Source organism: Myroides sp. 1354, assembly GCF_030324495.1.
Lineage (GTDB): Bacteria > Bacteroidota > Bacteroidia > Flavobacteriales > Flavobacteriaceae > Flavobacterium.
Map to the genome: position 1 here is coordinate 115,344 of NZ_JACAGN010000005.1, position 57,671 is coordinate 173,014.

At 35.2% G+C, this 57,671-nt stretch carries 54 protein-coding genes and 1 pseudogene (1 of these 55 only partly in view); 26 read left to right on the forward strand and 29 right to left on the reverse strand.

Annotation, left to right across the window (positions count from 1 at the left end; translation table 11 throughout):
• The 7 genes from HX004_RS07370 to HX004_RS07400 form a co-directional block, all read right to left on the reverse strand.
• On the reverse strand, nucleotides 1–161 hold the beginning of the coding sequence (locus tag HX004_RS07370) for a hypothetical protein (RefSeq protein ID WP_286441755.1). The gene continues 292 nt to the left of window position 1, outside the view; the window shows 161 of its 453 coding nt (coding positions 1–161); the start codon lies at nucleotides 159–161; the stop codon falls past the left edge of the window.
• 34 nt (nucleotides 162–195) lie between these two features.
• The gene (locus HX004_RS07375; RefSeq protein WP_286441756.1) at nucleotides 196–1,011 is read right to left on the reverse strand and encodes a 5'-nucleotidase, lipoprotein e(P4) family; all 816 of its coding nucleotides are present in this window, start codon (nucleotides 1,009–1,011) and stop codon (nucleotides 196–198) included.
• A gap of 145 nt (nucleotides 1,012–1,156) precedes the next feature.
• The gene (cysK, locus tag HX004_RS07380; protein WP_286441757.1) at nucleotides 1,157–2,095 is read right to left on the reverse strand and encodes a cysteine synthase A; all 939 of its coding nucleotides are present in this window, start codon (nucleotides 2,093–2,095) and stop codon (nucleotides 1,157–1,159) included.
• Nucleotides 2,096–2,115: 20 nt separating this feature from the next.
• Entirely contained in the window at nucleotides 2,116–2,940 is an 825-nt protein-coding gene (locus tag HX004_RS07385; protein WP_502888466.1) for a serine O-acetyltransferase, read from the reverse strand.
• A 6-nt stretch (nucleotides 2,941–2,946) separates the two neighbouring features.
• Complete coding sequence (locus HX004_RS07390; RefSeq protein WP_286441758.1) at nucleotides 2,947–3,321, reverse strand: winged helix-turn-helix transcriptional regulator; 375 nt, start codon at nucleotides 3,319–3,321, stop codon at nucleotides 2,947–2,949.
• 694 nt (nucleotides 3,322–4,015) lie between these two features.
• Nucleotides 4,016–5,830 (reverse strand): chloride channel protein, encoded by a 1,815-nt coding sequence (locus tag HX004_RS07395; RefSeq protein WP_286441759.1) that lies wholly within the window; start codon nucleotides 5,828–5,830, stop codon nucleotides 4,016–4,018.
• A gap of 69 nt (nucleotides 5,831–5,899) precedes the next feature.
• A complete protein-coding gene (locus HX004_RS07400) occupies nucleotides 5,900–6,499 on the reverse strand; it encodes an acyl carrier protein phosphodiesterase (protein WP_286441760.1) in 600 nt (199 codons plus the stop codon).
• 100 nt (nucleotides 6,500–6,599) lie between these two features.
• On the opposite strand from HX004_RS07400, the gene glmM reads away from it, so the two are divergent.
• Nucleotides 6,600–7,988 (forward strand): phosphoglucosamine mutase, encoded by a 1,389-nt coding sequence (gene glmM, locus HX004_RS07405; RefSeq protein ID WP_286441761.1) that lies wholly within the window; start codon nucleotides 6,600–6,602, stop codon nucleotides 7,986–7,988.
• 245 nt (nucleotides 7,989–8,233) lie between these two features.
• On the opposite strand, the gene HX004_RS07410 is transcribed toward glmM, so the two are convergent.
• Nucleotides 8,234–9,322, reverse strand: a complete 1,089-nt coding sequence (locus HX004_RS07410) for a peptide-N-glycosidase F-related protein (RefSeq protein WP_286441762.1) — start codon at nucleotides 9,320–9,322, stop codon at nucleotides 8,234–8,236.
• Between the two features lie 99 nt (nucleotides 9,323–9,421).
• The gene (locus HX004_RS07415) at nucleotides 9,422–12,415 is read right to left on the reverse strand and encodes a S8 family serine peptidase (protein WP_286441763.1); all 2,994 of its coding nucleotides are present in this window, start codon (nucleotides 12,413–12,415) and stop codon (nucleotides 9,422–9,424) included.
• Between the two features lie 284 nt (nucleotides 12,416–12,699).
• Here HX004_RS07415 and HX004_RS07420 point away from each other — a divergent pair, with 284 nt between their 5' ends.
• The 3 genes from HX004_RS07420 to aroC are packed head-to-tail and all read left to right on the forward strand — an operon-like array spanning nucleotide 12,700 to nucleotide 15,443.
• A complete protein-coding gene (locus tag HX004_RS07420; protein WP_286441765.1) occupies nucleotides 12,700–13,749 on the forward strand; it encodes an AI-2E family transporter in 1,050 nt (349 codons plus the stop codon).
• A gap of 6 nt (nucleotides 13,750–13,755) precedes the next feature.
• Nucleotides 13,756–14,298, forward strand: coding sequence for a YqiA/YcfP family alpha/beta fold hydrolase (locus tag HX004_RS07425; protein ID WP_286441766.1), 543 nt, complete (start codon nucleotides 13,756–13,758; stop codon nucleotides 14,296–14,298).
• 59 nt (nucleotides 14,299–14,357) lie between these two features.
• Entirely contained in the window at nucleotides 14,358–15,443 is a 1,086-nt protein-coding gene (aroC, locus tag HX004_RS07430; protein WP_286441767.1) for a chorismate synthase, read from the forward strand.
• Nucleotides 15,444–15,697: 254 nt separating this feature from the next.
• Here the strand turns inward: aroC and HX004_RS07435 are convergent, their stop codons facing one another.
• Genes HX004_RS07435 through hutI form a run of 3 tightly spaced genes read right to left on the reverse strand, consistent with a single transcriptional unit; the run spans nucleotide 15,698 to nucleotide 18,698 of the window.
• Nucleotides 15,698–16,372 carry a response regulator transcription factor gene (locus tag HX004_RS07435; RefSeq protein WP_286441769.1) on the reverse strand — a complete coding sequence of 225 codons (675 nt, stop codon included), beginning with the start codon at nucleotides 16,370–16,372 and terminating at the stop codon, nucleotides 15,698–15,700.
• Nucleotides 16,372–17,418 carry a formimidoylglutamase gene (locus tag HX004_RS07440; RefSeq protein WP_286441771.1) on the reverse strand — a complete coding sequence of 349 codons (1,047 nt, stop codon included), beginning with the start codon at nucleotides 17,416–17,418 and terminating at the stop codon, nucleotides 16,372–16,374. Before HX004_RS07440 ends, HX004_RS07435 begins: the two co-directional genes overlap by 1 nt.
• 26 nt (nucleotides 17,419–17,444) lie before the next feature.
• Nucleotides 17,445–18,698, reverse strand: coding sequence for an imidazolonepropionase (gene hutI / locus HX004_RS07445; RefSeq protein ID WP_286441772.1), 1,254 nt, complete (start codon nucleotides 18,696–18,698; stop codon nucleotides 17,445–17,447).
• A 75-nt stretch (nucleotides 18,699–18,773) separates the two neighbouring features.
• On the opposite strand from hutI, the gene corA reads away from it, so the two are divergent.
• The 3 genes from corA to HX004_RS07460 all read left to right on the forward strand — a co-directional run bounded on the left by corA (nucleotide 18,774) and on the right by HX004_RS07460 (nucleotide 22,136).
• The gene (corA, locus tag HX004_RS07450) at nucleotides 18,774–19,859 is read left to right on the forward strand and encodes a magnesium/cobalt transporter CorA (protein ID WP_286441774.1); all 1,086 of its coding nucleotides are present in this window, start codon (nucleotides 18,774–18,776) and stop codon (nucleotides 19,857–19,859) included.
• A 743-nt stretch (nucleotides 19,860–20,602) separates the two neighbouring features.
• Nucleotides 20,603–21,325 (forward strand): OmpA family protein, encoded by a 723-nt coding sequence (locus HX004_RS07455; RefSeq protein WP_286441775.1) that lies wholly within the window; start codon nucleotides 20,603–20,605, stop codon nucleotides 21,323–21,325.
• 121 nt (nucleotides 21,326–21,446) lie between these two features.
• Nucleotides 21,447–22,136: a phosphoribosylaminoimidazolesuccinocarboxamide synthase gene (locus HX004_RS07460; RefSeq protein ID WP_286441776.1), complete on the forward strand. Its 690-nt coding sequence runs from the start codon at nucleotides 21,447–21,449 to the stop codon at nucleotides 22,134–22,136.
• Between the two features lie 34 nt (nucleotides 22,137–22,170).
• Here HX004_RS07460 and HX004_RS07465 read toward each other — a convergent pair whose 3' ends face one another.
• From HX004_RS07465 to HX004_RS07485, 5 genes are all read right to left on the reverse strand, one after another.
• Nucleotides 22,171–23,244 carry an alanine racemase gene (locus HX004_RS07465; RefSeq protein ID WP_286441778.1) on the reverse strand — a complete coding sequence of 358 codons (1,074 nt, stop codon included), beginning with the start codon at nucleotides 23,242–23,244 and terminating at the stop codon, nucleotides 22,171–22,173.
• A 3-nt stretch (nucleotides 23,245–23,247) separates the two neighbouring features.
• Nucleotides 23,248–23,688 (reverse strand): GNAT family N-acetyltransferase, encoded by a 441-nt coding sequence (locus HX004_RS07470; RefSeq protein ID WP_286441779.1) that lies wholly within the window; start codon nucleotides 23,686–23,688, stop codon nucleotides 23,248–23,250.
• A gap of 341 nt (nucleotides 23,689–24,029) precedes the next feature.
• Nucleotides 24,030–25,145 (reverse strand): GNAT family N-acetyltransferase, encoded by a 1,116-nt coding sequence (locus tag HX004_RS07475; RefSeq protein WP_286441781.1) that lies wholly within the window; start codon nucleotides 25,143–25,145, stop codon nucleotides 24,030–24,032.
• A 180-nt stretch (nucleotides 25,146–25,325) separates the two neighbouring features.
• The gene (locus HX004_RS07480; protein WP_286441782.1) at nucleotides 25,326–25,994 is read right to left on the reverse strand and encodes a spermidine synthase; all 669 of its coding nucleotides are present in this window, start codon (nucleotides 25,992–25,994) and stop codon (nucleotides 25,326–25,328) included.
• Between the two features lie 126 nt (nucleotides 25,995–26,120).
• Nucleotides 26,121–26,984, reverse strand: a complete 864-nt coding sequence (locus HX004_RS07485; RefSeq protein WP_286441783.1) for a hypothetical protein — start codon at nucleotides 26,982–26,984, stop codon at nucleotides 26,121–26,123.
• Nucleotides 26,985–27,401: 417 nt separating this feature from the next.
• Here HX004_RS07485 and HX004_RS07490 point away from each other — a divergent pair, with 417 nt between their 5' ends.
• From HX004_RS07490 to HX004_RS07515, 6 genes are all read left to right on the forward strand, one after another.
• Nucleotides 27,402–28,352, forward strand: a complete 951-nt coding sequence (locus HX004_RS07490; RefSeq protein WP_286441785.1) for an ABC transporter permease — start codon at nucleotides 27,402–27,404, stop codon at nucleotides 28,350–28,352.
• Nucleotides 28,345–29,292 carry an iron chelate uptake ABC transporter family permease subunit gene (locus HX004_RS07495; RefSeq protein ID WP_286441786.1) on the forward strand — a complete coding sequence of 316 codons (948 nt, stop codon included), beginning with the start codon at nucleotides 28,345–28,347 and terminating at the stop codon, nucleotides 29,290–29,292. Before HX004_RS07490 ends, HX004_RS07495 begins: the two co-directional genes overlap by 8 nt.
• Nucleotides 29,289–30,047, forward strand: coding sequence for an iron ABC transporter ATP-binding protein (locus HX004_RS07500; protein WP_286441788.1), 759 nt, complete (start codon nucleotides 29,289–29,291; stop codon nucleotides 30,045–30,047). The genes HX004_RS07495 and HX004_RS07500 overlap by 4 nt, the downstream gene beginning before the upstream one ends.
• A gap of 17 nt (nucleotides 30,048–30,064) precedes the next feature.
• Nucleotides 30,065–31,006, forward strand: coding sequence for a siderophore ABC transporter substrate-binding protein (locus tag HX004_RS07505; protein ID WP_286441789.1), 942 nt, complete (start codon nucleotides 30,065–30,067; stop codon nucleotides 31,004–31,006).
• A 169-nt stretch (nucleotides 31,007–31,175) separates the two neighbouring features.
• Nucleotides 31,176–31,748, forward strand: a complete 573-nt coding sequence (locus tag HX004_RS07510) for a hypothetical protein (protein WP_286441791.1) — start codon at nucleotides 31,176–31,178, stop codon at nucleotides 31,746–31,748.
• A 111-nt stretch (nucleotides 31,749–31,859) separates the two neighbouring features.
• Nucleotides 31,860–34,310: a tetratricopeptide repeat protein gene (locus HX004_RS07515; protein WP_286441792.1), complete on the forward strand. Its 2,451-nt coding sequence runs from the start codon at nucleotides 31,860–31,862 to the stop codon at nucleotides 34,308–34,310.
• Between the two features lie 43 nt (nucleotides 34,311–34,353).
• Here HX004_RS07515 and kdsA read toward each other — a convergent pair whose 3' ends face one another.
• Complete coding sequence (gene kdsA / locus HX004_RS07520; protein WP_286441794.1) at nucleotides 34,354–35,172, reverse strand: 3-deoxy-8-phosphooctulonate synthase; 819 nt, start codon at nucleotides 35,170–35,172, stop codon at nucleotides 34,354–34,356.
• An 18-nt stretch (nucleotides 35,173–35,190) separates the two neighbouring features.
• Nucleotides 35,191–35,748: a DUF4199 domain-containing protein gene (locus tag HX004_RS07525; protein WP_286441796.1), complete on the reverse strand. Its 558-nt coding sequence runs from the start codon at nucleotides 35,746–35,748 to the stop codon at nucleotides 35,191–35,193.
• A 163-nt stretch (nucleotides 35,749–35,911) separates the two neighbouring features.
• On the opposite strand from HX004_RS07525, the gene HX004_RS07530 reads away from it, so the two are divergent.
• The 3 genes from HX004_RS07530 to HX004_RS07540 are packed head-to-tail and all read left to right on the forward strand — an operon-like array spanning nucleotide 35,912 to nucleotide 39,433.
• Nucleotides 35,912–36,400: a SixA phosphatase family protein gene (locus HX004_RS07530; protein WP_286441798.1), complete on the forward strand. Its 489-nt coding sequence runs from the start codon at nucleotides 35,912–35,914 to the stop codon at nucleotides 36,398–36,400.
• A 3-nt stretch (nucleotides 36,401–36,403) separates the two neighbouring features.
• Nucleotides 36,404–38,512 carry a polyphosphate kinase 1 gene (gene ppk1, locus HX004_RS07535; protein WP_286441799.1) on the forward strand — a complete coding sequence of 703 codons (2,109 nt, stop codon included), beginning with the start codon at nucleotides 36,404–36,406 and terminating at the stop codon, nucleotides 38,510–38,512.
• Between the two features lie 3 nt (nucleotides 38,513–38,515).
• On the forward strand, nucleotides 38,516–39,433 hold the full coding sequence (locus HX004_RS07540; protein ID WP_286441800.1) for a Ppx/GppA phosphatase family protein: 918 nt from the start codon (nucleotides 38,516–38,518) through the stop codon (nucleotides 39,431–39,433).
• Nucleotides 39,434–39,740: 307 nt separating this feature from the next.
• On the opposite strand, the gene HX004_RS07545 is transcribed toward HX004_RS07540, so the two are convergent.
• Nucleotides 39,741–40,310 carry a hypothetical protein gene (locus tag HX004_RS07545; RefSeq protein ID WP_286441801.1) on the reverse strand — a complete coding sequence of 190 codons (570 nt, stop codon included), beginning with the start codon at nucleotides 40,308–40,310 and terminating at the stop codon, nucleotides 39,741–39,743.
• Nucleotides 40,311–40,619: 309 nt separating this feature from the next.
• Here HX004_RS07545 and HX004_RS07550 point away from each other — a divergent pair, with 309 nt between their 5' ends.
• Complete coding sequence (locus HX004_RS07550; RefSeq protein ID WP_286441802.1) at nucleotides 40,620–42,416, forward strand: T9SS type B sorting domain-containing protein; 1,797 nt, start codon at nucleotides 40,620–40,622, stop codon at nucleotides 42,414–42,416.
• Between the two features lie 34 nt (nucleotides 42,417–42,450).
• On the opposite strand, the pseudogene HX004_RS07555 reads toward HX004_RS07550, so the two are convergent.
• Nucleotides 42,451–42,634: pseudogene (locus HX004_RS07555) on the reverse strand (DUF2400 family protein); the annotation flags it as partial.
• Between the two features lie 125 nt (nucleotides 42,635–42,759).
• On the opposite strand from HX004_RS07555, the gene HX004_RS07560 reads away from it, so the two are divergent.
• A complete protein-coding gene (locus HX004_RS07560) occupies nucleotides 42,760–44,538 on the forward strand; it encodes a T9SS type B sorting domain-containing protein (protein WP_286441803.1) in 1,779 nt (592 codons plus the stop codon).
• A gap of 80 nt (nucleotides 44,539–44,618) precedes the next feature.
• On the opposite strand, the gene HX004_RS07565 is transcribed toward HX004_RS07560, so the two are convergent.
• The 7 genes from HX004_RS07565 to HX004_RS07595 form a co-directional block, all read right to left on the reverse strand.
• Nucleotides 44,619–45,377, reverse strand: a complete 759-nt coding sequence (locus HX004_RS07565) for a TIGR02757 family protein (protein WP_286441804.1) — start codon at nucleotides 45,375–45,377, stop codon at nucleotides 44,619–44,621.
• Nucleotides 45,378–45,400: 23 nt separating this feature from the next.
• Nucleotides 45,401–45,604: a GDCCVxC domain-containing (seleno)protein gene (locus HX004_RS07570; protein ID WP_502888467.1), complete on the reverse strand. Its 204-nt coding sequence runs from the start codon at nucleotides 45,602–45,604 to the stop codon at nucleotides 45,401–45,403.
• A 2-nt stretch (nucleotides 45,605–45,606) separates the two neighbouring features.
• Nucleotides 45,607–46,194: a mercuric transport protein MerTP gene (gene merTP / locus HX004_RS07575; protein WP_286441806.1), complete on the reverse strand. Its 588-nt coding sequence runs from the start codon at nucleotides 46,192–46,194 to the stop codon at nucleotides 45,607–45,609.
• A complete protein-coding gene (locus tag HX004_RS07580) occupies nucleotides 46,178–46,555 on the reverse strand; it encodes an ArsR/SmtB family transcription factor (RefSeq protein ID WP_286441807.1) in 378 nt (125 codons plus the stop codon). Before HX004_RS07580 ends, merTP begins: the two co-directional genes overlap by 17 nt.
• 172 nt (nucleotides 46,556–46,727) lie before the next feature.
• Nucleotides 46,728–48,113 carry a di-heme oxidoreductase family protein gene (locus HX004_RS07585; protein ID WP_286441808.1) on the reverse strand — a complete coding sequence of 462 codons (1,386 nt, stop codon included), beginning with the start codon at nucleotides 48,111–48,113 and terminating at the stop codon, nucleotides 46,728–46,730.
• 84 nt (nucleotides 48,114–48,197) lie between these two features.
• Entirely contained in the window at nucleotides 48,198–49,271 is a 1,074-nt protein-coding gene (locus HX004_RS07590; RefSeq protein WP_286441809.1) for an imelysin family protein, read from the reverse strand.
• A 26-nt stretch (nucleotides 49,272–49,297) separates the two neighbouring features.
• On the reverse strand, nucleotides 49,298–50,632 hold the full coding sequence (locus HX004_RS07595; protein WP_286441810.1) for an autotransporter outer membrane beta-barrel domain-containing protein: 1,335 nt from the start codon (nucleotides 50,630–50,632) through the stop codon (nucleotides 49,298–49,300).
• A 550-nt stretch (nucleotides 50,633–51,182) separates the two neighbouring features.
• Between HX004_RS07595 and HX004_RS07600 the strand changes: the two genes are divergently transcribed.
• Genes HX004_RS07600 through HX004_RS07625 form a run of 6 tightly spaced genes read left to right on the forward strand, consistent with a single transcriptional unit; the run spans nucleotide 51,183 to nucleotide 55,853 of the window.
• Nucleotides 51,183–51,596, forward strand: a complete 414-nt coding sequence (locus HX004_RS07600; protein WP_286441811.1) for a thioredoxin family protein — start codon at nucleotides 51,183–51,185, stop codon at nucleotides 51,594–51,596.
• Nucleotides 51,597–51,638: 42 nt separating this feature from the next.
• Complete coding sequence (locus HX004_RS07605) at nucleotides 51,639–52,568, forward strand: FAD:protein FMN transferase (protein ID WP_286441813.1); 930 nt, start codon at nucleotides 51,639–51,641, stop codon at nucleotides 52,566–52,568.
• Between the two features lie 2 nt (nucleotides 52,569–52,570).
• Nucleotides 52,571–52,780, forward strand: coding sequence for a DUF4266 domain-containing protein (locus tag HX004_RS07610; RefSeq protein ID WP_286441815.1), 210 nt, complete (start codon nucleotides 52,571–52,573; stop codon nucleotides 52,778–52,780).
• A 10-nt stretch (nucleotides 52,781–52,790) separates the two neighbouring features.
• Nucleotides 52,791–54,257: a DUF3570 domain-containing protein gene (locus tag HX004_RS07615; protein WP_286441816.1), complete on the forward strand. Its 1,467-nt coding sequence runs from the start codon at nucleotides 52,791–52,793 to the stop codon at nucleotides 54,255–54,257.
• 11 nt (nucleotides 54,258–54,268) lie between these two features.
• A complete protein-coding gene (locus tag HX004_RS07620; RefSeq protein ID WP_286441818.1) occupies nucleotides 54,269–54,772 on the forward strand; it encodes a hypothetical protein in 504 nt (167 codons plus the stop codon).
• 52 nt (nucleotides 54,773–54,824) lie between these two features.
• Nucleotides 54,825–55,853: a hypothetical protein gene (locus HX004_RS07625; RefSeq protein ID WP_286441820.1), complete on the forward strand. Its 1,029-nt coding sequence runs from the start codon at nucleotides 54,825–54,827 to the stop codon at nucleotides 55,851–55,853.
• A gap of 48 nt (nucleotides 55,854–55,901) precedes the next feature.
• Here the strand turns inward: HX004_RS07625 and HX004_RS07630 are convergent, their stop codons facing one another.
• Nucleotides 55,902–56,582, reverse strand: a complete 681-nt coding sequence (locus HX004_RS07630; RefSeq protein ID WP_286441821.1) for an ABC transporter ATP-binding protein — start codon at nucleotides 56,580–56,582, stop codon at nucleotides 55,902–55,904.
• A 146-nt stretch (nucleotides 56,583–56,728) separates the two neighbouring features.
• Between HX004_RS07630 and msrA the strand changes: the two genes are divergently transcribed.
• Both msrA and HX004_RS07640 read left to right on the forward strand, forming a co-directional pair.
• Nucleotides 56,729–57,259, forward strand: a complete 531-nt coding sequence (msrA, locus tag HX004_RS07635; protein ID WP_286441822.1) for a peptide-methionine (S)-S-oxide reductase MsrA — start codon at nucleotides 56,729–56,731, stop codon at nucleotides 57,257–57,259.
• 7 nt (nucleotides 57,260–57,266) lie between these two features.
• Nucleotides 57,267–57,560 (forward strand): hypothetical protein, encoded by a 294-nt coding sequence (locus tag HX004_RS07640; protein ID WP_286441823.1) that lies wholly within the window; start codon nucleotides 57,267–57,269, stop codon nucleotides 57,558–57,560.
• Nucleotides 57,561–57,671: the final 111 nt, after the last annotated feature.

Genomic DNA, 57,671 nt, shown 5'->3' on the forward strand with positions numbered 1-57,671 from the left:
TTCATTGATGGGCCGTTAGGAATCGAATAAAACAAACTATCCGTTACCCAAGTTCCTTCGTAATCGCTTTTTTTGCGAATAACAGAGTTGTCATCACTTGAACAACTACCAATAGCAAATGGCAAAGCCAAAAATGCACAAATAGCAACTAATTTTTTCATTTTGTCGAGTTATTTTATTTTTTTTGTTAGATTTTTATTCAAAGCCTTTTACACTGTTGTTGTAAAGTTCGTCTTTTTCTTCTGTCGTAAGATTGCGCTTGTATTCCAACAAAGCTGATTCCCAATCTCCATATCCTGTGTTAGGTAAAACGATGAATCGCTTGCCGAATAACGCCTGGTTGTTTTTTACATTTTGCAAACGTTCAGCTTGTGTTTTCTTGTCAAATGCCGTAGAGAAATCAGATAGGTTATCTCCAAGGAGCATAACAATTTCGTGCGTTTCGCTTAGTTTTTGTCTTCTCGTTTCTTTGCTAGATTCTGTAGTGCGAACAATTAGGTGTTGTTCATCGGCAAAAGGGTAGTTGTATTTTTTCAAATTCTTCATCGTACCTGCCTTGTCATTTTGGGTGCGATTGGTAATATAATACACCTCAATTCCCTTAGACGCAGCATAATTGAAAAACTCTAAACTACCTAGTAAAGGCAAAGCTTCTCCTTTTGATGTCCAAGCATTCCACGTTTCTTCACTGAATACTTTTCCTTGACGTGCCATTTCCACAGCATAAGGAGAGTTGTCTAAAAACGTTTCATCAATATCAGTAACAATTGCCAAAGGTTTGTCAAATTGTTGGGTTAAGATTTCGTCCACTCTCAAAGTAGCTATATTGAAAGCTTGTGCAGCTAAGGCTTGATATTCAGCTGCATTTTGTTGAAATACAGCAGCGTATAATTTACCATTTACTTCAATATGGTGTAGTGGAGAGGTTGTTGAAGTAACTTGACTTGAAGGAGTTGTTTTACATGCAGCTAAAACAAGAAGTCCCGCAAGGAGGAAAGTTCTTTTTAACATATTCTAGTTTTACTTTTTATTATAGGGCAAAAATACAACATAAAATTAGAATAGTATACATTATCTAGAGGAAGCTAAAGAGAGATAAAAAAAAACCTTTCTATCTTCGGATGGAAAGGTTTTTAGTATCGTATATTGTTGTTGTTTACTCTTTGTATTCAGCCGCTTTTTCGTCAAATAGATCATCCACAGACCAGTAACGCTCACCCGTATCGTAATTGAAGGTTAGAATGGTTGCTCCTTCCTCAATTTCTGGTAATTTTTTTGCTATAGCTGCGAGAGAAGTTCCCGTTGAAATACCTGCTAAGATTCCTTCTTCTTTTGCAATGCGATTAGTATATTCAAATGCTTCCTCTTTGTCAATGGTAATAATCCCATCAAAAATCGCAGTATTCACTACTTTAGGAATAAATCCTGCACCAATTCCTTGTAGAGGGTGAGGACCTGGTTGTCCGCCACTTAAAACAGGTGAATTTTTTGGCTCAACTGCAAATACTTTTAGCTTGGGAAATTTCTCTTTTAATACTTCGGCCACTCCAGTAATATGACCTCCAGTTCCTACGCCTGTAATCAAGTAATCAATTCCTTCTGGAAAATCATTGATGATTTCCAAAGCAGTAGTTTTACGGTGAATTTCAGGATTTGAGAAGTTGTTGAATTGCTGAGGTACCCAAGCATTGTCCATTTGTTCTGCTAATTCAGTAGCTTTAGCTACAGAACCCGCTGTACCTAATTCTCTTGGCGTTAAAACAAATTTAGCTCCGAATGCGGCCATCAATTTTCTTCTTTCAATACTCATCGATTCTGGCATAACCAAAATTAATTGATAGCCCTTAACAGCGCATACCATGGCTAAACCAACTCCTGTATTTCCAGAAGTCGGTTCAATAATTGTCGTGTCTTTATTGATAATTCCCTTTGCTTCTGCATCTTCAATCATGGCCAAAGCAATGCGGTCTTTTAAACTTCCTCCTGGATTCTGTTTTTCTAATTTCATCCACACATTTAGGCTAGAGGGGAAGAGTTTATTGATTTTGACATGGGGAGTACGCCCGATAGTGTCTAAAATTGTTTGTGCTTTCATAAAACTATTTTTTTGTGTCGTTATATAATAAAATTGATAGGTTCTGGGTATTTATCAGTGTATTTGGAATATACTTTACTCTTGCTGTAAATAATAGAATTAGGGTCTACACTTTTGGTTAACCACACGTTCCCTCCAATGACAGAATCATGACCAATAATCGTGTCGCCTCCCAAAATAGTTGCTCCAGAGTAAATGACTACATTGTCTTCAATATAGGGGTGTCGACGGGTATTGGCTTTGTCTTTGGAAACAGAAATTGCCCCTAACGTAACTCCTTGATATATTTTTACATTGGTTCCAATGATACATGTCTCTCCAATAACAATCCCTGTTCCGTGGTCAATGCAAAAGTGCGAACCAATACTAGCTGCAGGATGGATGTCAATTCCCGTTTTATTATGGGCATATTCCGTCCAAATACGAGGAAGTAAACGCACATTCTGCTGTTGTAATTGGTGAGCAAAGCGATAAATCGCAATAGCGTAAAACCCAGGATACGCAATGTGTACTTCTTGTAAACAAGTAGCAGCAGGGTCATTCTCTAAAATAGCTGTTGCATCTGTGTTTAACAAACGATAAATGGAAGGCAACGCTTCAAAGAAATCATTGGCGATTTGATGAGAGCGATTCTCCTGATTGTTAATACTAAATAGAATGGAAATCATTTCATTCTTTAATGTATTTAGTCGAATATTAATTGCTTGCTCAGAATGATATCGCTTGTCTTCTAATTGAAATAAAAAATGAAAAAGAGTATCTGTAAACTGTTCCATTCTTTTTTTATCGAGAAAAGCATTGGTGCTTTCGTTTTTATGCAGTAATTCTTGAATAAAATAATCCATCAGATGTTAGATATTTATGGTTAAGAAATGATTGATTTCATGTTTGTTTTCATCCGTAAGTGGAGTCGCTTTTATTGGAAGTTCATGTGCCCCCCAAATTGAAAGTGCTTCTAGTACAGGATGAAGTGATTTGCCTTTTGCGCTTAATTGATATTCGATGATTACTGGAGTTTCCGTAATGATGCGCTCAATTAGATTCAATTGCTCCAATAGTTTTAGTTCAGAAGTCAACATTTTACTGCCAATTTTAGGTAAACATTGTTGGATAGTAGAATAACGTGCTTTGTCTACTTGAAACAGCGTTGTTAATATCGGAATTCTCCATTTACCACTGAGGTAATGAAGGGTGTGTTGAATGGTATGGAAATCTAATACAGTCATTTTAGGTTTCTTTTAAGAAAGTTACTTTCTTTGTAGAAAGCTAATGTAAGCAAAAGACAAGGAAATACAAGGAAATACAAGGAGGTTAACGTTTTTTTAGTATATATATCTACTAAATGTGACGAAATTTAGTTTTTATAGTGTATTAAATATACTCATTGCGAATAATGAGTATCTTTTTGGGATAATAATTGTTAAAAGCGAATAGGGACATGATAGGTTTCAGTAAATTAATCAGTATCTTTGATTTAAGAAAAATGGGGAGCGTTAGTTTCGACGCACTCTGAAAGAATGAATAGTTCTTTGTGTGTTTGTTTTGAAATAGATTTATTTTTAAGATTTCTTTTGAGCGGCTACTTGTAAGGAATTTGGTTTTGTTGTTTTGTTGTTCTATTTCAAATGGTAATTGACATGTACAAAGATACTATAATCCAAGAGAGTGCCTCAAAAAGGCACTCTCTATTATTTTCAAATCACAGACTCGCTGTAGTTTTAGTATAGCTTAAGTGGAGTTTCTATTCTTTAAAGGTTTACAATACTATATTACGTTTCGCGCAAAAGCCTACTAGTCCCCAACTTTTGCGCTTAATACGTAAAATAGCTTACCATAGATGGCTATTGTAGTAGTAGATGTGAGAAATAGAACATTAATTCGACGCATTTTTTCTTTTGCGATCTCTTATAAGATTTATCCCTAATTAATCGAAAGCGATTTTAAATTATTTCTATAAGCTTCGAGCATATCCGATTTTAAGATATAACCAAAATAAGCATTGTCTTTTTGTACCAGTAAAAAATCAGATTTTTTCAAATCAAAGCGATTGATGATGTGTTTGGTCGTATCATCATAGGAAACGGTAATGGGTTGTTCAATTAAATCAGCGATAGGAGTGAACTTGGTTTGAAAAGTGCTAAATACAATGGGACGCACGTGATTGAGGTTAATTACTCCAACAATGGTTTGATTTTCATCTACAACAGGAATAAATTCTTGTTGAGTTTGGGTGAAAATGGTTACTGCATCTTGTGTTGTTTGGGTCGATTTTAAAAGGTGGATGTCATTGCGAATGAAATCGTGTGCATTAATAGTCGACAAAATATTAGCATCTTTATCGGAGGTAAAGACCATTCCTGTTTCGGCAATAGATTTAATGTCCATGGAATACTTCTCCATGTGTTTGGCTATAGCAAAGCTGATGGATGAAACGATTAATAAAGGGACCATTAATCCGTAACCTCCTGTAATTTCGGCAATCAAAAAGATTCCTGTTAATGGAGCGTGAAACAAACCGCTAATGACTCCCGCCATTCCCACTACGGTAAAATTGTGAATCGGCATATCTTTTACTCCCAAAAGAGAAAAGAATTTAGCTACGGTAAATCCAAGATAAGATCCAACAAATAGAGAGGGCGCAAAGTTTCCTCCATTTCCACCACTTCCCATAGTTAATCCTGCAGCAAATGTCTTAACTAAGGCTGCTCCGGCAACAAAGAGTAGAAGAACCCATTCATTGGTGGAGAAATTTTTTAACAAGGTATTGTTGAGGATTGTTTCTGGATGATCGCCCGCAAGTATTTTAATACTTTCATATCCCTCTCCAAAGAGTGTAGGGAAAAGGAAAATTAAAACAGCTAACATCGTAGCCCCTATGAGGGCTTTTTTATATGCGTGATTGGTAAATTTGGAAATATACGCTTCCGTTTTTCGAAACATACGAGCATGGTATACGCAGAATAACCCCGCGAGAATACCCAAAATAACGTAATATCCTGTATTGAACGTATCAAATACCAATTGCTTTTTGAAAGAAAGTAGGATATCCTCTTTGATGATTAAATCTGTGACAATCGTTCCTGTAGCAGAAGCAATCATAATGGGGATAAAAGCAGAAACTGTAATATCAGCTAATACAATTTCAATGGCGAAAAGTACGCCGGCAATTGGTGCATTAAAAGCGGCAGATATCCCTGCAGCCACTCCACATCCCAATAATAAAATTCGATCTTTATAACTCAGCTTGTAGTTTTGAGCAAAATTAGATCCAAAAGCCGCTCCTGTAATGGCAATTGGTGACTCTAAACCCAAAGATCCCCCCATACCAACAGTTAAGGAACTGGTGACAATCTGAGAGTACATTTGTTTTTTAGGCATCACTCCCGAACGCTTGGCTACGGCAATCATAATCTGATAAGTCCCTTTTTCAATGCTGCCATTTAAGAACTTACGCACAACAAATACAGTCAATAGAATCCCTATAATAGGCAAGATACTATTGGTGTATGGCAAGTGAGAAATATTGTCGATATAGGTGGCAAATTTGAAAACGGCATGGGCAAATGACTTTAATATGGTCACGGCTATAGCACTAGAAGCTCCTACTAAAACGCAGGACAAATACAAAAATTGGCGATCCGAAAGAATCGATTTTAAAAAAAATAAAATACCTTCTGCATACCGAAAGGTTTGCTTACAATAGTGGGCAATACGTTTTTTATTCCAAATTTTCATCTTGCAAAAATAGCCTAAATAGTCAATAAAAGTGATTCAGTCTACAATATTTTTTATGCTAAAAATAGTTTAAATACTCGTAAAACGCGGGCTTTTTTGAACGAATGCGACATGAAGTTCTAATTCTTTGAAAAATTCAGTAAAATCGCGTTCTAATTCCTCATAGTGTTCAACTAATTCTCTGGTGGACTGAGACATCTTCGAAATTCCCTTTGTTCTTCGATCCATTTGTTGGAGAATATACCCTAATCCTTCTATCGTTTCATAGCAGGTAAACCAATTTTCTCGAATCATAATGGACAAAAAATTTTGAATTTTTACAGGAAGTAGATCAAAATTGCGCTCTAGGGTATTATAAAATTCAGTGGCATATGTTGCTAAAGGAACATTGTGATAAATAGCCCAATTCTTGGCGAGAAAATGGTCGTAATACATATCAATAATTACAGCGGCATAATGATTGTAAACAGGAACCAATAACTTTTTGTCTTTGCGCCAAATAGGGTGAGTATCTGTATAAGTATCAATCTCTCGATGCAAGAGGATTCCATGTTGAATACCTTTTGGAAATTCGAGATATTGTTTACCGCGAACACTATCTGCTATAAAATTGCCAATAGCTTTCTCTTCATCTTGACCCGATAAATAAACATGTGCTAAAAAATTCATTCGATTGCTTTAAAATCAAATTTACAATTTTAGCTTAGTATTTGAAAGTATAAGCGATTGAATTGTTCTATATTTGTTGGTAAGAAAAAAAAATAAAGATATGACACTGATAAAATCAATTTCAGGAATACGAGGTACAATAGGAGGAAAGGTGGGCTTTAATCTAACGCCTATTGACGCTGTTAAATTTGCTTCTGCTTATGGAACATTTTTAAAAAACAATAGTGGTAAAGAACAATTAAAAGTTGTTATTGGTCGTGATGCTCGTTTATCTGGACCGATGATTCACAATTTAGTGATGCAAACCTTAGTAGGATTGGGAATTGACGTAATTGATTTAGGCTTGTCTACAACGCCAACAGTAGAAGTCGCTGTACCTATGGAAGGTGCGGATGGTGGAATTATTTTAACCGCTTCTCACAATCCAAAACAATGGAATGCTTTAAAGTTATTAAATCACAAAGGAGAGTTTTTAAGTGGAGCTGAAGGAGAAATTATTCTGGAAATTGCGGATCAAGATGCTTATGTATTTGCAGAAGTAGATCGCTTAGGAAGCATTACAGAAAGAAATGACTATATGGATATTCACATTGAGGAAATTTTGAAATTGAAATTAGTCGATGTAGAAGCAATTAAAAAGCGCCAATTTAAAGTTGTTGTAGATGGGGTTAACTCATCTGGAGGGATTATTATTCCTGCTTTATTGCGAAAATTAGGTGTTGAAGTGGTCGAATTATACTGTGATCCTACAGGACATTTTCCACATAACCCAGAACCGTTAAAAGAACATTTACAAGATATTTGTGCTTTAGTAAAAGCAGAAGGTGCTGATTTTGGTATTGTGGTAGATCCAGATGTTGATCGTTTGGCATTTATTTCTAATGATGGTGAAATGTTTGGGGAAGAATATACTTTGGTTGCTGTAGCTGATTATGTGTTGAGTAAAACACCAGGTAATACGGTTTCAAATTTATCATCTTCTCGTGCTTTGCGTGATGTGACGGTAAATCGAGGCGGAAATTACCAAGCAGCAGCAGTAGGAGAGGTGAATGTAGTGGAGTTGATGAAAGCGACAAACGCAGTAATTGGCGGAGAAGGAAATGGTGGAATCATCTATCCTGAAATTCACTACGGACGCGATGCATTAGTAGGGGTAGCCTTGTTTCTAACGCATTTGGCCAATCAATCACTAACGGTAGCTGAATTAAGAGCCACGTATCCTCAATATTATATGAGTAAAAACAAAATCGAATTAACACCAAAGTTGAATGTCGATATGATTTTAGAGCTCATTGCTGAAAATTATAAAAATCAAGAAATAAGTACGATTGACGGGGTGAAGATTGACTTTCCAACGAGTTGGGTACACTTGAGAAAATCAAATACAGAACCAATTATTCGTATTTATACAGAAGCACCAACCCAAGAAGACGCGGATGGTTTAGCAGCTCGTATGATGGAAGAATTACGCGTAATTGCGGGAATCTAATCGGAAAATAATTAAGCACAAAAAAAGCGAAAGATCATCTTTCGCTTTTTTTTATAGATTAAATTTTTAATTTCTCTCCTCATCATCTATCTCATCGAGTTGCTATTTTGTTTTGGTGTTCGATGAATATATCTCACCGAGTTGCTATTTTGTTTTGGTATTCGATGAATCTACACTTCGTTTCGATTTTCACTTCGTTTCGATTTTCGCTACGCTACGATTTCATCATCTCATATCTTACCTATTTATTGAACAACAGCGGAAGGAATAGGTGTATTACTGTGTACGATAATAAACGTTGAAATCGCATAAAAAGCTTTATCATCTGGGTTGTTTGCTGTCCAAGGTTCAAACTTATAGTCGAAATTTAATGTTTTATTTTTTAAATCACCTGTTAGGTTATTGATATAAGGAGAAACCACCATCCCTGGGCACCAACCTGCGCGATCATCTCTCCATGTTCCTGGACTCTGGTTGTTGATTGGATTGTTGGCACAACCAATAGGGCCCATATAATGTTCAAAAGCATTTGCTCCTTCTAATTGGATGTGGTGAGTTCTAAAACACCATTCTGCACATCCTCTTCTAACTCTATTTTCATCTATATCAAAGGGTGTAGCATGTCCCCAACCAGAAATTGTCGTTCTAAAATACGCTAGTTCGGTATTGGCCGGTAATTTTACACTTCTCGTTAAATCTGTCACTTGTCCAGTTCCATAAGGTACACCATCAATAGAGGATTGGTTGTATTGAAATAATGGGGTTACTGCCGAATACTTATAGGCGGTCTCTCCATAGATAAAGTCAAAATCAACACTGTATACGCGTCCTTTAGCTAACCAAGTTTCGGTGTATATCTTTAATTCTACATCACCTGTTAATAGTGATTTGAAATCCGTTACGTCAAATTCCCATCCTCTTGGCAGTTTTTCAGAACCTACCCAATATGGAGTGATAAAACGTCCGATTTCATACCATTCATTCGTCTTTTTGTTTTTTACATAGACATTGGCAAAGCGATCCCATTCGTCACATTCTTTATTTTGACAAGGGTTTTGCACGTACATTTTAATTGCTTTTACTTTCTCAATATCAGTAGGAAAAGTAAAAGCTCCTTCTGCACTTTGGGATAAACCATCTCCAAAGCCCACTTTTACATCTTTAAAGGTCGTATAGTTAAATGTTCCTGTTTTGGTAGGTTCTTCAATTACAGGATTGTCGTCGTCACCCGAATCTGGATTTTCTTTTTTCGGAGAAGAGTCATCCGAAGAACAAGCGGTACCTAATAGTAAACCGCAAACTAGAAAACTAAGTAATAAAATTTTTTTGCTCATTGTTTTTTGTCAGATGTTATAAAAATGTGAATATAGTTAAAAAAAAATTAAAATATATAAGGGAGAACAAAAATAAAATACTTTTTTCATCTGCTCTTTTTATGGATTACTGATAACTAAATTTTGAGAATCAATAAGTTTTCCGTCTGTGTATAGCATTATTTTATACATACCACTAACATATTTTGACGTATCTAATGTAATTTGATTTTTACTTATATCTAAAGGGTATGAAACTCCATTGCTAGGGGTGCCGCGATAGATAGGAATAAGAGTTACATGAGCCTTTGTCGCTGAATTAATTGTGTATTGAATAGTACATTGACCATTGGCAGGATTTGGATATAACAAGATTAACGAATTGGGGTGCATGGAAATCACTACTTGATCGGTTGATTTATATCCATCTAAGACAGAAGTTACTTCTAATGTATAGGTTTGCGGGATAATAAGGGAAGAAATCTGAAAACTCTTTTCTTGAGCTATTAGGTTTCTTGATTCATCATACCAATTATACGAAACTGCTTCTGCTATATCATTTGCTTGTAAAGTTACCTTATCATTTTTATTTACTTGTTGATCTTCTCCTGCATTTGCAGTAAAACGAGGCTGTGTTTCTTTTTCAATTAAGAAGTTAAATGCACCAATATTTTTCTTTGTTTCAGTTTCTTGCTGTGTAACATGATAGAGGTAAGGGCTTTTGGAAATCTCTTTTTGATGTGAGAAATCAAAATGTAATTTCACCGCACCGATTTGGTTTGCAGCTAGTACTAGATGTTCTAAACTGGCTGCACTGTCTGTAATGAAAAGTTGATTTTTAATTGTACTCTCTTTAATCGCATGCCCTTTTTTACCTCCTTTTACCCAGGCCTGATACAAAATAGGATCTAGTTCTGCTATAATTGTTGCTTCTTGACTCCTTGTTTTTTGATCATCTTGCGTATCTACGTTTAACAATAGGTTAAATTTTTTTGTAACAGAATCTGGATTGCTTACAAGAAGAACATCATTTACAGGTTGTGGTTTTATAATCGAAATACCTAAAATAGTTGTATTTTTTAAGGCAATATTGTTGTTGTTAAGAATATTGGTAAATAAATCTCTTTCCTCAGGAACAGTCATCCAATCTTCTTCCGAAACAATACGTGCGAGTAGAGAAAATGAATTTGAATCTTCAAAGAATGTGCCATAGCTTGAAGGATTTGGTACATTGGTCCAAGGTATTTTTACTATTGTTGATTCGCCAGGTTGTAAAATAGGAATACTTTGTTTGTTAATTAATCCACCTAACGGAATGTTGTTGTAAGTTAAATTACCATTCCAAAACATCTCCCATTCTTGTGCTGTTCCTCCTTTAGACCAATGTAGACTTATTGAATCTTGAATATTTGAAGGTTTAGAACCACCATTTGTAATACGAATATTAATGTAATTACTATAAAATGTCCCATATCTAATCGTTTGATGTGTAGTATTATTATCTATCATTCTTCTGTTCCAAATGTCTGGACTGTCTGAAAGAGAAGAATAACTAGTGAAATGTCGAGGTTCTTGTCCGTAATCATAAGGAGAAATTCGAATATAAAGGTCTTGATCAATCATTTTTTTTGCTGTCTTGACTGCTTTGCCTGCATCAACTAATCCATATCCAACTTCTTTATTCCATCTACCATTAGTTTTGTCATTATACTCTAGGTAAGAGTAAAGATCAGGTCGCACTTTTTGAGCTGTATTTTCTATAATATTTTGTGCTTCAAGACCAGATAAATTTGGATTCATAGATAAAACTAAAGCAGCAACTCCAGCTACATGAGGACATGCAGCAGATGTGCCATTAAAGTTTCTGTAATCATTATTGTTTGTCGTAGTAGGGATGCTAATCCCTGGAGCAACAATATTTAGTGCTGATCCATAATTTGAATAATCAACTCTATTACCTTGTCTATAAATGGATCCAACTGCCATAACTTTATGGTATCTAGCTGGGTAGCTAACTGTAGTTTCAGTATTATTTCCAGAGGCAAATATCACAATACTTCCTTTACCATTTCTTCCATATAGTACAGCATTGTCTATTGCATTATATCTAGTAGAGGTACTACTCCCTCCACTCCATGAATTGCTCAGTACATCTGCTCCTAGTTGCCAAGCGTTGTTAATTGCATTTACTATTCCTATTTCTTCAGTATACCATTGGTATCGTTCATTTATAGCATTATAGTAATTATAAGCAATTCGAATAGGAATAATTTTAGCATTATAAGCAACCCCTGCAATCCCAATATTATTGTTGGCTTGTGCTGCAATTATCCCAGCACAAGCTGTACCATGAGAATCTGTAGGATTACAGCCTCCATTTGTAATTCCAAAAGCATCATAGCCTGGTAGTAAGTTCTGAATTAAATCAGGATGATTCAATTCTACTCCATCATCTATAACGGCGACTTTTATGTCTTGTCCTGTTGCATATTGCCATGCTTCTTCTGCATTGATATCTATACCTATAGTCCCTTGATTTTGCCCTGTATTTTTTAAAGACCATTGTTCATTATATAATGGATCTTGCGTACTAGGTGTTAAAAAATAAATGAAATTAGGTTCGGCATATTCAATTTTAGTTTCATTTTTATTTAAGTTGCTAATGAAGTTCAATATCGCTGTTATGTCTTTTTCTTGAATTTGTATTTGATATAAGTTAGGTTCAAATTGGTTTTTTTCTATTTTTTCCGTTTTCCATTTAGCAGTAATGTCATTAATATTAATATCTTTTTTGAGTTTAATAAGTAATTGATTCGTAACTACTTGTTCTGTTCCATCTGCATAGGAGAGTATAGGGAAAATCTTTGTAAACAGGTGTTGCTGCTTTTCAATAGACTGTATTTTTCCTATTCCTTTACCTTCGGTGATTGGAACAAATTCTTTAATGTAGTTTCTGAGCTCTTTCTCTTTGGATTTTTCATATTCAAAGTAATATTTGTCCTGGACTAGATTAAAATAAGTTTCTCCTAATTTTGAAGTATAACTTATTGTAGGTTGGCCATGAGAATAAATGGAAAATAATATTCCCAAAATAATTAATTTCATTTTACTCATAATAGTTTTTTATTAGAAAGGTTAGTGTATCTGTGTTTTGATTAAAGATTAATTATTTATTTTTAATACAATATAGTTAAATTATATTAAAAAAATAAATTTATAACTAGTCTCTAAATTGTACTGGATTTAAAATATTTTAGTATTTAAAGTTGGTTAAGAATAAGACTTATAAATAAGGAAGGATATTCAATTTGTATTAATTATAGAGGAGAAATAATTTTAGACGACTTAAGAACGGTTATTTTTAATAACTTTAAAACATAAAATTTAATGATATCACTATGACATCACAGCCTAAACCGTTAATTCCCAATTCTATTTTAGTGCAATTGGCCTTTTTAGTCTTAATTCTCTTTGTTTTTTATCTATTGGCAAGTAACCTGGTCTTTTTTCTTCCTGGTTTTTTAGGAGCCTTGTGTTTATTTGTGCTTTTACTTACCCCTTATCGTTGGATGACACAGAAAAAAGGATGGAATAAGAATTTATCCATTATTTCACTGATGTTGGGAAGTAGCCTTTTGGTACTGGCTCCATTGTATTTGCTAATTCAAACGCTAACAGAAAAAGTTTTAGTAGTATTACAAGATAAAGATAAAATTCAAGCAGGAATAGAGTCAACGGTTCGCAGTTTAAGAGAGAATTACAACATTGATATTTTTAATGAAAACACCATAAGTAAAGCGACAGAACTGGGGACACAAGCATTTCAAGCTATTGTCAATACATCCGTAAACAGTGTGGTAGAAATTGGAGTCGCTTATTTGATGTTGTATTTTTTATTGAAAGAATATCAGCAAATTCAAGCTTGGTTGACGCGTTATTTACCGATGCAGGCGAGTAATATGGATGAATTAAAGGTAGATATGAAACGCTTGGTTGTTTCCAATAGTGTAGGAGTGCCCTTGACAGCTTTTATTCAAGGAATTGTCGCTTTTATTGGTTATTTGATTTTTGGCGTAGAAGATGCTTTTGTATTTTTTATTCTTACGGCATTTGCTTCTTTGTTGCCCGTTGTTGGAGCAGCGGTTATTTATGTTCCTTTGATTGTGATGATGTTGGCCAATGGTCAACAAGGCAGTGCAATAGGTTTGCTTATTTACTGCCTCGTTGTTGTGGGTACCTCTGATAATTTAATTCGTTTTTTACTGCAAAAGAAAATGGCAGATGTTCATCCTTTAATCACTATTTTTGGTGTTATTGTAGGGGTGAATGTATTCGGATTCATCGGAATTATATTCGGACCTATTTTATTTTCTCTTTTTATGTGGTTGGTTAAAATCTACTACAGAGAATTTGTGGAGGCTAATAAATCAAAAATTATTGAAAAATAGCAATTCATGCAGTTTATTTATATTCACGGTTATGGCTCCAACAGGGAGTCTAGAAAATATATTCTACTTCAACAACAACTAGCAGCCTATCAGACTAGTTGCCCGGAATGGAGCCCAGAAACTGATTTTACGACTTGGTTAAATCAACTTTACCACACTGTTGAGCAAGAGCAAATGGTTGTCGTTGTTGGTGATTCTACGGGAGCTAATTTTGCGTATCAGTTAAAGGAAATGCGAAAGGTTCAAGGATTACAAACGATACTCGTTTTATTGAGTCCGCTGCTGTGTTATGATCATCGACTCAATAAGGAACTGGTATTTACAGCAAACCTCAAAAATAGTTTACAAAATATTCCATCTCCTGCAGAAGCATTAATTTTAATCGGAAAGGAAGATGAAACCTTGGATTTGAGGCAATTGAATCCTTATGCTTGTGAAAATAGTGAAGTGATTTATATTGATGATTCTCATCGTCTGCCACTATTTGAGCAATATTTAGGACTCATAGCAGATTATGTGAAGCGTCAACGTTTGATTTTATCTAAATAGAAGGGAGAAACGCTTGGTTTGAATTATCTTTGTTTAGCTCAATTAAATGATATTGGATTATGAATGGAAATACTTTCGGCAACTATTTTAGTTTAACGACTTTTGGTGAATCTCATGGCGAAGCCTTGGGAGGTATTATTGATGGATGTCCTTCAGGTATCGAATTGGACATGCAGGCAATTCAGCGTGAAATGGATAGGCGCAAACCAGGTCAGTCTACTTTGGTGACTCAACGCAAAGAGGCAGATGAAGTTCGTTTTTTGTCGGGTATTTTTGAGGGAATCACAACAGGAACTCCCATTGGTTTTACTATTGAAAATACCAATTCAAAATCACAAGATTACGAGCATATTAAACAAGCGTATAGACCCAGTCATGCGGATTATGTCTACGATCAAAAATACGGTATACGCGATTATAGAGGAGGAGGAAGAAGCTCGGCTCGTGAAACAGCATGTAGGGTAGTAGGAGGTGCTATTGCCAAGCAAATAATAGCTCCGATGCAAATTACGGCTTATGTGTCTGCTGTAGGGAATATCCGTTTGGAACAGCCTTATACAGCCTTAAATCTAGAAGCTGTTGAATCCAATGCTGTGCGTTGTCCTGATGCAAAGATGGCTCAAGCCATGGAAGATCTGATTCGCCAAGTGAAAAAAGAAGGAGATTCAGTTGGTGGAGTGATTACTTGTGTGGTGCAGAATGTTCCGGTTGGACTTGGAGCTCCTGTTTTTGATAAATTAGATGCGGAATTAGCAAAAGCAATGTTGAGTATCAATGCGGTAAAAGGGGTGGAATTCGGTAGTGGGTTCGCAGGAACACAACTTAGAGGTAGCCAACACAATGATATTTTATTGCCCAATGGTATTACTCAAACGAATAATGCGGGTGGAATTGTTGGAGGAATTAGCAATGGGATGGATATTTTCTTCAACGTCGCGTTTAAACCAACAGCAACTATTATGAAAGATCAAAAGTCTATCAATGCGGATAATGAAGTGGTTACTGTACAAGGTAAAGGACGCCATGACGCTTGTGTATTACCAAGAGCTGTACCCATCGTGGAAGCGATGACTGCTTTGGTCATACTTGATATGGTTATTGAACAATACGGCAAACAAGGGTTGAAAAAATTAAATAAAAAATAATTTTTGAATTTTAGCTGTACCCATCGTGGAAGCGATGACTGCTTTGGTCATGATTGATATGGTTATTGAACAATACGGCAAACAAGGGTTGAAAAAAATAATCAGTTATCAGTTATGAGTTATCAGTTATGAGTTATCAGTGATCAGTTAGGAGTTGAACATCCCTAAATACAGTTGACCGTTTTTTAACCGAAAATTTCCACAACAACAAACAACCAACAACAAACAACCAACAACCAACAACCAACAACAAACTATTCCTGAAGCATATATCCTGTTCCTTTGATAGTGTGAATGAGTTTACCTTCTGTTTCGTCGATTTTATTTCGGATGTAGGAAATATACACATCTACTACATTGGTATTGGTGTCATATTGAATGCCCCAAACTTGTTCTAAAATTTGCGTTCTTGAGATAACACGTCCTTTATTTTCTAATAAATACAATAGCAATTTGTATTCTTTAGGGGATAAATCAATGATTTTTCCCCCTTGAGATACAATATGTTTTTCTGGGTCTAGTTGTAGATCTCCGCAATTATAGGATTTATTCTGATTTTCGTAGTTGAATTTGGTTCGACGCGTTAATGCATTGATACGCGATAACAATTCGCTGAAATGGAAAGGCTTGGTTAGATAATCATCTGCTCCTCCATCTAATGCGTCAATTTTGTCTGTGGTATCACTAAGTGCACTTAACATTAAGATAGGGGTGTAGTCTTTCTTAAAGCGGATCATCTTCGTCAATTGAATACCGTCAATATCTGGCAACATAATATCCATGAGAATCAAATCCCAATCGCCATTGAGAATGAGTTTTCTTGCCTCATCTCCTGAGGAAGCAAGTTGAACATGCATGCCTTTTTCTTCTAATCCTTTGACTATGAACTCACTGATTCGCTTGTCGTCTTCAACTAATAATATATTCACTACTTACTGCTATTTGAATTTGATTTCATAAAATCAGACACAAGATACGCTATTAATTTTCCAACAACGTGATTATTGGTCGAAAAATCCAAAGAAGGAGCACCTTCACAAATATGCAAATAAGCTACATTTGTCGATTCTGCAAAGAAATGCAAGAATTGACGGGTGCGTTCTGCGGAAAAACCAGTAGGGGTAATAGCACTACTAGCAATTTGTGGAATGGCATCTAAATCAATTTCAATTCCATAAAAACCAGTGTCAATGTGTTTCTTTGCATTGAGTAATTCATTGCTAAATGATTTCTCTTTTCTGATATTCATTTGTTCGTATGTATTGTATTTCACGCGATCAGCATGTAACTTGATGGCGCTAAAAATACCTTTAGACGTATAATTTTCGTGAAGTCCAAAGATGAAGTAATTCTTGAGGAATCCCTCCTCAAAGGCATACGAAAAACCATTACCACTATGTCTACCTTCTAGCGGTCTAAAATCAGTATGAGCATCAAAGTTGATGGCATTAATTGCTTTGCCTTTTGCCAAGGCCGTCCCTTTGATATTCCCATAGGCATTGTTATGACCACCGCCAATCACAATGGGAATTTTTCCTGCTTTTACGATTTTGGCAATGAGGTGAGAAACTTCTTTGTCAATCAGTTGAACAAGCTCAAATAGACGCTTGCGATCTGCTTTATTTGAGGGGTCCAATTGCTGAGCTTCTTCTACCTCTGCTGAAAAATCAAGATGTCCTAAGATTGTAACCCAATAGCCTTTGTTAAATCGATTGTGTTGAATATTTAAAAAAGTGGCGATAAATTTATCCCAAGCACTCGCTGCTCCCATGCGACCAAAATTAGCTTTTACACCAATATCCTCAGGAATACCCAAAACAACATATTTGCTTTCGTTTTGAGCCAATTCTCTTTCCCAATCTAAGGGTTGTTGAATCAGGTGAACACGTTCTCCTAATTTGATTTCCCCATTTCTTAAACTCGTCAATGCAAGTAAATTGTCTCTTGTAAAAATCGTCAGTTTAGTCTGTGTCATGTCGCGGTATTTTAAAGCTGCGTTTATTAGTTTTTATACGGTTGAACTTGCCCATTCAAAATTACAGTATCTATTAGATTACTGGCAAAGGCATAGGGGATTTCATAGAATGAATGTAAAGGTTTAGTGATAATGACACTTGCTTTTTTTCCTTTGGTAATACTGCCGTGTGTTTCACCAACTCCCATTGCGTATGCGCCATTAATAGTTGCCGCATTAATCGCCTCTTCTGGAGTTAATTTCATTTTAATACAAGCCGTTGCTACAACAAAGTTCATATTTCCAGAAGGTGTTGTTCCTGGGTTTGAATCAGAAGCAAGAGCAAGGGGTAATCCCTCAGCTAGCATTTTCTTAGCTGGCGTATAAGGAATAGAAATGAAGAAAGAACAAGTAGGTAAGGCTACTGGCATGGTTTTGCTGTTTTTTAATACTGCAATATCTTCATCGGTTACAATTTCTAAATGGTCTACAGAAAGCGCATTATGCTTTACACAAGCTTCAATTCCGTTAATAGCTGTAAACTGATTCACGTGAATCTTAGCGCGTAAACCATATTGTTTCCCAGCCTCCATGATGCGTTCGGTTTCTTCTACAGAAAAATACCCCGTTTCTAAGAAGGCGTCAATATATTCAGCCAAATTCTCTTTTGCAATTGCGGGAATCATCTCGTTGACAATTAGGTCAATATAGCCTGTGTGGTTGTCTTTGTATGCACTAGGAAAGGCATGAGCCCCTAAAAAAGTCGCTTTGATGGCAATGGGATAGTTTTCTTTTAAGCGTTTGATTACGCGTAACATCTTTAATTCCGATTCAACTGTTAAACCATAACCTGATTTAATTTCAACGGCCCCTGTGCCTTGTGCAATGACCTCTTCTAATCGAACTTTGGATTGCTCATACAAATCAGCCTCACTCGTTTCTTGTAATTTTTTGGCAGAATTTAAAATTCCTCCCCCGCGATTGAAAATTTCTTCATAGCTCAAACCATTAATGCGATCAACAAATTCCAAGGTTCTATTTCCTGCATATACCAAATGCGTATGGCTGTCTACCCAAGTTGGAAGTACAACACATCCTTGAGCATCAATGACCTCAGCTATGCTGTCATCTTCCTCAGGACAATGTTCCATGGTGCCATAATCCAAAATAAGCTCATCTTCTATAAGTAAAAAAGCATGCTCTATTTTGGGTAAAACTTTCATGTCACTTCCTGAAATCATTTCAACGTGAGTCGCTCTAGTTTGTAGTAATTCTTTTATGTTTTTGATTAAAATTTTCATTGTTGTTTGTTATTTTTTTACGTAGCCTTAAAAGTACAGTTTAAAAATGTTATATATTTAAACAAATTTACGAATGTGAGACGAGTTAAATATAGTAAAATAAGAAAACTTCAGCCAAATACTTTGGAATATTCTGGTTCTTTTCCAGATGTACCTATTTCGATGCAGTTATTTATTTATACTGAAGACCATTTCGAAGAGTATAATGATTTAAGTCTGAAGGAAATAGAAGAAGTTTTGAAAAATTCCAGTGCAGATTCGATCAAGTGGTTCAATTTACACGGATTACATGATATCGAACTATTGCAGGAAATTGGAGAGTTTTTTCAAATTCAATCCTATATTATGGCTGAAATTTTGAATTTCGGAAGGCGTACAAGAGTAGAAGATTTAGATGACACCCTCTTTTTTAGCTTGAAAGCCTTATTGCCCTATCAAGATGCCAATCAAAATGTAGAAATAGAGCAAATTAGCTTCATTTTGAAGTCGAACATACTCTTGTCTTTTCAAGAGAAACGCGGGGACTTTTTTCATATTATTCGAGAGCGAATACGCTTGAAAATTGGACAAGTTCGCAAACGAGATACAGGGTATTTGTTGTATTTGCTGATGGATTCACTCATGGATAGTTTTTTTGTCACTCTGGATGTTGTAGAAGATAATGTAGAGCAAATTCTCCTTGATGCAAGAGCGAAATATCATCGAGATACACTCATTGGTATTGAAGAATACACACAAGAGTTAAATGATATCAAGCGAGCGGTTATGCCGATGCGAGAGATTTTGAATAATGTTCGAACCTTGCATGATAAAAAACATCCACATATGATTATTAGTAAAGATAGCTTGCTTTTTTATGATCGATTGCAGTATAAAAGCATTGAAATTCTCGATCAGATTGAGTATAATCTCAATAAGTTGGATAGTGCAACAAACTATTACTTCTCTTCTCAAAGCAACCGTATGAATGAAATTATGAAGGTATTGACTATTGTGTCGGTCATCTTTATTCCGTTGACTTTTATTGTGGGAGTATATGGAATGAATTTTGAGAATATGCCCGAACTCCAAATGGAAAACGGATATTACATCACCCTCATTGGCATGTTTTTACTGGTATTAGCCATGATAGCCTATTTTAAATGGAAACGTTGGTTTTAAAGAAATAAAGAACAAAAGCCCAACGGAAATTGTTGGGCTTTTGCATAGGAAACAACATATAACTTAGATAAAGTATAACACTTTATATAGTTCGATTTTAGTCTTGAAAAAAGTACGGAAGTAACCGAGTTTACTAGTATTACTCCGCCTGTATTTTCTTAGTCGAACAAATTTAGATAACCTTCCTCAGTTGAACTAATTTATTTTCTTAAAAAGTAATTAAAGATATGGTAAATCTTGGTGCTAATCGTTAAAAATAAAAGATGTTTTGCTGTGAATTATTGATTTATTTTTTGATTAATTGTGTTTTTGATGTGTTTATTTTAATTATTAACAATAATGGTTTTTGGATAAATGAAAAATATGATAAATAAATAAAGAAGACCTATTTATGCTAAATATTAAGAGTTAGGGGTGAAAAATCAGGGCGAAGTAGGTGAGGAAGGAAAAAAAGAGATGAAATGGCGCGCTTTTTTTAGCGCAAAATAAATACAATTCAAGTTATCCTTTTATTTTTGCTAGCTGAACAAAGTAACAAATGCAATTTACGTCGTTGATTGTGAATAGGAAACTAAATAGCAAATAATTTGAATATCGCTAGGGAAGGGATTTGAATAAAAGTTTAGTTTTTTTAATGAAAAATAAAAAGTAAATTTAATTTATTTTTAAGTATATTTGATTAGTTTATGTTAAAATATGATAGAAGCGAATGATAGCTTCTGTTTTTGTAAAAAATGAGTATTATGAAGAAAATCTATTTTTTAGTTTTGGGGTTGTCTTTACTTGGCACTCAACAGTTTTATGCCCAAAGTATCCATGGCACATTCTATAATAAAGAAAACAATGGGATTATAGAGGAGGCAAGAGTTTCCTTTTACAATGACAAAGGACAAAAGGTACTAGATATGATGGTTGATCAAGAAGGTAAATTTGAGATTAACAGTAAAAATATCGAAAAGGTTCAGAAAATTGTAGGTACAGCAGAAGGCTTCAATTCGGCAGAAGTTGTAGTGAACAATATCCTAGATGATTTAGAAGTAAATTTTAACCTAACGAAAGAAATAGGTGGTCCAAGAAAATCAAAAGAATTAAGTGGAAGTGGTACAGGATTAACTGCAACAAATGCTAAAACGATGTTGCCTTTCTACATTCAATACGACTTTAATAGTTCGTATTTTAACGATGACAACAGAGTTGCAGCTGATGAGTTAGTACGCTATATGAAACAAAATGCTGGACAATCTGTTGTAATTCGCTCTTATGTTGAAACAAGAAATAACGCCCATTACAATACTTGGATGGGAGAGCGCAGAGCACAACGCGTGATTGATTATTTAATAGAAAACGGCATAAGTGCCAATCGATTGATCAAAGACGTTGTCCACTTATCGCAAAGTGCAACCAGTAGAGATGGATCAACAGGAACAGCACGAGATTTTAGAAGATGTGATTTCTTAATCCAATAAAAGAAAAAAACCGATGTGATTCACATCGGTTTTTTTTATACTAGCACTAATTTAGGAATTGAAAATAGCGGGTTATCTCGTAGTTTTTCTTATTTTTGGGGCCTAAATAACAACACACACTATGGAATTAAAGTATCAAGGAAAAACAAAGGATGTTTACAGCTTAGGTAATCATCAAGTACTTCTAAAGTTTAAAGACGATGTAACAGGAACAGATGGCGTTTTTGATCCAGGGGCAAATACAGTAGGATTGACTATTGAAGGGGCTGGAAAAAGCGGATTGAAAATGACGAAATACTTCTTCGAATTAGCCAATGCTAAGAATATCCCAACGCATTATGTTGCTGCAGATTTAGAAGAGGTTTCTATGGTTGTCAAAGAAGCAGTTCCTTTTGGAAAAGGATTAGAAGTTATTTGTAGATACCGAGCAGTAGGTAGTTTTTTCAGACGATATAACGATTATTGTACAGAAGGACAAGCATTAGATAGCTTTGTTGAAATTACCATTAAGGACGATGAAAAAGGAGATCCTGTTATTTCAGAAGATGCTTTGGCAATGTTGGGAATCTTATCGCACGAAGAGTACAATACATTGAAATCGTTAACGAAAACAATTTGTTGGATGGTGAAAGAAGAATTAGCGAAGAAGGATTTAGAGCTTTATGACATTAAATTAGAATTTGGTAGAGATAAAGCTACAAACGAAATCATTTTGATTGACGAGATTTCAGGTGGAAATATGCGAGTATATCAGGCTGGAAAATATGTAGCTCCATTAGATTTAGAAAAACTTTTTTTAAGCAATTTATAAAAGATAAAAGGAGAAGCTCGCGCTTCTCCTTTTTTTATGTGATTACTTTTTTTTCTACATAATCTGAATTCATCAATCGAAGAATTCCCATATAATCCATGTGAAATGAAAGGGTGTCACCTACTTTGAGGTTTTCCGGATTAGAGTCTAAATCAATGACCATCATATCTGAACTAGAACCTACCAATTGATGATTGGGGTTTACAGGAAAAAAGTGATCGGTATCAATATCTAGTAATCCCAAATCAATAATAGCTCTGAATTTTGTGCTATGTTCCCATTCTGGGTTGAACTCAATTTTCTCTCCTGTCATATTGATTCCTGTCTCTCCACTAGGCATCATGGGTTTTTCATGCAATTCAATGATTTCTGCGTGTAATTCAAAAATATGTTGTTCGTAGGTTTCATATTGACTACCATCATAAGCATTGGTTCCCATAAAAAGCGTTTCGCCAATGCGAAAGTGATTGATAGCTTTGGGCAATTGATGATTGGTGATTAGAGGAAGGGTAACAGAAGCACCGCCAGAAATGAAGGGCAAGGTTTTGTTGAACTTTAATTCCAAAAGCTCTTTATAAAGACTGAGCTGAATTAATTTATCATTGTTGGGTAAAATCCCATACATACAAGTCAAATTTGTACCTAATCCAATAATCTCGATATGAGGTAAACTAAAGACTTTTTCATAAAAAGAAATCAAATCTTCCCGTAAAACACCTTCTCGAAGTTCTCCAAGCTCCACCATGATGACAATTTGGTGTAATTTATCTTGTTTAACGGCTTCTTTGGATAAGAGTTTAATGGTTTCTAACTCTGTATTAAAGCTAATATCTGCATATTCAACAATTTCATCAATGCTGCCATTGGGAGCTGGTTTGATGTAAATGGTTTCAATATTGGGATCAATCTCTTTGATTCGCTTTAAGTTAGAAACACGAGAATCACAAATTTGATGAGGTTTTAATTCTAATACCTGCTCCAAAAAGAGCGAATGACCACATAACAATTTTCCCACAACAGCCCAAGTAATTCCTTCGGATTGAAATAGTTGCTGGAGTTGGTTGAAGTTATGTTGTAGTTTCGTTTTATTTAAGGTAATACAAGCCATGAGTTATTTTTTTAATCTCATTTCGATATACTTCTTTTCAAATCCTTTACGCTCATATAAATGTTGAGCAGGATTGTTAAAATCAACATGTAAGGCAATAGAACCAGAAAGTGTTGTCTTCAGTGTATCAATTAATTGACCACCAATGCCTTTTCCTCTTTGGGCTTGGTCTGTAGCGATATAGACTAAAATATGTTCAGGGATAAATCCGCCCATCAAGGTGTTTAAAACAACAGTTATTCCAACGATTTGATCTTCTTCTTTGGCAATGAGGATTACGCCTCCAGGTTTGTTGTTTTTACCTAAAGCATAATCAAGAGCTTTGAGGATGTCTTCTTTTGCATCTCCATATTGTTCGAGATGGTGAAATAAGAAGTTAGCGTATTGGTCTACTTGTTCTTGACTGACGGGACTGTCTGAATTCTTTTTTTCTATTTGAATCATACGGTGTGTTTTTACAACTAAGTAGTCATACGCAGGTAAAAACCAGGTCCATTATAAAAAATCAGTGCTAAAATAAAAACTGATGAATTTTAGGGATGTGCAATTTTGCACATACAATTTAGGTGGGTGTACTTCTTCCTGACGTACGAATTACAATAGTTGGAAATTGTAAAAATAAATGTTTAAAACATAAAAGTACAAAAAAAGAGACCTTCTTGCAAATATTTTGAAATTAATATTGATTTTATTTGTTTTAATTTGAGAATTATGCAAAAAAAATAAGCCTATCAAAAACAAGGAAATACTTGTAGGGATAGGCTTTTCAAACGTTAGCAATAGAGCTAAATATCTTTTCGATAGGTTTTGCGTTCTTTGTGAATTTCTGGATGCATATGTTTCCACAATTGTTGAATTTTTAAGTTTTCAACAAGTAGAGGGTTGGTTTCGATATGTTTGATTTTGTGTTTGACGAAACAAGCGTAAATTTCCTCAAAAATAATAGCTGTAACTCCTTTGTTTCTATATTCTGGATCAACGCCAATTAAATAGTACTCTGCGCGATCATTGTGTTTCATTGCCTGTAGCAAATGAATAAATCCGAAGGGAAACAATTTACCCTTGGTTTTTTGAAACGCTTTCGAAAAAGAAGGCATGGTAATGGCAAAAGCAATCATTTTGTTGTTTTGATCCATAACACAAGAAATAAAATCCGGATGAATAAACTGTAAGTATTTTTTCTTGTAATGCTCAATTTGAAAAGGCTCTATCGGAACAAAACTCTGTAAGTCAGCATAGGTTTTGTTCAAAAGGGCAAACATTTCATCCACATAGGGCATGAGCTCTTTGGTTGTTTTAAATACAAGCGGTTTTACGGCATAGCGCTGTTGTATCATTTGAGACATCTTGGTAATTTTTACTTCGTCAAATGCCGTGATATCCAAGCTGTATTCCAACCATTCTGCTTCTGGTTTAAACCCTAGTTGATCTAAATGTTTAGGATAATATTCATCATTGTATAAACCAATCATCGTTGCTAGGCGATCAAATCCCTTGGTTAACATACCTGCTTTGTCCATGTTGGAAAAGCCCATTGGACCTTCCATATATTGCATTTGGTTGGCTTTTCCGAATTTTTCAACCTCAGCTAATAAAGCTTTGCTTACAGCTAAATCATCAATGAAGTCAAACCATCCAAATCGAACTTTGGGTTTGTTTAAATCATTAACTTCAGTCCAATTGATACAACAAGCAATGCGTCCAACCAATTTCTGGTTTTTATAAGCAAGAAAAAAACGAACATCTACTGTCTTAAAAATATCATTGGACGGATCAAAACTCTTTACTTCTTCTTTGATGATAGAGGGAACCCAATAAGGATTGTCTTTATATAGGGTAAAAGGAAATTGGACAAATTCCTTTATTTCCTTTTTCGTAATAGCAGGTTTAATTTCAATCATATCTTTTGCATTAAAATCTAAAATCACGCTAAAAATACTAAATAATAAATCACGATTTAGTATAAAACAACGAGAAAAATTAGGTCAGGTAAGAGAAATATCGCAGGATGATTTTTTCATTCACTTTGTTTGGGCATTTAATGTACAGGAAAGAGCTGAAAAGGTTTTCGTTAATGCGTTCTAAGCTAAACGCTTAATGGTTATAATGCTGTTGTGTTCTAGGGTCGTCGGCATGAAGCGAACAGAAAACTGAGTTGGATCAAATAAGGCTTTGAACACTTGATTGCGCTGTTCATCTTCTAGGGAAAGAACAATGGTATTGAAAATAATAAACCCATTTACCGCTAAAATTTGTTTGAGGTGATAGACAAAATACTGTTCGAAGAGAAAAGAAGGCATATAAGTGTCTTGAAAAATATCTATGACGATTAAATCATACTGCTCTTGACAAGTTAATACATATTCAAAGGCGTCCAGCTGAACAATGTTGTGTTTGTCTTTGTATCGATCGAGATTAAAGTATTTTTGAGCTACGTAGATAATTGCTTCATCAAGCTCAACACTGGTAATTGAGCCTGTATAGTTGACTTCGTTACGCAGTAAATGAACCGTACTACCCGCACCTAAACCTAGGTTGAGTACCTGATTCATGGCTTTGATTTTTTGATAACCAATGAATTTTAATCCCCTTTTAAAAACTTGTTCTAATTGACCATAAGAGTAGTTGGTGTTCTTTGTATCCAAAACCAATTGCCCCTTTTGCCAAGTGATTTCTAACTTATTGTTGATTTTAGAGGAAATTTTTTTAACAGGAATAGGAGTTAGGTAGCTCAACCACTTTTTTAGCATATCTTTTTTGAATCAATTTACACAAATATAAACGAAATATTAAAGGAGTTCAAAGAGAGCGGTGTAATAGCCTTAAAAAAAGCCCAATCTTAAGATTGGGCTTTTGCTTATTTTAATGCTATTTGATTATAATGCTTTTTCAAGATAAGAGTACGTTATAACTTGAACAATATTTTCAGGTGTAATACTTCCTTTATATACTGTTGCCTCTGTTGGATAATTTCCTGAATTAAAGTTGTATGTAATAGAATAAGTAGTGGATGCATCACTAGTAATCTTATAATCAGCTACTGTATTAGGGAATTTATAAGTAAGGGGAATATAACCGAATTCACCAAAAATAAAAGAAGTTAAATCCAAGGGTAAATGACTAAAAGGATTTTTTCCAGTGTTATAAGTTAACTCCAATTTATAATCCATATAGTTGTATCCAACTAGTTGTTTATTAGTGTTATACTTGTAATTTACTGTATAAGGTTGACTGTTTCCAGTAGGTCTGATAAAATCAGCTATTCCAGTAGTGAATTGATTTTGGTTATTGTATTTTAATGCTATTTTCAAAATCCCAAAGGTAGAAAACTCTTCGACTAAATTATTTTCATATTTAAAGTAATCGGATTGTATTTTTTTGTCATTTAAAAGAATATGTAAAGAATCCAATTGGTTGGATTGATTTAATTTCACGTCAAAAATATGATGAAAACTAGCCACGACTTCTTCGTTTTTCATTGTTCTAGAATCTTGTGCAAGGGATTCTAATTGATCATTTTTGTCATAAGTTAGATGAAACTCAACGTAAGTGGTTGGTGTACGTTCAATATGTGTACCATTGCCATTGACCATTTTTATAGTTTCATAAGAGGTAGAATGTACCTTGGTAATGAGATATTTTGTATTATTTTCAGGTTGTGTGGTAGCGTCATCAGAGTTACAGCTTCCTAAAAATAAGAAAAAGCTTGCTAAAGTGGTTAATTTGATTAAATAGTTCATAATTGTTTTTATTTTGCCGCAAATATAGCTCAATCATTCGTATGCTAAAAGTATTAATTTAACAAAAAAAGCTTCTTTTTTAGACAGACCTTTTTTAAGTATGAAGTGCTGTTTAGAGTTAACTAATCGTTTTTTAAGAGAGTAGCACACTATGGAGTAGGATGAGGTTGAGGAAGATTAAAAGTGAATTTTATACAATTTATGGGATTCTTGAGAATCCGATGTGGATGTTTAGGTATTCGGTAAGATTGGACAGAATACTTAGGAGTTTCGGATTTATCCGTAAACCTATTGAAAATATGAAAATCTAAAGTGCTGTTTTTCATGTGTAGAAAAGGAAAATATTTTTTTCTCCTCCCTTGAGTTTTATATATTTGCTTTTATTTAATCTTATTCTAAATAAAAATAAGCCAATATATGTTGAGAATTGTGTTAGTTCTTATCCTCTTGCTGCTGTCTGTTTTGTCCATTTTTGTGGGGGTAAAAGATATTTCAATTTTTGATTTGCATCGCTTGACTCATGATGAGTTACTCGTCATCTTTGTGAGTCGAGTACCGCGTACGATTGCAGTGTTAATTGCTGGGGTAGGAATGAGTATTTCCGGTTTAATTGTACAACAAATTTCCTTGAACAAATTCGTCTCTCCAACGACGATGGGAACTTTGGATGCTTGTAAAATGGGAATTCTCTTTAGTATGATTCTCTTTCCCAATGGGGGAATTGTTTTTAAAACACTCTTGTCTTTTACGATTGCCTTACTCGCTAGTATTGTTTTTTTGCGTTTGGCGAGTAAAATCAAAGTGCAGAATGTAATTTTTATTCCATTAATCGGAATTGTCTTTGGAAATATCCTGAGTGCGATTGCTACTTTTTTTGCTTTTCGATATAATCTCGTTCAAAATATGGATGGCTGGATGATGGGGGATTTTTCTTCTATTTTAAAAGGAAATTACGAAATTCTATACCTGGGTGTTTTAGTGGTGATTCTCTGTTATCTCTATGCCAACAAATTTACAATCGTAGGACTAGGTGAGGATGCAGCAACAAGTTTGGGATTGAATCCCAAGCGAATCATGTATCTCGGACTAGTCTTTGTTTCTATAACTTCAACTGTTGTAGTGTTGACAGCAGGTGTGATTCCCTTTCTAGGCTTGATTGTTCCCAATATTGTCAGCTTGATTTTTGGTGATAATCTCCGTAAAACAATTAGTTATACTGCTTTAGTAGGGGCTATCTTTTTATTGGTTTGCGATTTACTGAGCCGTATAATCATTGCTCCTTATGAAGTTCCAATCGGATTAACTGTTAGTATTGTTGGAGGAATCGTGTTTTTATATTTAATCCTAAAAAAGACGAAGCATGCCTAAGAATAAATTAATTACTGTATTAGTTGCTGCTTTATTAATTAGTGTGGCTATCTATATGTTTACGTTTACAGGAACGAAATTAGATTATGTTTTACCGCGAAGAGGATATAAAGTTTTAGCCATGTTACTGGTGTCTTTTGCCATAGGCTATTCTTCTGTAATCTTTCAAACCATAACCGCCAATCGAATTTTAACCCCATCTATTATGGGATTTGACTCCTTTTTCTTGTTGTTGCAGTCGCTCATCGTTTTGTGGTATGGCGATCGTACGTTTAAAGTATTGGGATCTGAATGGAATTTTGCTTTGTCGGTCGTATTGATGATGGTTTTTGCAGTTATCATGTATTTCGCTGTGTTTAAAAGAGAGAGTAAGGGATTGTATACGCTGCTTTTGGTAGGACTTTTAATAGGAACTTTGTTTAAAAGTGGGGCTTCATTTATTATGTTGCTTATTGATCCCAATGAATTTAGTATCATACAAAATGCCATGTTTGCTTCGTTTGAACGCATTAATTTGAAAATTCTAGGTATTGCAGCTGTGATTCTCGTTGGAACGATGCTGTATGGAATTCGCTATTTCAAACAATTGGACGTCATTAGTCTAGGACGTGAAAATGCCATTAGTTTAGGTGTCAACTACCACAAAGTAGTGCGTGCGAATCTGATTTTTATTTCTATTATGGTTGCTGTTTCTACTGCTTTAGTAGGACCTATTACGTTTTTAGGACTTTTAGTAGCCAATTTAACCTATGAATTAGTCAAAAAAAACAACCATGCCTTAGTTGTGTTTACGTGTTGTTTATTGACTTCTGTCACGGTAATTGGAGCACAATATCTCGTAGAACATTTGTTTAATTTGACCACAACAGTAAGTATAATCATCAACTTCGTAGGAGGGGTGTATTTTATCTATTTACTGCTAAAAAGTAATAAAGTATGATTCAAGTCAATCAAGTATCCAAATCATATGGTGAAAAACTGATCCTAAATCAGGTATGTGTAAGTTTTCCCAAAGGGAAAATCTCTTGTTTTATTGGAGGAAATGGCACGGGAAAAAGTACCCTCTTATCTATCATCAGTCGTTTAGTATCTCGAGATAAGGGAGAAATTAATTTGCTGAATAAAGAAGTTTTAAATTATACCAATGAAGACTTCGCTCAGCGTTTGGCTATTTTAAAGCAAAGCAATAGTCCAAATATCCGTCTGACAGTGAAGGAGTTGGTTTCCTTTGGTCGCTTTCCTCATTCAAAGGGTAGACTCAAAAAAGAAGATCATCAAAAAATTGAAGAAAGTATCACATTCATGGGATTGAAAGATATTGAAAATCAGTTCATCGATGAATTAAGTGGTGGACAACGCCAACGCGCATTTCTTGCTATGGTATTGGCACAGGATACAGAATATATATTGTTAGATGAGCCTTTGAATAATCTCGACATGAAACACTCCGTCGAAATTATGAAAACCCTTCGAGAATTAGCGGATAAATACCAAAAAACCATTGTTATTGTGGTGCATGATATCAATTATGCTGCTGCCTATGCCGATTATATTGCGGCAGTTAAAAATCATCAAATTCTGTATTTCGGACCAACCAATGAAGTGATTACAGAAGAAAAAATGAAAGATGTCTTCGATATCGATATGAAAATTATCGACAATGGAGACCACAAAATTTGCGTCTATTTTAAATAATTTATAAAAACATCGTTATGAGTAAATTTATGATTAGCTGCTTAGCAGCCTCCGTTTTTTTATTTGTTTCTTGTAAGGAAACGAAAAATGAAGAACAAAGTTCAACTACTGAAACAGCAGCAGTTCTTACTGTTGATCACCTTTCAGGTACGTCTGAAGTAAAAGTAAATCCCAAAAATCCAGTAGTATTGAGCTATGGTATTTTGGATACGTTTGACGAATTGGGAATCCCTGTGAAAGGAGTACCAGGTTCAAACTTACCCGCTTATTTAGCAAAATACAGTGCAGCAGAATACGAAAATGTAGGAGGAATTAAAGAACCGAATGCAGAAAAAGTAAATGCCGCGGATACAGAGTTAATCATCATCGCTGGACGTACGGCAGCTATGTATGATGAGTTTAAGAAAATTGCTCCAACAATTAATTTAGATGTTGATGCTAAAGATTATATGAATTCATTCAAAAACAATCAACGCATCATCGGTAAATTATTCGGCAAAGAAGAGCAAGTGGAGCAAGAATTGAAAGATATCGATGCGCGCATTGCTAAAATTAAAGCTATTACAGAAAAATCAGATAAAAAAGGCTTAATCGTTTTAGCTAACGAAGGTCGTTTAAGTTCATACGGAAAAGGTTCTCGTTTTGGAATTATTCACGATGTATTCGGATTAAAACCGGCAGATGAGAAAATCGAAGTAGCTACTCATGGACAAGTAATCTCAAATGAATTAATCAAAGAATTAAATCCAGATTATATTTTCGTTATTGACCGTGGAGCTGCTATTAAAAGAGCTTCCTTGAGTAAAGAAGAATTCGCTAATGCTTTAGTGCAACAAACCAATGCCTATAAAAATGATAAAATCATTTTCTTAAATCCGGAAACTTGGTATCTATCAGGTGGAGGATTAAAATCAATTAAAATGATGATTGATGAAGTAGAAAATGCTGTGACAAAATAAGTAAAGTTGTTGTTAATTTCAAATCAGTAAAAACGAGTGGGTACACAATAGGTACTCGCTCGTTTTTTTTTCTTTCTTCTAAATATCATGTTAAAAAATACTGTTTTTTTATTTACATTAGCACTTGAAATGATGTGTATTAAACCCGTTTTGAGCTATTTCAATATTTATGGAGAATCAATTTGTAAATACAATACTCAAGCGTTTGTTCAAAGATGTTCAAACGCTTTTAACTATTGCTTATTTAGTAGCGGTTGGTATTGGTATGTTATTTAACTACAAGAAATTTATTCTATTTGAAATCAATATCTTTGATTATGCAGGTTTATTTGATTTCTTAATAGCTCCCTTTGGAGATTTTATGATTTTACTGTTTACAATTGGAACAATGCTGCTCACCCTTATCATTTATCAAGTAGATCAGTTTTGGCAAAAGAGACATCCTTCTTCGTATGCCAAGTGGATGTTTAACTTAGATCCTTCGAAATGGTACACCAAGCAAAAACTTAGTATGGGAATACTGCTTTTTGTCTTATACTTATTTTTAGGTGCAGATGTCTATGCAAAACGCTATAAACGTGCAATAGCTCAGCAAGATGTCATCGGGGTTATTTATGCAGATAATAGTAGAACAGAGGGAATCCTAATCGGAAAAACTGCAGATTATATTTTCTTGCTTCAAGGAGAAGAAGTCAAAGTAATTCCCATGAATGCACTGATTAAAGAGATTAAATTGAAATAAAAGAAGATAACGCGGAGTGAATCTACCTAATTCTAGTGATTTTTTTGTTTTTTATGTGTTCCTTGTTTTTTAAAGAGGAGGTTCGCTTTATTTTTGATTGAAAATAAAGCTATGGCACACCGCATTTACCTCTACAATATCGACCGTGAAACCCATCAAGTATTTGAAGGGTATTTAGGAGAATGGAATTATGTAATTCCAGATTTACTAGCCCCACTTTTATCCGCTAATGCTCGAGTGAAGGGAAAAGCCCTGTATTTTGACAAAGAAGAAGGAGTCAATCGATTGGCGAATTTCTATGACGTATTGACCGAAACGTATCAGTTACAAGACAATAAATCTTTTTCAGATGCGGTGTCTTTGATGTTTGAGTTTCTCTTTGATCTTCCCTATGATACATTTTATGTGGATGCAAGTGATGTATTTACGATGAATGAAGAAAAACCCAAAGAACAAGCCAAACAGTGGGTAGAAGAAATCCAACAAAAATGGAAACTTTATCAAAAAGCCATAGATACAAAAAATATAGGTGTATTGGATGATTTAATTCACGCTTCAGGGTATACTTCTTTTTTGGAAGCCTTGGAACACGATTGGGTACACTATGGTTTGGGTTATTGGGAGGAAAGTAGAGTAAAACAAACGCGTAGTGTTGTTTTTCAGGAAGGTGGTTTACATGGATTGAAAGACAAAAATGGAGTAACTATTGCTCCAGCGATATATGATGTCATTTACGATTTTAGTGAGGCCTATATCGCTGTGGTAGAAAAGGCAGGTAAATTTGGCTATATCAATGATCAAGGTAGATTGCTAGTACCCTTAGAATATGAGAATGCTTTTGACGGTTATCTTGTTGATCAAACCAAAGTAGGAGTTGTTTGTGTAAACGGAAAAACAGGACTCCTTCATATTGATACGCATCAATGGGGGATTCCACCAGAATATGAAGAAGTTGAGCAGTTGTATGGTCCTTATTACAATGTTTTACAAGATGGACAGTATCATTTACTCGATTATACCGGAAAGCGCCTGATTGAAGAAGTAAGTGCAACTGCATTTGAACTTGATTATCCCATTAAATTTTTTGCGAAACAACCCCAAACGGCAAAACGAAAATACTACACTGTAACGGGACAATATCTCGGAGCATATCCGGAAGGTGTATTGGAAGAATTGCCCTTGGGATATTATTGGATTAAACCCAATAAGTATCAAAAAAAGAATAGTGTAATCAATCCCATTGGCGAAACAATACTGACCGATATTGACCAACTAATGCTATTCCCAGCATACGCTTCTTTTGCCTATAAAGTAGAGAAGCAATGGAAGTTATTTGATTGCAAAGAACAAAAGAATATACTAACCCATGTGGTAATTGCCAAAATCCATGCGAACTATTTGTGTAATTATATGCATGATGCCTATGTGATTCAAACGGAAAAAGGATATGGGTTGTACCATACCGCATCCAGTCGTTGGTTAATTGAACCCCAACAGGATAATTTAAAAATAGAACATGTCAATCAGTTGTTGTTACAAGTGACGCAAAAACAAGGCATGCGTTATTACGATTATCAAACACATAGCTTAAGTGAATTGTATACGTATCTATGCGAACCTATTGATTATCATACACAGCGGTTGTGTTTGTTTCAAGGAACTACACTGTATTACCTGGATGTTGAAGGAAATCGCTTGGAGATTAGCAACGAGCAAATGGGGCAATTATACGAACAACGCTATAATTTACGCGGCAAAGATTTAGCTTTTTTTACCTCGTTTTACGAAGCTTGGACGCAGCGAATGGGCGATCAGTATGAGGCGTATTTTGATGTAGATACGTTATATAGACGTGGAATTGCTGCCAGAGATGAGGAAGATTGGATTTCAGCTATCAAGTATTTCACACGTGGAGCGGAACGCAAAGATCCGCGTATGTTGTATGAGTTGGGAGTCATCTATACCGATGAAAATGCATGGACAGCTATAGCGCAAGGAATTGCTTATTTAGAAGCTGCTGCGGAGCAAGAATACGCAGATGCATGGAATACTATTGGTTATTTATACCAAAATGCAATTGGTTATGCCTACGATTTTGAGGCGATGATTCAAGCGTATGAGAAAGCCGTTGAATTGGGATGTGTTTGGGCCAATCAAAACTTAGGTGATTTGTATTTCTACGGACAACATGTGGTACAAGATTACGATAAAGCCTTGTCTTACTATGTGTTATCGGAAAAATATTATGGAGGTTATGCTCAAAACCTTATCGAAATTTACTATCAGAGAAGTGATTTTGAACAAGTATTAAAGTACTTAAGACGCAACAAATACCAACCGTATATTCACATCTATTACGGTATTTTGTATGATCATGGGTATGGTGTAAAACAAAGTGACAAGAAAGCTGTTGAACATTATGAGCAAGCCATCGAGCACTCGAGCTATTTCCATGCTGTAGAACGCTTGTTGTACTATTACAAAGAGCATTCTAAGTTTCAAAATGAAGAAGACTATCAACGAATTGTAGCTTACGCCCATGTCAATGAGATAGAAGTATAAAAAAAAGAGGATGCTTTGGGCATCCTCTTTTGTGTCGTTGAGATTAGAACTGGCGAACCGTTTGTCTAATAGCGACTAATTTTGTCATTAAGTCTTCGAAGTAATCCAAGTGCAACATATTTGCACCATCACTTTTTGCTTCTGCTGGGTTGAAATGTGTTTCTAAGAAAATTCCATCTACACCCACTGCGATTCCCGCTTTCGCTACAGTTTCAATTAAGTCTGGACGACCACCTGTTACACCACTCGATTGATTCGGTTGTTGTAAAGAGTGGGTAATATCTAAAACAGTAGTCGCAAATTGTTGCATAGCAGGAATTCCTCTGTAATCCACAATCATATCTTGGTAACCAAACATGGTTCCACGATCCGTAACCATAACCCCTTCGTTATGGCAATCCAATACTTTTTGTACGGCGTGTTTCATGCTCTCAGGACTCATAAATTGTCCTTTTTTCAAGTTGACTATTTTACCTGTATTAGCTGCTGCAACGACTAAATCAGTCTGGCGAACTAAGAAAGCAGGGATTTGTAAAATATCTACATATTCAGCCGCTAAAGCTGCATCAGAAGATTCGTGTATATCTGTAACCGTTGGTACACCAAATTCTTTTCCAACTTTGGCTAGTATTTTCAATGCTTTTTCATCCCCAATTCCAGTGAAACTATCAATTCTTGAACGGTTTGCTTTTTTGAAAGATCCTTTAAATACGTAAGGAATTTTCAATTTATCCGTCACTTTAATGATGTGTTCTGCAATGCGCATGGCCATTTCTTCACTTTCAATGGCACATGGTCCAGCCAGTAAAAAGAAATTATCTGCTTCTGTATTTTTTATTAGAGGTATAGTTCTGATATCCATAGTGTTGTTTTTATCGTGTTATTTTCGTTTTGTTTTGCCCTTTTGCTTTTTCACTTTTACCATCTCTGGTTTCTTTGCAGCGGCTTTTAGTTGATCGTAATTTTTAGTTTTTAAAAAGTACGAAATAATAGTAGTAAAGATAATACCAAATGAGAGATTATTCATCACTCCATTTCTTAAAAATAAGTCAAAAGAAGCGTTCTGTAAAGCTTCTTCAGGTGTCATTTTTGCTTCATTAATCAAAGCTTGTTCTAGCGTCTCCATGAAATGTGGACTCACTTGATTGAATGTGATGAATTGAACAATAGGGAAGAACAACGTAATCATAATACACATGACTAAACCCGTCATAAACGCTTGTTGCCATTGAATGACATTATTGTAGTATTCACGCTTTTTTTGTCGGATTCCCAACCAGTAAAAAATGAACAGTAAAAAACTAAATAGCATTTCTAGCAGTACTTCAAAACGCACTTTTTCTGTGTGGAATCCCATCGATTTTCCTATAAACATCCAAATTAATGCTGCCAAGGTTGCCAAGGCAGCCCATTTGAATTCAATAGAGAATTTTTTCATTGTATTAGCTTAAAGTATAATACTTCAAAAGTAAAGTTTTTATTTTATAGCTTAAAATATATTTTTTTCTAATTTTTTTTCTTAGATTTAATAGGAAGTATGAAAAAAGAAAATAAAATAACCACTATTTTGTAAATTATTGTAGTGAAAAAAATAATTAGTTATGAAAACGCTTATTTTAATTCGACACGCAAAATCATGCTGGGAGGCTATTACAGAAGATAAAAATAGACCGATCTCCAAGGATCGTGGGGTGCAAGATGCACTTTTAGTTTCTCAGGCAATTGGTTCACTCTTACCCGAACGCTTTATCGTATGGACGAGTACCGCTCAAAGAGCCAAACAAACGGCTGCTCTTTTTTGTCAAAACTTAGATATCAATCCAACTTATGTTATTGAAAAAGAAGATATTTATACTTTTGATGTCAAGAAATTGGCGCGAACGATAAAAAAATGTGAAAATACACACAACGCGCTGATTATTTTCGGACATAATGATGCTATCACGGATTTTGTTAATAAATTTGGTATGGTTTCGATTGATAATGTACCAACATCGGGAGTCATAGTGATGGACTTTCCCCAAGATGATTGGAAAGAGATTAAAAACGGAACTGTAATAAGTAAAGTTTTTCCTAGAGATTTAAAATAAGAAATGAATACAACTACTGTACCACCTAAATATTATTATGTTGATCGTGAGAAAAGCTGGTTGGCTTTTAACGAAAGAGTTTTACAAGAAGCTGGAGATGTAACCGTTCCTTTATTGGAACGCTTGCGTTTTATCGGAATCTTCTCTAATAATTTAGATGAGTTCTTCCGGGTGCGCTATGCTACTATTCGCCGTATGGTTTTGACAGGTGAAAGCAATCGCCGCTTGGGAAGTGGAGTAGTCGTTAAAGATTTATTGACGCAAATCACGAATCGCGTTATTGTTTTGCAAAGCGAGAGTTTGCGTATTTTGGCGGAAATTGAAAAACAATTAGAAGCGGAGAAAATATTCATACTCAATGAAAATACAATCAATGAGAAGCAAAAAGCTTTTGTCAAAGATTATTTTTTACATACGCTATCTCATGACTTGGTAACGGTTATCTTAAGTGATTTAGCCCCTTTTCCCTTGTTGAGAGATACACACGGCTACTTAGCAGTTAAACTCGAAGTAGATGAAGCATTGAGAAGCAAGAGAAGTAAAGCGAATAAACGCGAAAAAGGAACGCGTTACGCCATTATTGAAATTCCCAATATTGTCAATCGATTTGTAGAATTACCTTCTGATGATGATAAAAAATACATCATCCTAATTGACGATATAATCCGAGATAATCTATCTTCTATTTTTAGCATTTTTGATTATAAAGCAGAAAAGGCTTTTATGATTAAAATTACCCGTGATGCAGAATTGGGTGTAGATACGGACTTACACAAATCTTTCGTTGAGAAAATCTCCAGTGGAGTACGAGATCGAAAGGAAGGAGAAATTGTGCGTTTCGTATACGATCAAGAAATGGATCAAGATTTATTGGACTATTTACTTGAGAATGTTGAAATTGAAATGAATGACAGTATCATTCCAGGTGGACGCTATCACAATAGACGCGATTATATGAGCTTTCCAACCATGGGAAGATCAGATTTAGCCTATCCAAAACAAATCCCTGCAGCCGTACGTGATTTAGATATGGAAGACAGTATCATTCAACAATTGCAAAAGAAAGATTACTTAATCTATACACCTTATCAGTCGTTTTCTTATTTGGTTCGACTCTTGCGCGAGGCCGCTTTGGATCCACAAGTGTTGTCTATTAAAATTACGCTTTATCGCTTGGCTAAGAACTCTCAGATTATTAGTTCTTTAATCAATGCAGTGAAAAATGGCAAAAAGGTAATTGCACAAATTGAATTGCAAGCACGCTTTGATGAAGCGAGTAATATCTATTATTCTGAATTGATGCAATCCGAAGGAGTGCAGTTAATTTTTGGAGTAAAAGGACTCAAAGTACACAGTAAAATCTGTGTGATTGAACGATTAGAAAATAAAAAAATCAAACGATACGGATTTGTATCCACCGGAAACTTCAATGAAAGTTCGGCTAAAATATACACCGATGTAACTTTGTTAACGTCTCATAATCAGATTATGAAAGATGTATCAAAGGTATTTGAATTTTTACAAGTGAATTACCGCGTCCACAAGTATAAACACTTATTGGTATCTCCTCACTATACGCGATCGGGCTTTTATAAATTGATTGATCGAGAGATTCGCAATGCCAAAAATGGATTGCCTGCATCCATTCGATTAAAGATGAATAGTTTATCTGATTTAAGAATGGTAGATCGCTTGTATGAAGCAAGTAATGTGGGAGTGAAAGTGCAGTTAAATATTCGAGGCATCTGCTGTTTAGTGCCTGGTATCCCTGGAATGAGTGAAAATATCGAGGCCATTAGTGTAGTTGATCGTTTCTTAGAGCATTCGCGTATCTATATTTTTGGCAACAACAATAATCCAGAAGTTTACATTTCTTCAGCAGATTTTATGACGCGAAATTTAGATGAACGCGTAGAAGTTACTTGTCCGATTTACGATGATCGCATCAAACAAGAATTGATTGAAACTTTTGAAATTGGGTGGAAGGGCAATATTAAAACGCGTATTCAATCAGGAGACTTATCCAATAAATACAGAGATAAGAATGGAGAGGCTGATTTTCAATCACAAAAAGAAATGTATCGTTATTACCAAAACAAACTAAAAGGATAATCCATGTTAAAGATAAAGAAATATGCAGCAATCGATATTGGCTCCAATGCTATGCGTTTGTTGATAATGAATATTGTAGAAACCAAAGGGCATGATCCTGTTTTCAATAAGAGTTCATTAATTCGCGTTCCTATTCGTTTAGGGCAAGATGTGTTTACCCAAGGTGAAATCAGCAGTGAGTCAAAACTGCGTATGATTGAAGCCATGCAAGCTTTTTACTTGTTGATGCGCGTTAATAAAGTAGAGCGCTTTATGGCTTGTGCTACAAGTGCGATGCGTGAAGCGGATAATGGACAAGAAGTGGCTGAAGCTGTTTTGGCCGCATCCAAGATTAAAATCAATATCATCGATGGTGAAAAAGAGGCGATGATTATTGCTTCTACGGATTTGAAAAACTTCATTAACCAAACGAAGAATGTAATGTTTGTCGACGTAGGAGGGGGGAGTTCTGAGTTTACTATTTTCAAAGAAGGAGTGCCATTGGCTTCTAAATCTTTTCGCAATGGAACGGTTCGTTTGCTAAACGATATGGTTTCTAAAAGTGTGTGGAATGACATTCAAACTTGGGTTAAAGAAGAAACCAAAGACCTCCACGATTTAATTGTAATTGGATCTGGAGGAAATATCAATAAAGCTTTTAAAATGTCTGGAAAAAGCCAGGATAAACCCTTGTCCTATAGTTATCTAAATCAGCAATTGACGAAGTTGACTGAAATGACTTACGATGAGCGCATTGCTATTTTAGGTTTAAATCCCGATCGTGCGGATGTAATCATTCCTGCTTTGCGAATTTATACCTTTGCGATGAAATCCAGTGGAGCAAAACAAATTTATGTACCTAAAATAGGAGTATCCGATGGAATTGTCAAGGCAATTTACTTCGGTAAAATTCCATTGGATTATCAAACCATCGTGTATTAGTAAGGGAGTGAGGTTTGTTCTTTGTGAGGTTTGTTCTTTGTGAGGTTTGTTCTTTGTGAGATTTGTTCTTTGTGAGATTTGTTCTTTGTGAGATTTGTTCTTTGCCCTTTGTGAAGTTGTAAATTCTTTATAAAGCACAAATCGTAGCGTAGATTCATCGAACTTCAAAACAAATAGAAACTCGACGAGGTTAACCTCACAAAGCACAAACCAGTATTAAAATTTCTCAATCGTTCCCAAGCCAAACAGTATAAAATTGTATTTTACTGGATGTATATAAAGAAGGGGTACATGCAGAATACTACTACTACATATTGTTTATACACCAACTTTCTATTGTGTTTTTTACATTAAGATCATTAAATGTATTTTCGATAACTCTTTGCCTTCTTTTTTTATTTTTAGGTATAGTATAGTATTCACCTTTATAATAAACTACTATATTATATTTATCAATGATTGAAGTATCAAAAATTAAGTAATTATCATAGATAATAATCTGGTCATCATGCCATAGTTCTCTATACATACTCTCTCTTTTAGGAAATATTCTAAGAAGTTTTAAGCTTTGACCTGCTGTATTAGAAAATGATATTTGCTTTAATTTAGTATTGCGTAAGTTATATTCTAAAGTATGTATTTTATCACGAATGATATTGTTCCGAATATAAAAGGAATCAAGTTTAATTAGCTGGTTGTTATATAACATTTCACCTTTCAAAACCCCTTGGTAAGAAATATGGGTTCTACTATTTTTTGCATAATTCCCAAGATATAAAGTACTTTCAGGCTTAACAAGGCTAGATAAGTTGTAATTTTGAGCATAATTCCAAAAAGGAATAAGTACTATCAGGGTGGTTAATATTTTGTGTATCATAATTTAAATATAAGAAGATTTTTAATGCTTTTTGTTTTTCATTTAAATTTAAATGACAAGTGTATTGAAACGAGTTATAGGTTACAGCTTTTTTATAGTAGATAATAATAGCATAACTCACTTGGAGAGATGACATTCCAGATACCGAAATCAACACCGACGGTGTCTTGGTGCATCTTCTATCTTAGGTACATTTAGAAGTGGTTAATTAGGGAGGCATAACTTAAAAAGAAAATAATAAATAAAAATTGATTTCATTTTTGTTAAAATTAAGATATATTTATAGCTTACCTATTAAATCAGGAACTTATGAGATATTTTGCTTGCGTCGTTGTTTTCTTTTGTTTTTGTATGAATGCCTTATACGGACAACAAAATTTAGTACTTAATCCTAGTTTTGAAGATGTGAATGAGGAAGCTTTACAATGTGATTCTTATCAAAGTTCTCAACAATTCGAAAATGCTATAAATAATTGGAAAGCTCCTATTCCTACTCCAGATATTTATCATTTTAGTTTGCCTATATCTTGTCAGAATAATCCATATAGAGGTAATGTTAACCTTCAACTGCCACGAACAGGAAGTAGTATGGTTGGTATGGCGATGTATGTTAGTTCCGAATTAACCACAAATACAGCCGAATTTCCTATGGCAGAAGCTATTGAGGGGCGATTAAGTACTCCTTTACTTCAAGGTCATCGTTATCGTATTCGATTATACGTATTATTAAGTCGTATGATTAGTGGTGTTGCATCAAATAATTTTGGTATAAAGTTTTTTGAGCATTCTTATAGTGAAAGAACAGAGTTAATAACGAGAGGAGATGTAGATGTAAATTATACAGGTGTAATCAGAGATACTCAGAATTGGAGTTTGATAGAATTGGAATTTACTCCTCAAACTTCAGGACTTACTTACTTTATTTTAACTAATTTTTTTTTGGCATCAGAAACAACAGTAGAACAGATAGGTACAGTAAATATTTCGTACTATTTTATTGATGATATTGAAATTATAGATTTAACACCATCCTTTCAGCCCATAGGTCCCTTTTGTAAAGGAGCTATTTTTACTTTACCTGAAGTGTCAGATAATGGTTACTCAGGTACTTGGTCTCCCTCTATTAACAATCAAGAAACCACAACTTATACCTTTACACCCGATAATCCTGAGTTAGAGCAAGTATCATTAACTGTTGAAATTATTGAACCTCATATTGAGCCTATTTTTGATATTCCTACTCTTATTTGTAAAGGAACAATTTTTACTTTACCCAATGTTTCAGAAAATGGAATAAGAGGTACTTGGTCACCTGAGATTAATAATCAACAAACAACGACATATACGTTCACTCCTGAAGTTGGATCTTGTGCGTCAGAAACTTCTATTACCATAGAAGTAGTTGATATACTGACGCCTGAGTTTACCCTTGCCTCTTTTATCTGTGAAGGCAATCCGTTGGTTTTACCAAACGTATCGAATAATGGAATTTCTGGTACTTGGACACCTGCTGTTGACAACAAGCAAACAACGACGTACACTTTTACACCAGTAGGACATGCTTGTGCTTTACCTATAAAAACAACAGTAGAAGTTAAACGAATAGATACTCCTTTATTAAATTCCTATTGTGCCAAAAATGAGCTTTATGTTGAAGTCGTTCATCCAAATTTAGAACATCAATTTCAGTGGCAGATTAACGGGATAGCGATTGATGAATCATTACCAACGATTCAGTTGTCGAAATATGTGAATCTATTACATGACAATCAAAATAAAGTGACAGTAAGCATGACTAATCCTTCAGGTTGTGTTACCACCAATACAATAGAAATTGAAAACAAAAATCTTTGTTTAATTCCCAAAGGAATTTCCCCTCAGGGTGATGGATTAAATGACACCTTTGATATCAGCCATTTTGGAGGAGTTTCTCTTCAGATTTTCAATCGTTATGGGATGAAAGTATACAATAAGAAAAATTACCAAAATGAATGGTTTGGACAAACAAATTCAAGTAATACACTATTGCCTAGTGGAACGTATTTTTATCAGATTGTAACCAATAGAGGAGAGGTATTTACAGGTTGGGTACAGTTGATGTATTGAGAGATTTGTTTGTTCAATAAACGACCAACAATCATCAAAATTTCTCAATGGCACCCAATCCAAACAGTATAAAATCATATTTTACGGGATCAATAGGATCTAATTCACGTAAAGCCGTATACATCCAAAGGACAAGATAATTCACTAGGAGGTACACCTTTCCAGATACCAAACTCTACACCTGCATTGTCGTTTTGGACCATCCATCTCAGGTACATATAGAACAGCATAATTAAAAGGATATAGATAAAAGTGAGGATATGAAAAAATAATAATTTAAATAGATTTTATTTTTGTTAAAATTAACATATATTTATAGCTTGCCTATTAAATCAGAGAACCTATGAGATATTTTGCTTGCGTTGTTGTTTTCTTTTGTTTTTATATGAATGTCTTATACGGACAACAAAATTTAGTGCTTAATCCTAGTTTTGAAGATGTGAATGAGGAGGCTTTACTTTGTAGAAGTTATTTACCGAATGAACTTGAAATGGCAATAGAAAATTGGAAATCAGTAATAGGATCTGCTGATATCTATCATATGAGTGTTGATGTAAATTGTCAGTCACATCCTTTAAATACTTCCTTTTCTCTAAATAATTTTCTACCACCTAAAACAGGAAAAGGTATGGTTGCATTCGGAATAGGACTTGAAGCGATACAAGGGGAATTACAATCTCCTTTAATTGCAGGAAATAAGTATAAAATAAAATTTTATACTTCGTTGGCTAATAATAGTGGAATAGCAATAAATAATTTTGGAATCAAATTTTTACAAGAACCCTATGATCAAGTACGTGATGGTTATAATCTAGTTCCTGATGTTAATTACATAGAAGTAATTAGAGAAACGGAAGGTTGGTATTTAGTAGAATCGGAATTCACTCCTCAAATTTCTGGACAAAAATATTTTGTTATAAATAATTTTTTTCCATTGTCTGAAACGAGAATTGAACCTAATTTAAACAGATTAACTAATTTTAGTATGTTGGATAATGTAGCATATTATTATTTTGATGATGTTTCTATTGTAGATTTAACACCATCTTTTCAAGCGATAGGTTCTTTTTGTAAAGGAGCTATTTTTACTTTACCTGAAGTGTCAGATAATGGTTGGACAGGGAGTTGGTCTCCAACCATTAATAACCAAGAAACAACAACCTATACATTTACTCCTGATAATGCTGAAGCTGAATCTGTAACATTAATCATTGAAATTATAGAACCCCATATAGAACCTATTTTTGATATAGAAACAACAATATGTAAAGGAATGACAATTACTTTACCAAGTGTTTCAGAAAATGAAATAGTAGGCAGTTGGTCTCCTGAAGCATACAATCAAGAAACAACGACGTATACGTTTACCCCAGAAGCCGGTTCTTGTGGATTAGAAACGACTGTTACGATAGAAGTAGTGGATCAAATAACGCCTGAGTTTAGCCTTCCTTCTTTCATCTGTGAAGGCAATCCGTTAGTTTTACCAGAAGTATCGAATAACGGTATTCGAGGTGTTTGGACGCCTGCTATTGACAACCAGCAAACAACGACGTACACCTTTACACCAGTAGGGCATGATTGTGCTATACCTGTTACAGCAACCGTAGAAGTTAAACGAATAGATACCCTCTTATTGAATTCCTATTGTACTAAAAATGAGCTTTATGTTGAAGTCGTTCATCCAGATTTAGAACATCAATTTCAGTGGCAGATTAATGGCATAGCAATTGAAGAATTATCTCCATTAGTTAATTTGTCTAAGTATGCTAATCTACTACATGATCATCAAAATAGAGTAACGGTACGTATGACTAATCCTTCAGGTTGTGTTACCACCAATACAATAGAAATTGAAAACAAAAATCTTTGTTTAATTCCCAAAGGAATTTCCCCTCAGGGTGATGGATTAAATGACACCTTTGATATCAGCCATTTTGGAGGAGTTTCTCTTCAGATTTTCAATCGTTATGGGATGAAAGTATACAATAAGAAAAATTACCAAAATGAATGGTTTGGACAAACAAATTCAAGTAATACACTATTGCCTAGTGGAACGTATTTTTATCAGATTGTAACCCATAGAGGAGAGGTATTTACTGGTTGGGTACAGTTGATGTATTAAGAGATTTGTTTGTTTGTTTGTTTGTTTGTTTGTTTGTTTGTTTGTTCAACAAACGACCAGCGACCAACGACCAACAATCATCAAAACTTCTCAATCGCTCCCAATCCAAACAAGGCAAAATCGTATTTCACGGGATCAACAGGATCTAATTCACGCAAAGCCGTATCCAATTCCAAAAGCGCTTTGGCGTCGTTTTGGGTGCGTTTTAAAATGCCTAATTTACGTGCCATATTACCTGAATGTACATCCAGAGGACAAGATAACTCACTAGGAGATACGCCTTTCCATAAACCAAAATCTACACCAGCATTATCGTTGCGAACCATCCACCTCAAGTACATATTAATGCGTTTTGCGGCTGAACCTTTCAACGGATCTGAGATGTGTTTTTGGGTACGGGATTGATGTTGAATTTCAAAAAATAAGGTTTTGAAATTCGAAATACGCGTTTGTAGTGGAAGAGCAGAATCACTGAATACACCTTCCAATCCACCGTGGTTGAGGTAGATATGTTGAAGGGCTTGAATAAAAGTGGCTAAATCAATACTATTAAATGTACGATGTACAAAACCTTCTAAAGCATCTAGGTGATTTTCGTTGTGATTCATCACAAAATCATAAGGAGAATTACCCATTAATTCCATCATTTTATGTGCATTTTTGATAATCATCTTGCGGTTGCCCCAAGCGATGGTAGCGCTTAAAAAACCAGCAATTTCGATATCTTCTTTTTGCGTATATAAATGGGGAATTTGTACTGGATCATCTACAATAAAAGAGGGATTATTGTATAAGAGTACTTTTTCGTCTAAAAATTCTTTGAGTTCAGTTTGATTCATAACGCAAAGCTATGAAATTAAACTTAGGAACAACAGGATTTGCTTTGCTGAATAGGAGGACAGGTAACATCACCATAGCTACAATACACACAACAGTCACCAGCTAAAGGTTTAAGTAGCGTATGACAGGATTTACATTCATAAAAGAATTGACAAGCCGTTGTAGGCATTTCTTCTTTTTCTTGATGTTGGCAATGGGGACAAGTGATTGTTGAGAATAGAATCATATTTATTTTATTTGGGTCTTATAACCAATGGATTGAATTGTTTGTTCTAACTCCTCTGTGGAGATTTGTGTAGCGTCAAAAGAAATTTTAGCATTTCCGTTGGCATAAGAAACTGTTGTTTGAAGCACACCTTGAAGTTGATTTAATTCATGAGCTATATGCTGGCTACAAGCTTCACACGTCATCCCTTTAATTTTTAAATCTACAGTTGTGGCAGTATGACTTATCGTTGTGGCTTGATGCTGTGAATTAGGATAAAACCACATACTATATAAAGGAAACGAAAGCATAAGCCCTGAAAAAAGAGTTAATACGATCAGAGTTGCGGTACTTTTGAAAATAGTGGGTTGTTTTACGGTCGGGCAATCGCATGCATCTTTAGGTGATCCTTTGAACTTTTGAAACCACGCATAGGCTAATATTAAAACGGTAAAACCAATAAAAAAAGGTCTAGCAGGTTCTAACCAAGAAAAGGTTGTAGCTAAACTACTAGAACCAACGATTAGCGTTAGTACTGGTGCAATACAACAAGAAGAGGCAGCTAAAGCACCTAGCACAGCTGCTCCAAATAGTTTAGTTGTTTTTTTCATCGACAATGGGTATGAAAAAATGAAAAATAGAAGTCAATAAAGGTAAATGTGCTGCTGTCAAAAGATAGTAAATCGTTTGTCCTTGTCGCTCTGTGCTTACAAAGTCTCGATCCTTGAGTTTGCGTAAATGCTGTGAAACAGCCGACAATGTCATACCTAAAATATCACTTAAGTCACAAACGCACAACTTGTGTTCGAGGTGTAGAAGGTAAAGAATTTGTAGACGCACGGGATTGCCTATTAAAGATAGGCTTGTAGATAGGTAATCTACAGTAGGAGCCAATTGAGCCATTAGTTGTTGACTGCGTTCAATTTGCATGTCATCCGCTTGCTCTCGAATACAAGTAGAATTTAATTTCATTATTAAGTAATTAAGCAATTGCTAAAGTATAAAATAACATCTATCTTTACAATGTTTTTATTGATTTTAGAAATAAAAATCCTCTTTGTTGTCCTTCGGTTAGTTCATAGAGTAGGACAAGCAAAGAGGATTGTGGTCGTAAGGTAAAATAGAAAAATGGAGGTAAATCGTTTTATAGCGAGTTTAAAAACGCCAAGAGATCCTCTCTTTCCTTTTTTGATAGTTGTTTGAATTTATCTTTAGCGCGCTGTGCTTCACCACCGTGCCATAAGATAGCCTCGGTGAGGTTTGCTGCGCGTCCATCGTGTAAAAACTGCGTATGTCCGTTGACTAAGTATTGAAAGCCAATGCCCCAAAGTGGTCGTGTTTTCCATTCTCGGCCGTTGGCCATAAAATCAGGTCGACCATCGGCTAAACCTTCACCCATATCGTGTAATAGCATATCCGTGTAGGGATAGAATGTCTGATGGGCAAGAGCTTTAATTGAACTAGGACCTGTTTTTTGTTTAGGTTTATGGCATTTGGCACAGTCTATTTCTTCAAAAATACGCGCACCATTTCGCACATTTTGATTCTCGTGAAAACGTGAAGCTGGAACAGCTAAAGTTTGCGTATAAAAGGTTACTGCATCTACAGTAGAGTTCGGTATTTCAAGTCCAGCATTCAATCCATCATCTCCATTGCTTTGTCCATAGCCTGTTTCATAGGGGAAAACATAATTTGTAATTCCCATATCATTGTTGAAAGCCGCTGCACATTGTTCCAAAAGAGAGGCAGTATTAGCCTTCCATCCGAAACGTCCCAATTTGGTTTGTTTGGAGATTACATCATAGACGTAGTTTGCTTTACCGTAAATTCCATCTTGATTGGCATCATTTGCATCGATATCTGCTAAAATATCCGCTTCGGGAATCGCTTCCAATAAACCTAAACCAAATACGGGAGAACCAATTCGCGGAGATATGAGTATGTTAGCAGGAATGGGAATATACGATTCGACTAAGCTGTAATGAGGTTTGCGTAGCGTTACTTTCGTTCCATCTGCCAATTCTTCTACAATAGTGGAATAGGTAACCTGAAACTGAGCCTCGGGTTCAACGCCAAATACCGCTTGATTTTGTATTTGCAACCCAAAACCAGGTACAGGAACGGGACCGCCATTTTCTGCTATACCCGGTAAACTTACCCGCATAAAAAAACCGCTTCTTGCATTGATATTCGTAGGGAAGGGGGCTCTACCATCTTTGGGATGACAAGAAATACAAGAGGAGTTGTTGAAGATGGGACCTAAACCGCCGTTGACCTTATTTGGCGGGGTAACATAAACCGATTCAAAAATTAAGTCTCCAGTGAGATGTAAGGCTAAATCAGCAGCAGATAAATTAGGAGCTGGTGTACCATACGCATTGCTTGTATTAATAAATACCGTTGTTTCTCCACCTGCTAATTGACGATCGAGTAAAGAAGGGAGTTCTTTGTAATCAGAGGAATCATCACTAGAACAAGAAAGAAGGAATGAAGAAAGAAGAAAAAAGGAAAAAAAGGCAAAGTATTTCATTGTGATAAAAAATCGAATAGATTGAATAAAAAAGAATACACAAATCCTTGTGTATTCTTTTATAGGATGAACGATTTAAAAGCCTTATAGACTATTGATAAACGGTTTTAACTTAGACTCTAATAGAGTAGATAAATCGTTGACAATATTCTGCGCTTTAATTACTTCAGGTCTATGACTGTGAATAGCCTCAGTGAAGGTACCTGGAATTTCCTCAATCGCTTTGATTGCTGCTGTAATAGCGGTTTTGATTTCCGTATCTAAAGCCTTGTTTTCTTTGCTTACAATTTCAGATAATCCTTTTACAGACTTATTGTATTGACCTAAATAGATGTTTTCAATACTTCTCATATTATCTGCAAAATCGCGTTTTGAGTTATTGCTAAAACGAGATTCTTCTTTTTCAGGGTAAGGTGTACTACCTTCAGAATTTAATGGATCTTCGATTTTTCCTGTTCCCACTTCATCCGCAATGGTAATTAATCCATCGACAATTTCTTCTAATGCCGCTGCTTTTGAAGGATATTTTGTAGAGTTCATCCCAGCTGTATTGAATACGGCTGCATAATTTCCACCATCAACCTTCCATTGATCATACAACAATTGTGTATTTTGTTGTAAATCTTCCGTTGCTGCTTTTAAATATTCTTTCTGTCTAGCTGTGATATCTGCTGCTTTTTTCGAACCAGTTTCTCCCCATAATAGAAATTCAATCAAGTGAAAACCGCGAGCTTCATTGTTCGAGCTAATCAAAGAAGCGGTAATGGCTTGGTTGCTTTTCAATATATTATTCATCGCTTCAACGTCTACGGGCCAAGTATCCATAGCAGGGTCAATCCCTTCTGTATCCACAGGTCCATATAAAAAACCTTCAGATTGTTCCCATGGTTTTCTCGTTTCAATCCACGCTTGTTTGGCTAATTCTAAGTTAGCATCTGTTGCATTTGAAGCAAAATTATTAATTGCTTTTTTCAATGCATTGGCCTTGTCGTTTAAATCGCGATAGGTTTCTGTTACCACACTCGACGTTAGGTCTGAAATTACAGTTGCGTAGAAATCATCCTTGTTTGTGTCTGTGGAAGAGTCGTCATTGTTACTACAATTCACCATCATGAAAGAGGTAGCCACCAATCCTAAAGTTAAAAATTTGTTTCTCATTATTTTATACTATTTATTTTATGTGATTAAAATGTAAATCCTATTCCTACAGAGAAAGTATTCTCTTTTTGTTTGTTTCCTGTATTTAAAGAAGTGACTGGATCGAAGTGATCTGAGCCTAAACGTCTGGTTGAATAATGTGCTTTGAATACAATTTGAGGATGTACCAACCAATTGATACCACTGGTCCAAACACTTCGTTCCCAACGCGGTTTGCGCACTACAGCCCCTTCCGTTTCATGCATGGTATCGTAGTATTCATAACGCACAAAAGGATAGAGTTTTTGAGACGTTGTTTTGTTGAAAAAATGCAAAACTTCATATCCCACATCTCCAGAAAAACCGATCATGCTCTTTCCAACAGGTGTGCGTTTTACCCCTAGATTGTTGGAGAGATTCGCATTTTTACGGCTGACAATGTTAGAGTTTTCTACATTTCCGTATAGGAATACAGAGCTAAATTTTAGGTATCGCTCATCATAGCTAACATGAGCTTCGAAAAGAGTCACATAAGCCGATACGTCCATGTCTCTTTTCGGTCTATTGGCCGCTGCATCATTGATATAAGCTGAAATCCCAGCAAATGTATTTTTGTTTGTTCCAAATTTGTAATCCAATCGAGCAGAATAAGCGAGGCTATTGCCAACGGCCATTTCAAATCGCGTTTGATGCCCTCTTTTTATCCAATTTCTCGAACTAAATCCAGTCGCATCTAACCCATTGGTAATGGAAAACTCATAGCTAAATCGGTTTTTGAGAAAACTACCATACAATTGGATTCCGTTTTCGTACCATCCCAAGGGAAGCATTTCATTTTCCATTTCTTGTCGATGGGTTGTGAAATACTGTGTAGGACGATCGAGATTTTGTGCCAAACTCAAATGTAATTTCATGCGTCCAACACGGACATTGAAGTAGGGGCGAAGTTTAAAATCCAAGTGGATCTGCTCTAATTTTACTTCTCCTCCAGATTCGATTTCTTTCTCATATTCACCGAATTCTTCCTGTGTATCTAGCTCTATCGTTGAACCTGTACCTCCGTGCTCGAATTCAATTTCGGTTTTTAAGCTGATCCAATCATTAAAGCGATAACCTAGATATAAATTCAATCGCTCCGCGTCAAATTTGTTTTTGATGTTGGGATCTGTATCATAGCGACCGTAGTTGTAGTAATTGACAGCGCCATAACCATGTAGCGTAAAATTGCTAAGTGGAATTAGTTTTTTCTTATCCTCTTTGAGCTCTTCAATAATTTCTTTTTTGAGCTCTTCTTTGAGTTGTTGTAATGGAATAGCGTCTTTGTCTTGGGCGTGCAACATCAAGCACGGAAGGGCAAAACAAACCAGTAATTTTGTTTTCATAAAACGATGATGAGGTGAATAAATCCAGTGAATTTTGTTGCAAATATATATTTATTTAGATTTATTAAAAATAAAATATAAGATTATTTTAACTTTGCTTTGAATTCATTTAAGAAAGTGTAATTATAATTTGATAGGTTATTTTGTTTATTGTTGATTATTTGTTCATTTAATTAAGAAATAATTTTAGTATCTGTAAAAAATACTAAAATTGAATTTAGGATTGATTGTAATTTTAAGCTAAATAAGACTTTTATTAAACGAAAAAACAAACTCAAAAGAGAGGAAAAGTGTTGAAAAATATATTTTTTGAATAAAATCATATTTATTTGTTTTTATTTGGTCTAAATAAATATATATTTGCCCCAGAAATTAATATATCATTTACTTTGTGTTAGCTTATAATTAACAGTTGGGAGTGGTGGATTTGAGTTTGTGCTTCACAGTAAATCGAGAAGGATTTACTTGTTGAATTGTAAAGAAGCTTGACTCGCTCTAAGCGATAACCCTAGTAAGGGACGGATAAGTAGATTGTAAACCCCAAATAAATATGAAAACGTTTTATGTACTTTGTGCATTGATGCTAGCCAATCTGTCTATGGCCCAAACATTCAATGAAGCCTTAAAAAAAGCATCACATACAGATAAACCTATCCTTTTGGTTTTTGCTGGATCGGATTGGTGTGCCCCTTGTATTAAGTTAGACAAGGAAGTTTTTCAAACGGAAGAATTTGAAAAAGAACAAGCCAAATGGGTGCTGTACAAGGCCGATTTTTTAAAGAAATCGAAATTAACTGCATCAGTCAAGAAAGAAAATGGACAATTAGCAGATCAATATAACCCAGAGGGATATTTTCCACTTGTGGTTGTGTTGAATTCCAAAGGAAAAGTTCTCGGAAAGTTGGGGTATTCGAAAGATACACCTGCTGATTATATCAAAAAACTACGCGCCTTTATTCAGTAACACAAGGCTTTGATTAGCTGTTTTTTCTTTATTTACCTTAGGATGTCTTCAATTTTTACTCGCTCTTTTTTTCTTATGGGATGTCATTTTGATTTGACTCTTGTAGTTGATGAGGCTGAAATTGCTCAGGTTTTGATGGATGGAGCTATTGCGGAAATGCAACGCATAGAATACTTGCTTTCGGAATGGATGCCAGATACCCCTGTTTCTATTGTTAATGCCCATGCGGGTTTACAACCTGTTAAGGTGCCTGAAGAGTTGGTACAACTCACAGCTCGGGCATTGAATTTTTCCAAACTTACGGGGGGTGCCTTTGACATTACGATGGCGGGTTTGAATCAGATCTGGACGTACGATGGTACAATGACTCGGATTCCCTCTGCAGCTGAATTAAAGGCGGCTATTCGCCATATAGGTTATCAACATATCCAGTTGGACCATTCAAATCAAACGCTTTTTTTGACGCAGAAAAAAATGAAAATTGGCTTTGGTTCCATTGGAAAAGCTTATGCCGCAGATTGCGCAAAAGCCTTTTTACAAGAGCAAGGGGTACAAGCAGGGATTGTCAATGCTTCTGGAGATATGGCTGTTTGGGGCTTACAGCCCAACGGTCAACCCTGGACTGTGGGAATTGTCAATCCCTTGAATAAGACAAAAGTTTTTGCAACATTTCCTTTAGTGAATGGCGCTGTTGTCACCTCGGGAACCTATGAGAAATACGCTCTTATAGGGGATAAAAAGTATTCGCATATCATCGATCCACGCACGGGAATTCCCTCTACTGAAATTGCAAGTGTTACGGTCTTTGCTCCCATGGCAGAGTTGGCCAACGGCATTTCTACCTCCATTGTGGTGATGGGCATTGAAGCAGGATTGCACTTTGTCAATCAAATTCCCACTGCTCGTTGTGTGATCGTTGACAATCAAGCGAATGTATTTACCTCAAACAATATTAAAACCAATACGATTTAACAATGAAAAAACTATTTTACATCGGATGTTTTGTCTTGCTTTTCTCGTCTTGTCAGACGGTCAAAGAATATGAAAAGCAGTATATAAACGATCCTGATATGGCGTTAAGCGCACACGTATGTGAACGGTATGAAACTAATTTTCAGGTGTATAGAGAAGGGGCTTCCGGTGCGAACGGCGGAAAAACGGGTGGAGGTTGTGGATGTAATTAAATAATGAAAGATGAAAAAACGACTCATTACCTTAATGTCTCTAACCTGTGTCTCAGGATTGTTATCCGCACAAGAACACAGAACGAATCCCTTATCTGAAACACCTGCATATAAAAAGAAAGTATTAGATGCCGTAGAACTCGATTTTTTAGGCAGCTATTATGATCAAAAAGGAAAACATTCGGCTGTAAATGGAGGAATTGGAACCGAAGAATTGGATAATTATGCCGGAAATATGCTGTTGTCTATTCCCGTGAGTTTGGATGGTGTTCTGTCTTTTGATATTGGATTTTCGGCTTATACTTCAGCCTCATCGAGTAATATCAATCCCTTTATGAGTAAGCAAATCACTCAAGTGAATACTACGGGAGCTTCAACAGGGGCTACTTCGGTAGAAAGTACGAAAACCTTGCAATATGGAAGTCCTTGGTATGCATCAACAGGACCTTCTCGTAAGGATGTCCTCTACAATTTAGGTGCTAATTACAGCCATAGTTCGGATGATCGTAATACCATTCTCACAGTCAATGCCAATGTGGCTCGAGAATTTGATTATGAATCAATAGGAGGAGGAATTGGCTTGACACAATTATTCAATGAAAAAAATACCGAAGTAGGCATCAAAGCCAATGCGTATTTCGATAGGTGGAAACCTTTTTATCCCACAGAACTAGATGAATTTAATACCTATGGCACTAATTTTCAAAATGCAGGATACTTTGCCAATGTAGAAATTTACGATCAACAAGGGAATGTTTCTACCAAATACTTGCCGGATCGATTTGTCGCTTTTGACGATTATAAACGCAACTCATACGCTGTGTCCTTATCTGTAGCACAAATTCTCACAGAGAAAATGCAATTGGCTGTGTTTGCGGATGTACTATATCAAAAAGGATTACTATCAACACCTTATCACCGTATTTATTTTGCAGATAAAACGGCTTATTATATCGGAACTCCTAATTATATACCTGTATATGATTCTCCTGATAATACAGAAGTTTATCGCTTAGCGGATGATATTGAACGATTGCCTAATACGCGTTTTAAACTGCCGATTGGCATGCGCTTAAATTACTATGTCAACAATTGGTTGACCTTGCGAAGTTATTACCGTTTTTATACGGATGATTGGGAATTGCGCTCCCATACCTTTAGTATAGAATTGCCTGTGAAAGTATCCGAACGTGTAACCCTATTTCCGATGTATCGCTTTTATACACAAAGTGAAACGAAGTATTTTGCGCCTTTTGCGCAACATACCTCTAAACAGAAATACTATACCTCAGATTATGATTTAGCTGCTTTTGATAGCCATCAATATGGAGGAGGTTTAGTATACAACAATCCTTTTAGTAAATCAACCTTCGGAGGCTTCGCGTTGAAAAGCTTCGAAATCAGGTATAATTACTATGATAGAAACGACGGTTTGAGTGCAAACATCGTAAGCTTCGGGTTAAAATTTGTACAATAAATTTAGAAAAGATGAAAAGAGCAGGAAGTTTAGCGGTAATGACCATACTCTCGGTTTTACTAGGATGTAATAAGCATGACGATTCCTCCAATGGACCAAAAGAAGACTTAGTTGGCGTTTGGCGTTTGAGAGAAAAAATCGAAAATGATCGATTGATTACTCTGGGAATTTGTGATCTAAAAGAAGTGTATGTATTTGGTCAAACACAATATTCACATGAAACGTATAGTCAGGAACAGGTAAAATACAAAACGACTAGTATCGGTATTTTTGGTAGTGATGATGACTATTACACCGAAATTGACAATACAGTAAATTGTAAATCAAATGGCGTAAGTATAGGAACATGGATCAAAATAGGAGGGGATAAGTACCAACTAAAAGGAACCAATACAACTGAAAATAGGGAATATTCTATTTCCTTTAGCGCAGATAAAAGGACTTTTTATCTCGAAAAGGAGACTTATTTAGGCGGAAAAGTATACACCAGTTATGGGGTGTACAAAAAACAATAAACCACAAGCGTGAGATAGCGCTTCTAATTATAATTTTCTAAAAACACACACTATGAGTTTAAAAAAAGCTGGACTTTTACAAGTCTTATTGGTACTGTTTATTTTGATAAGCAGTTGTAGTAAAGGAGATGACAATACAGTAGATCCTGATACGACACCCAATTCAAAATTACCTACATTGAAGCTAACTGCAAGTACAAAAGATGCTTTTGTCAATGAAGAAGTTACGTTTAAAGTAGTGGATGAAAAGGGGAATCTTGTTGCAGATGCTAAACTTTTTGTCAATGAACAAGCGCTGAATACAACTAGTTTCTCTTCTAAAACCGCAGCTAGTTTCAAAGTATATGCACAAAAAGCAGGATTTAAAATCAGCAATACAGTGGATATTCGCTTTATAGAAAAGGATGATGTAGATGCTGTAGTAACGGGAAAATGGAAGTTTATTCCCTCATCGATCGAAGCGATTTTCGAATTCAATAACGATATGAGTTTCTCTTATAAACAAGGGGGAGAAGAGAAAAAAGGAACGTATAAGGTAAAGGGCAATCGCGTCCAAATGACTTTAATTGAGGGAAATTCAACAGATGAAGATTACGGTGTACTCAACATCTCAAAATTCACGGCTAATTTGTTGGATGTAGAGGTTATTGTCAAAGATGGATTTAAAAATGGAAAAACGGGCCAATTAGAACGCATAGTTGAAGTCGATCCTGGAAATGGAGACGATGACGATGATGACGATAATGGAAATGTGACTATTAATTTGGAGATGTTCTATGGGGAATGGAGAGGTTATGAAGACAATAGCACCGATTACTCGATCAAAATGAAGTTTAAAACGGACAAAATGGAGGCAGAAGCAAAGAATATGGGGAAATACAATCCTATTCTATATCTTGTAGATGATTTGCGCTATTATAGTCTGCACAATTCAAGTACACTACTACTTACAGGAAGGAGAACGTCGATTGTATACTACTTTAAAGTAGCTAGTTATACGAATAGAGAAATTGTCGGTACTTTGTATATGGATAGTATGATTCCAAGTAATGGAGTAAAATTGACCTTACTAAGAAAATAAGTTTCTTAAGAGGAGAAAACGAAAAAGGGGAGTTAACTCCCCTTTTTTTTATCTTGTTTGTAATGCGCCAGAGTGCATTAAACCATCGGTCATGATGAGTTTGCGATCTGCCATATCAGCTAATTCTTCATTGTGGGTTACGATGACAAAGGTCTGTCCAAATTCATCTCTCAACTGAAAGAATAAATTGTGTAAATTTTCGGCCGTTTTAGTATCTAGATTCCCCGATGGTTCATCTGCAAAGATGACTTTAGGCTTATTAATTAATGCTCTTGCAACGGCTACGCGTTGTTGTTCTCCTCCAGATAGCTCTGATGGAAAATGATGAGAACGATGTGATACACCTAAATAATCCAATAATTTTTTTGCCTCCTGTTCCGTTTCTTTTTTGTCTTTTCCTGATATAAAAGCGGGAATACACACGTTTTCTAACGCATTAAATTCAGGAAGTAGTTGGTGAAATTGGAAGATAAATCCCAAATTTAGATTTCGAAATGCAGAAATTTCTTTATCATTCAATTGTAAAACATCTGTATTGTTGATGATAAGCGAGCTATTGGGTTGAATAGTTGGTTTATCTAATGTACCTAAAATCTGGAGTAAGGTCGTTTTTCCAGCACCAGAAGCTCCTACAATAGAGATAATTTCTCTTTCTTTAATGTGGATATCAACCCCTTTTAAGACTTCTAATTGGTCATATGATTTTCTAATATTCGTCGCTCGTATCATAATACTTTCTTTGATCGATTACAAAATAACAATGTTTTACGTCAATTAAAAATTAAAAAAGGAAAAATATTTCAAATGATTATTGACTTCCGATGATTATTAATAACTTAGACCTAGTTAAAAAGAAGTAGTAAAGCAAGTAATAGATGAAAAAAGCGATTTTAGCAGGAGGGTGTTTCTGGTGTACAGAAGCAGTATTTAAGAGTTTAAAAGGTGTAGTTGAAGTACTTCCTGGATATATAGGAGGAACCAATGCCAACCCCACTTATGAAGAAGTATGTACAGGGGAAACAGGGCATGCAGAAGCCGTTGAAATTACGTATAATGAGCATGAGGTAAGTTATACCGAGTTATTGGAAATATTTTTTGCCACACATAACCCAACGACGTTGAATCGACAAGGAGAAGATGTGGGAACACAATACAGAAGTGAGATATTTTATGTAGATGAAGGTCAAAAACAAGCTGCTTTAGAATATATAGGAATTTTACGCGATGAAAAAGTATTCGATCAACCGATTGTAACTGAGCTTAGTCCAGCTTCAACATTCTATGCAGCAGAAGATTATCACAAAAATTATTTTGAGCGAAAGGGTGGTGAAAACCCTTATTGTCAAATGGTTGTTAAACCAAAAGTGGAGAAATTTAAAAAGTATTACGCGGCTAAATTAAAATAACGAACGTATGCAAAATCAACAAACGCAAACAAATTCTTTGAAAACAAGGCAATTACTTATTGGTTTATGCCTTGATTTGATAGGTATGGCTAGTTATCTGATTCCTGGTTTGGGAGAGTTTAGCGATGTGATTTGGGCACCCGTATCTGCTTTTATTCTGGCGAAAATGTATCCTGGTAAGATAGGGAAAGTTGGTGCTTTAGTCAATTTTATTGAAGAGTTATCTCCAGGTTTGGATATTATTCCAACCTTTACCTTAACTTGGGTTTATACCTATTATTTTCAGAAGAAAAGTTTCTAATAAATATTGTTTTTTATTTTGTTAAAATCATAAATTTTTCTTAACTTTAAAGTGCGTCCAACAGTAAGCTTGGAGGTAGAAAAGCATTGATTAACTATAAACCATATTTTT

Bases quoted from the DNA above. Each gene is read 5' to 3' on its own strand.
- HX004_RS07375 (WP_286441756.1), bottom strand. From the start codon at position 1,011: ATGTTAAAAAGAACTTTCCTCCTTGCGGGACTTCTTGTTTTAGCTGCA.
- cysK (WP_286441757.1), bottom strand. From the start codon at position 2,095: ATGAAAGCACAAACAATTTTAGACACTATCGGGCGTACTCCCCATGTC.
- HX004_RS07385 (WP_502888466.1), bottom strand. From the start codon at position 2,940: ATGGATTATTTTATTCAAGAATTACTGCATAAAAACGAAAGCACCAAT.
- HX004_RS07390 (WP_286441758.1), bottom strand. From the start codon at position 3,321: ATGACTGTATTAGATTTCCATACCATTCAACACACCCTTCATTACCTC.
- HX004_RS07395 (WP_286441759.1), bottom strand. From the start codon at position 5,830: ATGAAAATTTGGAATAAAAAACGTATTGCCCACTATTGTAAGCAAACC.
- HX004_RS07400 (WP_286441760.1), bottom strand. From the start codon at position 6,499: ATGAATTTTTTAGCACATGTTTATTTATCGGGTCAAGATGAAGAGAAA.
- glmM (WP_286441761.1), top strand. From the start codon at position 6,600: ATGACACTGATAAAATCAATTTCAGGAATACGAGGTACAATAGGAGGA.
- HX004_RS07410 (WP_286441762.1), bottom strand. From the start codon at position 9,322: ATGAGCAAAAAAATTTTATTACTTAGTTTTCTAGTTTGCGGTTTACTA.
- HX004_RS07415 (WP_286441763.1), bottom strand. From the start codon at position 12,415: ATGAGTAAAATGAAATTAATTATTTTGGGAATATTATTTTCCATTTAT.
- HX004_RS07420 (WP_286441765.1), top strand. From the start codon at position 12,700: ATGACATCACAGCCTAAACCGTTAATTCCCAATTCTATTTTAGTGCAA.
- HX004_RS07425 (WP_286441766.1), top strand. From the start codon at position 13,756: ATGCAGTTTATTTATATTCACGGTTATGGCTCCAACAGGGAGTCTAGA.
- aroC (WP_286441767.1), top strand. From the start codon at position 14,358: ATGAATGGAAATACTTTCGGCAACTATTTTAGTTTAACGACTTTTGGT.
- HX004_RS07440 (WP_286441771.1), bottom strand. From the start codon at position 17,418: ATGACACAGACTAAACTGACGATTTTTACAAGAGACAATTTACTTGCA.
- hutI (WP_286441772.1), bottom strand. From the start codon at position 18,698: ATGAAAATTTTAATCAAAAACATAAAAGAATTACTACAAACTAGAGCG.
- HX004_RS07455 (WP_286441775.1), top strand. From the start codon at position 20,603: ATGAAGAAAATCTATTTTTTAGTTTTGGGGTTGTCTTTACTTGGCACT.
- HX004_RS07460 (WP_286441776.1), top strand. From the start codon at position 21,447: ATGGAATTAAAGTATCAAGGAAAAACAAAGGATGTTTACAGCTTAGGT.
- HX004_RS07465 (WP_286441778.1), bottom strand. From the start codon at position 23,244: ATGGCTTGTATTACCTTAAATAAAACGAAACTACAACATAACTTCAAC.
- HX004_RS07470 (WP_286441779.1), bottom strand. From the start codon at position 23,688: ATGATTCAAATAGAAAAAAAGAATTCAGACAGTCCCGTCAGTCAAGAA.
- HX004_RS07475 (WP_286441781.1), bottom strand. From the start codon at position 25,145: ATGATTGAAATTAAACCTGCTATTACGAAAAAGGAAATAAAGGAATTT.
- HX004_RS07480 (WP_286441782.1), bottom strand. From the start codon at position 25,994: ATGCTAAAAAAGTGGTTGAGCTACCTAACTCCTATTCCTGTTAAAAAA.
- HX004_RS07485 (WP_286441783.1), bottom strand. From the start codon at position 26,984: ATGAACTATTTAATCAAATTAACCACTTTAGCAAGCTTTTTCTTATTT.
- HX004_RS07490 (WP_286441785.1), top strand. From the start codon at position 27,402: ATGTTGAGAATTGTGTTAGTTCTTATCCTCTTGCTGCTGTCTGTTTTG.
- HX004_RS07495 (WP_286441786.1), top strand. From the start codon at position 28,345: ATGCCTAAGAATAAATTAATTACTGTATTAGTTGCTGCTTTATTAATT.
- HX004_RS07500 (WP_286441788.1), top strand. From the start codon at position 29,289: ATGATTCAAGTCAATCAAGTATCCAAATCATATGGTGAAAAACTGATC.
- HX004_RS07505 (WP_286441789.1), top strand. From the start codon at position 30,065: ATGAGTAAATTTATGATTAGCTGCTTAGCAGCCTCCGTTTTTTTATTT.
- HX004_RS07510 (WP_286441791.1), top strand. From the start codon at position 31,176: ATGGAGAATCAATTTGTAAATACAATACTCAAGCGTTTGTTCAAAGAT.
- HX004_RS07515 (WP_286441792.1), top strand. From the start codon at position 31,860: ATGGCACACCGCATTTACCTCTACAATATCGACCGTGAAACCCATCAA.
- kdsA (WP_286441794.1), bottom strand. From the start codon at position 35,172: ATGGATATCAGAACTATACCTCTAATAAAAAATACAGAAGCAGATAAT.
- HX004_RS07525 (WP_286441796.1), bottom strand. From the start codon at position 35,748: ATGAAAAAATTCTCTATTGAATTCAAATGGGCTGCCTTGGCAACCTTG.
- HX004_RS07530 (WP_286441798.1), top strand. From the start codon at position 35,912: ATGAAAACGCTTATTTTAATTCGACACGCAAAATCATGCTGGGAGGCT.
- ppk1 (WP_286441799.1), top strand. From the start codon at position 36,404: ATGAATACAACTACTGTACCACCTAAATATTATTATGTTGATCGTGAG.
- HX004_RS07540 (WP_286441800.1), top strand. From the start codon at position 38,516: ATGTTAAAGATAAAGAAATATGCAGCAATCGATATTGGCTCCAATGCT.
- HX004_RS07545 (WP_286441801.1), bottom strand. From the start codon at position 40,310: ATGATACACAAAATATTAACCACCCTGATAGTACTTATTCCTTTTTGG.
- HX004_RS07550 (WP_286441802.1), top strand. From the start codon at position 40,620: ATGAGATATTTTGCTTGCGTCGTTGTTTTCTTTTGTTTTTGTATGAAT.
- HX004_RS07560 (WP_286441803.1), top strand. From the start codon at position 42,760: ATGAGATATTTTGCTTGCGTTGTTGTTTTCTTTTGTTTTTATATGAAT.
- HX004_RS07565 (WP_286441804.1), bottom strand. From the start codon at position 45,377: ATGAATCAAACTGAACTCAAAGAATTTTTAGACGAAAAAGTACTCTTA.
- HX004_RS07570 (WP_502888467.1), bottom strand. From the start codon at position 45,604: ATGATTCTATTCTCAACAATCACTTGTCCCCATTGCCAACATCAAGAA.
- merTP (WP_286441806.1), bottom strand. From the start codon at position 46,194: ATGAAAAAAACAACTAAACTATTTGGAGCAGCTGTGCTAGGTGCTTTA.
- HX004_RS07580 (WP_286441807.1), bottom strand. From the start codon at position 46,555: ATGAAATTAAATTCTACTTGTATTCGAGAGCAAGCGGATGACATGCAA.
- HX004_RS07585 (WP_286441808.1), bottom strand. From the start codon at position 48,113: ATGAAATACTTTGCCTTTTTTTCCTTTTTTCTTCTTTCTTCATTCCTT.
- HX004_RS07590 (WP_286441809.1), bottom strand. From the start codon at position 49,271: ATGAGAAACAAATTTTTAACTTTAGGATTGGTGGCTACCTCTTTCATG.
- HX004_RS07595 (WP_286441810.1), bottom strand. From the start codon at position 50,632: ATGAAAACAAAATTACTGGTTTGTTTTGCCCTTCCGTGCTTGATGTTG.
- HX004_RS07600 (WP_286441811.1), top strand. From the start codon at position 51,183: ATGAAAACGTTTTATGTACTTTGTGCATTGATGCTAGCCAATCTGTCT.
- HX004_RS07605 (WP_286441813.1), top strand. From the start codon at position 51,639: ATGTCTTCAATTTTTACTCGCTCTTTTTTTCTTATGGGATGTCATTTT.
- HX004_RS07610 (WP_286441815.1), top strand. From the start codon at position 52,571: ATGAAAAAACTATTTTACATCGGATGTTTTGTCTTGCTTTTCTCGTCT.
- HX004_RS07615 (WP_286441816.1), top strand. From the start codon at position 52,791: ATGAAAAAACGACTCATTACCTTAATGTCTCTAACCTGTGTCTCAGGA.
- HX004_RS07620 (WP_286441818.1), top strand. From the start codon at position 54,269: ATGAAAAGAGCAGGAAGTTTAGCGGTAATGACCATACTCTCGGTTTTA.
- HX004_RS07625 (WP_286441820.1), top strand. From the start codon at position 54,825: ATGAGTTTAAAAAAAGCTGGACTTTTACAAGTCTTATTGGTACTGTTT.
- HX004_RS07630 (WP_286441821.1), bottom strand. From the start codon at position 56,582: ATGATACGAGCGACGAATATTAGAAAATCATATGACCAATTAGAAGTC.
- msrA (WP_286441822.1), top strand. From the start codon at position 56,729: ATGAAAAAAGCGATTTTAGCAGGAGGGTGTTTCTGGTGTACAGAAGCA.
- HX004_RS07640 (WP_286441823.1), top strand. From the start codon at position 57,267: ATGCAAAATCAACAAACGCAAACAAATTCTTTGAAAACAAGGCAATTA.